60 protein-coding genes and 1 pseudogene (1 of these 61 only partly in view) are annotated in these 53760 nt (G+C 70.7%); 30 read left to right on the top strand and 31 right to left on the bottom strand.

Going from position 1 to position 53760, the window contains the following annotated elements; genetic code table 11:
* On the top strand, positions 1-1423 hold the 3' portion of the coding sequence (locus tag AB0I23_RS18690) for a purine-cytosine permease family protein (RefSeq protein WP_359110499.1). The gene continues 17 nt to the left of window position 1, outside the view; only the last 1423 of its 1440 coding nucleotides appear in the window; the start codon falls outside the window, past its left edge; the stop codon is at positions 1421-1423.
* 43 nt (positions 1424-1466) lie between these two features.
* Here AB0I23_RS18690 and AB0I23_RS18685 read toward each other — a convergent pair whose 3' ends face one another.
* Positions 1467-2774: an MDR family MFS transporter gene (locus AB0I23_RS18685; RefSeq protein ID WP_359110497.1), complete on the bottom strand. Its 1308-nt coding sequence runs from the start codon at positions 2772-2774 to the stop codon at positions 1467-1469.
* Between the two features lie 206 nt (positions 2775-2980).
* On the opposite strand from AB0I23_RS18685, the gene AB0I23_RS18680 reads away from it, so the two are divergent.
* Entirely contained in the window at positions 2981-3742 is a 762-nt protein-coding gene (locus AB0I23_RS18680; RefSeq protein ID WP_266983164.1) for a phosphoglyceromutase, read from the top strand.
* Positions 3743-3989: 247 nt separating this feature from the next.
* On the opposite strand, the gene AB0I23_RS18675 is transcribed toward AB0I23_RS18680, so the two are convergent.
* Complete coding sequence (locus AB0I23_RS18675; RefSeq protein ID WP_359110495.1) at positions 3990-4382, bottom strand: hypothetical protein; 393 nt, start codon at positions 4380-4382, stop codon at positions 3990-3992.
* Positions 4383-4542: 160 nt separating this feature from the next.
* Between AB0I23_RS18675 and AB0I23_RS18670 the strand changes: the two genes are divergently transcribed.
* The 3 genes from AB0I23_RS18670 to AB0I23_RS18660 are packed head-to-tail and all read left to right on the top strand — an operon-like array spanning position 4543 to position 5882.
* Positions 4543-5334 carry a hypothetical protein gene (locus AB0I23_RS18670; RefSeq protein ID WP_359110494.1) on the top strand — a complete coding sequence of 264 codons (792 nt, stop codon included), beginning with the start codon at positions 4543-4545 and terminating at the stop codon, positions 5332-5334.
* Positions 5335-5394: 60 nt separating this feature from the next.
* Positions 5395-5643: a hypothetical protein gene (locus tag AB0I23_RS18665; RefSeq protein ID WP_037695929.1), complete on the top strand. Its 249-nt coding sequence runs from the start codon at positions 5395-5397 to the stop codon at positions 5641-5643.
* Entirely contained in the window at positions 5640-5882 is a 243-nt protein-coding gene (locus AB0I23_RS18660; protein ID WP_359110493.1) for a hypothetical protein, read from the top strand. The genes AB0I23_RS18665 and AB0I23_RS18660 overlap by 4 nt, the downstream gene beginning before the upstream one ends.
* Positions 5883-5892: 10 nt before the next feature.
* Here AB0I23_RS18660 and AB0I23_RS18655 read toward each other — a convergent pair whose 3' ends face one another.
* The 3 genes from AB0I23_RS18655 to mshA all read right to left on the bottom strand — a co-directional run bounded on the left by AB0I23_RS18655 (position 5893) and on the right by mshA (position 8938).
* Entirely contained in the window at positions 5893-6681 is a 789-nt protein-coding gene (locus AB0I23_RS18655) for a hypothetical protein (RefSeq protein WP_359110492.1), read from the bottom strand.
* Between the two features lie 315 nt (positions 6682-6996).
* Complete coding sequence (locus AB0I23_RS18650; protein ID WP_359110491.1) at positions 6997-7506, bottom strand: YbjN domain-containing protein; 510 nt, start codon at positions 7504-7506, stop codon at positions 6997-6999.
* A 79-nt stretch (positions 7507-7585) separates the two neighbouring features.
* A complete protein-coding gene (mshA, locus tag AB0I23_RS18645) occupies positions 7586-8938 on the bottom strand; it encodes a D-inositol-3-phosphate glycosyltransferase (RefSeq protein WP_359110490.1) in 1353 nt (450 codons plus the stop codon).
* A 192-nt stretch (positions 8939-9130) separates the two neighbouring features.
* Between mshA and AB0I23_RS18640 the strand changes: the two genes are divergently transcribed.
* The 3 genes from AB0I23_RS18640 to AB0I23_RS18630 all read left to right on the top strand — a co-directional run bounded on the left by AB0I23_RS18640 (position 9131) and on the right by AB0I23_RS18630 (position 12859).
* Positions 9131-9910 (top strand): class I SAM-dependent methyltransferase, encoded by a 780-nt coding sequence (locus AB0I23_RS18640; RefSeq protein WP_359110489.1) that lies wholly within the window; start codon positions 9131-9133, stop codon positions 9908-9910.
* A 217-nt stretch (positions 9911-10127) separates the two neighbouring features.
* Positions 10128-11189 carry a C40 family peptidase gene (locus AB0I23_RS18635; RefSeq protein WP_359110488.1) on the top strand — a complete coding sequence of 354 codons (1062 nt, stop codon included), beginning with the start codon at positions 10128-10130 and terminating at the stop codon, positions 11187-11189.
* A gap of 329 nt (positions 11190-11518) precedes the next feature.
* Positions 11519-12859 carry a PP2C family protein-serine/threonine phosphatase gene (locus tag AB0I23_RS18630; protein WP_359110487.1) on the top strand — a complete coding sequence of 447 codons (1341 nt, stop codon included), beginning with the start codon at positions 11519-11521 and terminating at the stop codon, positions 12857-12859.
* Here the strand turns inward: AB0I23_RS18630 and AB0I23_RS18625 are convergent.
* From AB0I23_RS18625 to AB0I23_RS18615, 3 genes are all read right to left on the bottom strand, one after another.
* Positions 12841-13176 (bottom strand): DUF2516 family protein, encoded by a 336-nt coding sequence (locus AB0I23_RS18625; protein WP_037696004.1) that lies wholly within the window; start codon positions 13174-13176, stop codon positions 12841-12843. The two genes, AB0I23_RS18630 and AB0I23_RS18625, sit on opposite strands and share 19 nt — an antisense overlap.
* A gap of 113 nt (positions 13177-13289) precedes the next feature.
* Positions 13290-13928: a hypothetical protein gene (locus AB0I23_RS18620; protein ID WP_359110486.1), complete on the bottom strand. Its 639-nt coding sequence runs from the start codon at positions 13926-13928 to the stop codon at positions 13290-13292.
* A gap of 27 nt (positions 13929-13955) precedes the next feature.
* Entirely contained in the window at positions 13956-14396 is a 441-nt protein-coding gene (locus tag AB0I23_RS18615; protein ID WP_359110485.1) for a helix-turn-helix domain-containing protein, read from the bottom strand.
* Positions 14397-14564: 168 nt separating this feature from the next.
* Between AB0I23_RS18615 and AB0I23_RS18610 the strand changes: the two genes are divergently transcribed.
* On the top strand, positions 14565-15065 hold the full coding sequence (locus AB0I23_RS18610; protein WP_359110484.1) for a type II toxin-antitoxin system Phd/YefM family antitoxin: 501 nt from the start codon (positions 14565-14567) through the stop codon (positions 15063-15065).
* A gap of 393 nt (positions 15066-15458) precedes the next feature.
* Here AB0I23_RS18610 and AB0I23_RS18605 read toward each other — a convergent pair whose 3' ends face one another.
* Positions 15459-16196 carry a VOC family protein gene (locus AB0I23_RS18605; protein WP_359110483.1) on the bottom strand — a complete coding sequence of 246 codons (738 nt, stop codon included), beginning with the start codon at positions 16194-16196 and terminating at the stop codon, positions 15459-15461.
* 174 nt (positions 16197-16370) lie between these two features.
* The gene (locus AB0I23_RS18600) at positions 16371-16619 is read right to left on the bottom strand and encodes a hypothetical protein (protein WP_359110482.1); all 249 of its coding nucleotides are present in this window, start codon (positions 16617-16619) and stop codon (positions 16371-16373) included.
* A 15-nt stretch (positions 16620-16634) separates the two neighbouring features.
* Here AB0I23_RS18600 and AB0I23_RS18595 point away from each other — a divergent pair, with 15 nt between their 5' ends.
* The 3 genes from AB0I23_RS18595 (at position 16635) to AB0I23_RS18585 (ending at position 18726) form a co-directional block, all read left to right on the top strand.
* Complete coding sequence (locus AB0I23_RS18595) at positions 16635-16952, top strand: hypothetical protein (RefSeq protein ID WP_359110480.1); 318 nt, start codon at positions 16635-16637, stop codon at positions 16950-16952.
* Between the two features lie 592 nt (positions 16953-17544).
* Positions 17545-18048, top strand: coding sequence for an NUDIX hydrolase (locus AB0I23_RS18590; protein ID WP_436846959.1), 504 nt, complete (start codon positions 17545-17547; stop codon positions 18046-18048).
* A gap of 81 nt (positions 18049-18129) precedes the next feature.
* Positions 18130-18726, top strand: a complete 597-nt coding sequence (locus AB0I23_RS18585) for a nucleotidyltransferase family protein (protein WP_359110478.1) — start codon at positions 18130-18132, stop codon at positions 18724-18726.
* Between the two features lie 367 nt (positions 18727-19093).
* Here the strand turns inward: AB0I23_RS18585 and AB0I23_RS18580 are convergent, their stop codons facing one another.
* Positions 19094-19342, bottom strand: coding sequence for a hypothetical protein (locus AB0I23_RS18580; RefSeq protein ID WP_359110476.1), 249 nt, complete (start codon positions 19340-19342; stop codon positions 19094-19096).
* 184 nt (positions 19343-19526) lie between these two features.
* Between AB0I23_RS18580 and AB0I23_RS18575 the strand changes: the two genes are divergently transcribed.
* Both AB0I23_RS18575 and galE read left to right on the top strand, forming a co-directional pair.
* Entirely contained in the window at positions 19527-20135 is a 609-nt protein-coding gene (locus AB0I23_RS18575) for a hypothetical protein (protein WP_359110475.1), read from the top strand.
* Positions 20136-20276: 141 nt separating this feature from the next.
* Positions 20277-21278: a UDP-glucose 4-epimerase GalE gene (galE, locus tag AB0I23_RS18570; protein WP_359110473.1), complete on the top strand. Its 1002-nt coding sequence runs from the start codon at positions 20277-20279 to the stop codon at positions 21276-21278.
* Between the two features lie 325 nt (positions 21279-21603).
* Here galE and AB0I23_RS18565 read toward each other — a convergent pair whose 3' ends face one another.
* On the bottom strand, positions 21604-22254 hold the full coding sequence (locus AB0I23_RS18565; RefSeq protein ID WP_359110471.1) for a TetR/AcrR family transcriptional regulator: 651 nt from the start codon (positions 22252-22254) through the stop codon (positions 21604-21606).
* A 105-nt stretch (positions 22255-22359) separates the two neighbouring features.
* On the opposite strand from AB0I23_RS18565, the gene AB0I23_RS18560 reads away from it, so the two are divergent.
* Positions 22360-23346 carry a zinc-binding dehydrogenase gene (locus tag AB0I23_RS18560; protein ID WP_359110469.1) on the top strand — a complete coding sequence of 329 codons (987 nt, stop codon included), beginning with the start codon at positions 22360-22362 and terminating at the stop codon, positions 23344-23346.
* On the opposite strand, the gene AB0I23_RS18555 is transcribed toward AB0I23_RS18560, so the two are convergent.
* The 4 genes from AB0I23_RS18555 to AB0I23_RS18540 all read right to left on the bottom strand — a co-directional run bounded on the left by AB0I23_RS18555 (position 23327) and on the right by AB0I23_RS18540 (position 27251).
* On the bottom strand, positions 23327-24178 hold the full coding sequence (locus AB0I23_RS18555; RefSeq protein WP_359110468.1) for a TetR/AcrR family transcriptional regulator: 852 nt from the start codon (positions 24176-24178) through the stop codon (positions 23327-23329). The two genes, AB0I23_RS18560 and AB0I23_RS18555, sit on opposite strands and share 20 nt — an antisense overlap.
* 114 nt (positions 24179-24292) lie before the next feature.
* Positions 24293-25543 carry a GNAT family N-acetyltransferase gene (locus tag AB0I23_RS18550; RefSeq protein WP_359110466.1) on the bottom strand — a complete coding sequence of 417 codons (1251 nt, stop codon included), beginning with the start codon at positions 25541-25543 and terminating at the stop codon, positions 24293-24295.
* Between the two features lie 70 nt (positions 25544-25613).
* Positions 25614-26588, bottom strand: coding sequence for an asparaginase (locus tag AB0I23_RS18545; RefSeq protein ID WP_359110464.1), 975 nt, complete (start codon positions 26586-26588; stop codon positions 25614-25616).
* A 48-nt stretch (positions 26589-26636) separates the two neighbouring features.
* Complete coding sequence (locus AB0I23_RS18540; RefSeq protein ID WP_359110462.1) at positions 26637-27251, bottom strand: RsiG family protein; 615 nt, start codon at positions 27249-27251, stop codon at positions 26637-26639.
* Between the two features lie 116 nt (positions 27252-27367).
* On the opposite strand from AB0I23_RS18540, the gene dtd reads away from it, so the two are divergent.
* Positions 27368-27817 carry a D-aminoacyl-tRNA deacylase gene (gene dtd / locus AB0I23_RS18535; protein ID WP_359110460.1) on the top strand — a complete coding sequence of 150 codons (450 nt, stop codon included), beginning with the start codon at positions 27368-27370 and terminating at the stop codon, positions 27815-27817.
* 46 nt (positions 27818-27863) lie between these two features.
* Here the strand turns inward: dtd and ygfZ are convergent, their stop codons facing one another.
* The 5 genes and pseudogenes from ygfZ to AB0I23_RS18510 all read right to left on the bottom strand — a co-directional run bounded on the left by ygfZ (position 27864) and on the right by AB0I23_RS18510 (position 31345).
* Entirely contained in the window at positions 27864-28829 is a 966-nt protein-coding gene (gene ygfZ, locus AB0I23_RS18530; RefSeq protein ID WP_359110458.1) for a CAF17-like 4Fe-4S cluster assembly/insertion protein YgfZ, read from the bottom strand.
* Positions 28830-29012: 183 nt separating this feature from the next.
* Positions 29013-29495 carry a Fur family transcriptional regulator gene (locus AB0I23_RS18525; RefSeq protein WP_359110457.1) on the bottom strand — a complete coding sequence of 161 codons (483 nt, stop codon included), beginning with the start codon at positions 29493-29495 and terminating at the stop codon, positions 29013-29015.
* A gap of 65 nt (positions 29496-29560) precedes the next feature.
* Positions 29561-30133, bottom strand: a complete 573-nt coding sequence (locus tag AB0I23_RS18520) for an FABP family protein (protein WP_359110455.1) — start codon at positions 30131-30133, stop codon at positions 29561-29563.
* A 262-nt stretch (positions 30134-30395) separates the two neighbouring features.
* Positions 30396-31098 (bottom strand): annotated as a pseudogene (locus tag AB0I23_RS18515) (hypothetical protein).
* Between the two features lie 40 nt (positions 31099-31138).
* Entirely contained in the window at positions 31139-31345 is a 207-nt protein-coding gene (locus AB0I23_RS18510) for a hypothetical protein (protein WP_359110453.1), read from the bottom strand.
* Positions 31346-31470: 125 nt separating this feature from the next.
* Here AB0I23_RS18510 and AB0I23_RS18505 point away from each other — a divergent pair, with 125 nt between their 5' ends.
* Positions 31471-31833, top strand: a complete 363-nt coding sequence (locus AB0I23_RS18505) for a DsrE family protein (RefSeq protein ID WP_359110451.1) — start codon at positions 31471-31473, stop codon at positions 31831-31833.
* Between the two features lie 34 nt (positions 31834-31867).
* Here AB0I23_RS18505 and AB0I23_RS18500 read toward each other — a convergent pair whose 3' ends face one another.
* From AB0I23_RS18500 to AB0I23_RS18465, 8 genes are all read right to left on the bottom strand, one after another.
* Positions 31868-32128, bottom strand: coding sequence for a DUF3099 domain-containing protein (locus AB0I23_RS18500; protein ID WP_359110449.1), 261 nt, complete (start codon positions 32126-32128; stop codon positions 31868-31870).
* A gap of 146 nt (positions 32129-32274) precedes the next feature.
* On the bottom strand, positions 32275-32562 hold the full coding sequence (locus AB0I23_RS18495) for a DUF1416 domain-containing protein (protein ID WP_018490348.1): 288 nt from the start codon (positions 32560-32562) through the stop codon (positions 32275-32277).
* A gap of 51 nt (positions 32563-32613) precedes the next feature.
* Complete coding sequence (locus AB0I23_RS18490; protein ID WP_359110446.1) at positions 32614-33459, bottom strand: sulfurtransferase; 846 nt, start codon at positions 33457-33459, stop codon at positions 32614-32616.
* 144 nt (positions 33460-33603) lie between these two features.
* A complete protein-coding gene (locus tag AB0I23_RS18485) occupies positions 33604-33711 on the bottom strand; it encodes a putative leader peptide (protein ID WP_351392369.1) in 108 nt (35 codons plus the stop codon).
* A gap of 191 nt (positions 33712-33902) precedes the next feature.
* Positions 33903-34616, bottom strand: coding sequence for an LmeA family phospholipid-binding protein (locus tag AB0I23_RS18480; RefSeq protein WP_359110444.1), 714 nt, complete (start codon positions 34614-34616; stop codon positions 33903-33905).
* A 135-nt stretch (positions 34617-34751) separates the two neighbouring features.
* Positions 34752-36239, bottom strand: a complete 1488-nt coding sequence (locus tag AB0I23_RS18475; protein WP_359110442.1) for a hypothetical protein — start codon at positions 36237-36239, stop codon at positions 34752-34754.
* Positions 36240-36249: 10 nt separating this feature from the next.
* The gene (locus tag AB0I23_RS18470; RefSeq protein ID WP_037695845.1) at positions 36250-36504 is read right to left on the bottom strand and encodes a MoaD/ThiS family protein; all 255 of its coding nucleotides are present in this window, start codon (positions 36502-36504) and stop codon (positions 36250-36252) included.
* Positions 36505-36545: 41 nt separating this feature from the next.
* The gene (locus AB0I23_RS18465; protein WP_436846958.1) at positions 36546-37439 is read right to left on the bottom strand and encodes an alpha/beta hydrolase; all 894 of its coding nucleotides are present in this window, start codon (positions 37437-37439) and stop codon (positions 36546-36548) included.
* Positions 37440-37753: 314 nt separating this feature from the next.
* Between AB0I23_RS18465 and AB0I23_RS18460 the strand changes: the two genes are divergently transcribed.
* The 6 genes from AB0I23_RS18460 (at position 37754) to AB0I23_RS18435 (ending at position 43299) form a co-directional block, all read left to right on the top strand.
* Positions 37754-38557: a response regulator transcription factor gene (locus AB0I23_RS18460; RefSeq protein WP_359110440.1), complete on the top strand. Its 804-nt coding sequence runs from the start codon at positions 37754-37756 to the stop codon at positions 38555-38557.
* Positions 38558-38581: 24 nt separating this feature from the next.
* Positions 38582-39625: a LacI family DNA-binding transcriptional regulator gene (locus AB0I23_RS18455; RefSeq protein ID WP_037695839.1), complete on the top strand. Its 1044-nt coding sequence runs from the start codon at positions 38582-38584 to the stop codon at positions 39623-39625.
* 149 nt (positions 39626-39774) lie between these two features.
* Positions 39775-40920: a S1C family serine protease gene (locus AB0I23_RS18450; protein WP_359110438.1), complete on the top strand. Its 1146-nt coding sequence runs from the start codon at positions 39775-39777 to the stop codon at positions 40918-40920.
* An 11-nt stretch (positions 40921-40931) separates the two neighbouring features.
* Complete coding sequence (locus AB0I23_RS18445; protein WP_359110437.1) at positions 40932-41105, top strand: hypothetical protein; 174 nt, start codon at positions 40932-40934, stop codon at positions 41103-41105.
* A 44-nt stretch (positions 41106-41149) separates the two neighbouring features.
* Positions 41150-41881: a response regulator transcription factor gene (locus tag AB0I23_RS18440; protein WP_359110435.1), complete on the top strand. Its 732-nt coding sequence runs from the start codon at positions 41150-41152 to the stop codon at positions 41879-41881.
* Positions 41878-43299 carry a sensor histidine kinase gene (locus tag AB0I23_RS18435; RefSeq protein ID WP_436846957.1) on the top strand — a complete coding sequence of 474 codons (1422 nt, stop codon included), beginning with the start codon at positions 41878-41880 and terminating at the stop codon, positions 43297-43299. Before AB0I23_RS18440 ends, AB0I23_RS18435 begins: the two co-directional genes overlap by 4 nt.
* 195 nt (positions 43300-43494) lie before the next feature.
* Here AB0I23_RS18435 and AB0I23_RS18430 read toward each other — a convergent pair whose 3' ends face one another.
* Both AB0I23_RS18430 and AB0I23_RS18425 read right to left on the bottom strand, forming a co-directional pair.
* Complete coding sequence (locus AB0I23_RS18430) at positions 43495-43920, bottom strand: DUF302 domain-containing protein (RefSeq protein WP_359110434.1); 426 nt, start codon at positions 43918-43920, stop codon at positions 43495-43497.
* Positions 43921-44036: 116 nt separating this feature from the next.
* Positions 44037-45878: a bifunctional metallophosphatase/5'-nucleotidase gene (locus tag AB0I23_RS18425; protein ID WP_359110432.1), complete on the bottom strand. Its 1842-nt coding sequence runs from the start codon at positions 45876-45878 to the stop codon at positions 44037-44039.
* A 311-nt stretch (positions 45879-46189) separates the two neighbouring features.
* Between AB0I23_RS18425 and mshD the strand changes: the two genes are divergently transcribed.
* The 7 genes from mshD to AB0I23_RS18390 all read left to right on the top strand — a co-directional run bounded on the left by mshD (position 46190) and on the right by AB0I23_RS18390 (position 53446).
* On the top strand, positions 46190-47125 hold the full coding sequence (mshD, locus tag AB0I23_RS18420; RefSeq protein ID WP_359110430.1) for a mycothiol synthase: 936 nt from the start codon (positions 46190-46192) through the stop codon (positions 47123-47125).
* Between the two features lie 91 nt (positions 47126-47216).
* Positions 47217-47624, top strand: coding sequence for a GntR family transcriptional regulator (locus AB0I23_RS18415; RefSeq protein ID WP_037695823.1), 408 nt, complete (start codon positions 47217-47219; stop codon positions 47622-47624).
* Positions 47621-48517, top strand: coding sequence for an ABC transporter ATP-binding protein (locus tag AB0I23_RS18410; RefSeq protein ID WP_359110429.1), 897 nt, complete (start codon positions 47621-47623; stop codon positions 48515-48517). The genes AB0I23_RS18415 and AB0I23_RS18410 overlap by 4 nt, the downstream gene beginning before the upstream one ends.
* A complete protein-coding gene (locus AB0I23_RS18405; RefSeq protein WP_359110428.1) occupies positions 48514-49506 on the top strand; it encodes an ABC transporter permease in 993 nt (330 codons plus the stop codon). The genes AB0I23_RS18410 and AB0I23_RS18405 overlap by 4 nt, the downstream gene beginning before the upstream one ends.
* A 268-nt stretch (positions 49507-49774) precedes the next feature.
* A complete protein-coding gene (locus AB0I23_RS18400; protein WP_359110426.1) occupies positions 49775-52030 on the top strand; it encodes an RNA degradosome polyphosphate kinase in 2256 nt (751 codons plus the stop codon).
* Positions 52017-53048, top strand: a complete 1032-nt coding sequence (locus AB0I23_RS18395) for a CHAD domain-containing protein (RefSeq protein WP_359110424.1) — start codon at positions 52017-52019, stop codon at positions 53046-53048. Before AB0I23_RS18400 ends, AB0I23_RS18395 begins: the two co-directional genes overlap by 14 nt.
* Positions 53045-53446 (top strand): NUDIX hydrolase, encoded by a 402-nt coding sequence (locus AB0I23_RS18390; protein ID WP_359110422.1) that lies wholly within the window; start codon positions 53045-53047, stop codon positions 53444-53446. Before AB0I23_RS18395 ends, AB0I23_RS18390 begins: the two co-directional genes overlap by 4 nt.
* Positions 53447-53760 lie beyond the last annotated feature (314 nt).

The raw sequence follows: 53760 nt of genomic DNA, 5'->3' as shown, positions 1-53760 counted from the left end.
ACCGACCACGCCCGCAGCGCCCGCCGCCGTCGAACAGCACACCATCGACCACGTCCCCGATCATGAACGGCACGGCCGGGTACGGGACCTGTTCACCATGTGGTTCGGCACGAACATCGCGCCGCTGCCGCTGGTCACCGGCGCGATGGGCGTCCAGGTCTTCCACCAGTCGTTCTGGTCCAGCGTCCTCGCGATCATCGTCGGGCAGCTCGTCGGCGGCGTGTTCATGGCGCTGCACTCGGCGCAGGGCCCGCAGCTGGGCGTCCCGCAGATGATCCAGAGCCGCGCCCAGTTCGGTGCGATCGGCGCCCTGCTCATCGTGGTCGTCGCGGCCGCGATGTACATCGGTTTCTTCGCGTCGAACATCGTGCTCGCGGGCAAGTCCCTGCACGGCCTCTCGCCCGCCGTCCCGGTCGACGCGGGCATCCTGCTGGGTGCGCTCGGCTCGGCGGTGATCTGCTGGATCGGCTACCGGCTGATCCACACCCTGAACAAGGTGGCGACCTGGGTCCTGGGCATCGGCATCGTCGCCGGCCTGGCGGTCGTGGTCGCGCGCGGCCTGCCGGACGACTTCTTCACCCGGGGCGGCTTCACGTTCGCGGGCTGGCTGGCCACGGTCTCGCTCAGCGCCCTGTGGCAGCTGGCGTTCGCCCCGTACGTCTCCGACTACTCCCGCTACCTGCCGCGCACCGTCCGCACCGCGTCCACCTTCTGGGCCACGTACTGGGGTTCCTGCCTGGGCTCGACCCTGGCGTTCCTCGCGGGCACGGTGATCGGACTCGCGGCACCCGGCACGGATGACACGGTGGCCGGCTTCGACTCGGCGGCGGGCTCGTTCGGCCCGGTGATCCTGGTGCTGTTCCTGTTCAGCGTGGTCAACCACAACGCACTGAACCTGTATGGGGCGGTGCTCTCGCTCATCACCATCGGCCAGACCTTCCGTACGGACTGGCAGCCCCGCCAGGCGGCACGCGGTGCGGTGTCCGCCGTGGTCCTGGCGGCGTCACTGCTGATCGCGGTCGGCCTGGCCGGCGACTTCGTCTCGCAGTTCGTGAACCTGGTGCTGGTGCTGCTGGTGGTCCTCGTCCCGTGGACGGCGATCAACCTGATCGACTTCTACCTGGTCCACCGCGGCAGTTACGCACTCGGCGACCTCTTCCTCCCGGACGGCGGCCGCTACGGCCGCTTCAACCCGGTGGCCCTGGTCTCGTACGCGATCGGCATCGCCGTCCAGCTCCCGTTCGTCGCCACGTCCCTCTACACGGGGCCGCTGGTCGCACCGCTCGGCGGCGCGGACCTGTCCTGGCTCGTCGGCCTGGCCGTGACGACACCGGTGTACTACCTCTGGGCCCGGAACCGGGGCGAAACGGCACCGGCATCCGCACAGCGGAACGCACCGCGCGAACCGGCGACGACCGCGTAACGAGCGGGGGGCGGGCAGACCCGCACCCGCCCCCCACCGCCCGTCAGACCGCGCGCTCCACCACACCCCGCGGCGCACCCGAGGCCGCGTCCGGCTCGGCCTCCGCAGCCGTCACCGCCACCACCTCCGTCACCTTCTCCTCCGCCGGAAGCCCGCGCATGAGCACCCAGTACCCGAGCGCCGCGACCGTCCCCAGTACCCCGCACATCCCCCACAGCCATGTCGCCCCGTAGTGATCGATCACCAGACCGGACATCAGCGGAGCGACGAGCGCGGCCGCCGACCACGACAGCGTGTACATGCCCTGGTAGCGGCCGCGGCCGTGGGCCGGGGAGAGGCGGACGACCAGGCTGCTCTGCACCGGTGCGTTGATGATCTCGCCGACCGTCCAGACGCAGATCGTCAGCGCGTACACGGCGACCGACCCGGCGAACGCGGTCAGCCCGAATCCGTACCCGGCCAGCAACGACGACACGATCAGCAGCCGGCGCGGGTCGCGGTGCTGGATGAAGCGGGTGGCGGGGATCTGGAGCGCCACGATCAGCACACCGTTGACGGCGACCGCGGTACCGAAGTCGGAGCTGGAGAGCCCGTCCGTACCCATCGCCACCGGCAGCCCCACATACCCCTGCTGAAAGATCAGCGCGACCACGAACGACAGCCCGACGACGCTCATGAAGCGGCCGTCGCGCAGCACGGTGGAGAGCCGGACCTCGGACGTGGCCGCGCCGCCCTTCGGGGTCCCGGGCGTCCGCTCCGGCCGGGACTCCGGCACCTTCAGGAAGACGACGACCGCGCAGAACAGCGTCATCGCGGCCTCGGCCATGAACCCGGCCCGATAGCTGTATTCGGCGATGAACCCCGCGCCCGCGGACGACACCGCGAAGCCCAGGTTGATCGCCCAGTAGTTCAACGAGAACGCCCGCACCCGGTCCTCGGGCCGGACGATGTCGGCCATCATCGCCTGCACGGCCGGCCGGGACGCGTTGCTCGTCATGCCGACGAGGAACGCGACCGCGGCGATCGCGACCGGATGGACCATGAACCCGAGCAACGCGACCGACGCGGCGGTCGAGGTCTGCGCGATCAGCATCGTGGGCCGTCGCCCGAGCCGGTCCGTCATCACCCCCGCGCCGAGCGAGGAGACGACCCCGCCGAGCCCGTGCAGCGCGACGACCAGCCCCGCGTACGACGCGGAGTAGCCCCGGTCCAGGGTCAGGTACAGGGCCATGAAGGTGGCGACGAACGCCCCGAGGCGGTTGACCAGGGTGCTGGTCCACAGCCACCAGAACTCCCTGGGGAGACCGGACACGGTCTCGCGTGCGGCCCGTCTGAGACCGGCGACAGACATAACGGTTCCCCCCGGGGACGTACGGAACGGATTCGAGCGGTAAGTGGCCCGATGGCTATCAGAACATTACGAAGTGCTGCCTCCGGACCGCCACTCGTTTGACGGCTGCCGTCAATCGAGGCCGCCCCACCCGCCACTCCCCCGCCGCCTGTCCGCCCTGTGACCGGCCGCGCGAAGCCCAGACGGGTTCGATTACGCTCGGACGCATGGCCGACGCACCGTACAAGCTGATCCTCCTCCGCCACGGCGAGAGCGAATGGAACGCGAAGAACCTGTTCACCGGTTGGGTGGACGTCAACCTCACCGAGAAGGGCGAGAAGGAGGCAGTCCGCGGCGGTGAGCTGCTCAAGGACGCCGGTCTGCTCCCCGATGTCCTGCACACCTCCCTCCAGAAGCGCGCCATCCGCACCGCGCAGCTCGCGCTGGAGTCCGCGGACCGCCACTGGATCCCGGTCCACCGCTCCTGGCGCCTGAACGAGCGCCACTACGGCGCCCTGCAGGGCAAGGACAAGGCGCAGACCCTGGCCGAGTTCGGCGAGGAGCAGTTCATGCTCTGGCGCCGCTCGTACGACACCCCGCCGCCCGTCCTCGAGGACGGCGCCGAGTTCTCGCAGAGCGACGACCCGCGCTACGCGTCGATCCCGAGCGAGCTGCGTCCGCGCACCGAATGCCTCAAGGACGTCGTCGAGCGCATGCTGCCGTACTGGTACGACGGCATCGTCCCGGACCTGCTGGCCGGCCGCACGGTCCTGGTCGCCGCCCACGGCAACAGCCTCCGCGGCCTGGTCAAGCACCTCGACGGCATCTCGGACGCCGACATCACGGGCCTGAACATCCCGACCGGCATCCCGCTCGCCTACGAGCTGGACGCCGACTTCCGCCCGCTGAAGCCGGGCGGCACGTACCTCGACCCGGACGCGGCGAAGGCCGCCATCGAGGCAGTGAAGAACCAGGGCAAGAAGAAGTAGGTTTTGTGATCACGCCCCTCACCTGCACTTTTGATGCGGATGAGGGGCACTTTCATGTCCTGGGCCCACTCTGGACCCCCAGTGCTCCGGATCCTGCGGCCGGAGCGCCCTGCCGAGAACCTTCCGGGCCCGGTCCCGCAGGGGCCCGGCAACGGTTGCCCACGTCTGCCGTACGCCCCCTTGGCAGACCCTCAGGACGGCATTTCAAGCGGGGCGGGCAGATCTCGCCGCCCCAGGATTACCGTCCTCACTCCGGCACCGTGTCCTCGCAGCTCTCCGAAACTGTCACCACGCCGAAGACCACCGGGAAATCGGTGATTTGCTGGTTCGGGCCCGGCTGTGAGTTGCAGATCTTCCACGCAGCTGGGTCGTCCACCGGACGGCCCTGTCCGCTCGCGTCCTCGAAGACCATGTCGATTGTGGAGCTCATCTGCTCGTGCGCACGCCCGGCATTGCCGCCGATGACGTCGGGCATGGTGGCGGCGACCGGCTCGGGGTTCGCCGAGCGGCGCGTCTCGGCGGACCCCGAGCCGGTCGTGGTTCCCGCCGGGACGTCCGGCACGGACGACGCGCCGCAGGCGGTGATCGAGGCCAGGAGCGTGGCGGCGAGGGCAGGTCTCAGAAGCTTGGTGACGGTCATGTTCATCCAGCGTAAAGGCAGTTCGGAACAGTATTCACGGTGAGACAAGAGGAAGCACCGCTTTCTTGATTGCGGTTCGGATGCCAGGCCCGCTAGCCCCCGCCGACCGCGCGGAAAAGTCCGGCGCCGATTCCGATCCGCTCCGCTAGGGTCCAGCCTCATGTCCGCACCGACCGCTGATCACCATTCGATCACCGACGCCATAGTCGCCAACGCAGCCCGATCCACTCTGCCGTACCAACAGGCCCATCGCGGGACGGACTTCGGAACGGCGTTCTGGTTCAACGACCTCGTCGACAAGCAGGGTGACACGGAGACCGTCCGGCAGTATCTGGTGACGGCCCGTGCGATGACCCGGTACGACATCGCCGAGGTGCGGCTGCGGCCGGAACTGTCGACGTCGGCCATGAGCGCCAACGCCCTCGCGATGCTCGCGTTCGAGGACGGGTGGATCCCGCTCGGTGACTCCGGTGTCGCGGTGATGCCCGCCGCCTCGCTGCACGCGCTCGCCCGGCGCAAGCGGTGGGAGTGGACGACCGACGAGATCACCGACGGGTTGGCTGCGACGGCGGAGGACGTCGCCGGTATCGGAGGCGAGCCGGTTCCCGCGTATGTCCTGGGGCACGATGTCGGGCCGGACCGGACCGACCGGCCGCAGGCCGTCGTGGTGGGGACCGTCGTGCGGGACGCCGCCGACGGGCCGGTGCGGTGGGACGGCACCGTTCCCGTGGGGTGCGTCGGGGCACCCGTCTTCGCCGGAATCCACCTCGACGGACCGCAGTTCAGACTCGTCTGTCTCGGCGTCGTCCTGCCGGGAGACGGCTCGCAGCATCCGGTCGCCACGTTCGACCGGATCCGGTCCGCCGTACGAGAACTGCCCGAACCGTCGTCCCCCGCGGATTCCGACGACCCGGCGTCCTCCCCCAAAAGGTGGTGGCGGCGCGCGAGGTGACGGCCCGTATCCACCGACGTACGCTGTGGCGCAGCACGTTGGGAGATCGGGAGAACGGTCATGGGCGAGCCACTGAAGACCTTTGTCGGCGGCACCGAGGTCGACGTGCCCAACAGCATTCCGGACATCCGCGCCACGCTGCCCGAGGAGAGACGCGAGGAGTTCGACCGCGCCATCAACGGGGCCGGCGTGCACGAGATCCAGGCCGTGATGCGGCACTGGATGCTGGAGGCCGTGCCCGATCCCGAGGCCGAGCGGATCCTGGACCGGCTGGCGCAGGACGAGGCCGAGAGGCGGAGCGTCGCTTGAGCTTCCGTATCTCCTACGCTCCGCCCGCCGACGACACGCTGGCCAAGATGCGGGAAGGCGGGACCTTCCGGGACGAGATGGCGCGCACCCTGGGGAGCGACCCGTACGGGCACGGGTCGTCCGCCGTCAAGGGTGAGCACGACCGCCGTGAGGCGACGGTCGCCGGGGCCATCGTGCTCTATTACGTCTCCGGGTCCGTCCTCACCGTCACCGTGGTGAGGCTCGTCCCGCTCCCCTGACTCCCGCCGCTCAGACCAGCTTTGCGAGCTGCGCGTCGACGATCACGGTCGGCAGTTCGAAGTCCTGGCCCGTGCCGGAGGCGGCCAGATTGAGGGAGCTGAACGACGCGACCGTGGCGCCCTGGCGTGCGACGACCAGCTTGAGCAGGGCCTTGTCGCCGTCCTGTTCCATCGTCAGTGTCCAGGCTGCGGCCTCCTCGCCTCCCGCGATCTTCTCCTCCTCGATCGTGACGACCTTCTGCGTCGTCCCGGCAGCGGTGAGGGCGAAGCCGCCGGAGCACGCGGTCGCCGCGGTGCGCAGGCTCTCGACGGTGTCCTGGGCGCCCTTGCCGTCGTACGAGGCCAGGGACGTCAGCGTCGTCGTGATGTCGAAAGCGGCGGCGAACGCCTCGCCCGCGTCCTCGCTGTCCAGCTTGTCCTTCTGGTCCTTCTTGGGCTCGCTGACCACCTTGCGCCGGTTGACCGCCGCGGGCGCCCCGAGCTCGGCGCCCATCAGCGCGTCGGCAAGGGGCTCGCATGCCTTCTTGTCCGCGGTGACGTCGGAGGCGGCGAGGGCATCGTCCTTGCCCGCCTTGGCGATCTTGTGCCCCTTGACGTCGCCCTGGACCAGCGCGGCCTTCTCCAGCTCTTCGGCGGTAAGCGCCTTGGCAGCCGGCTGGGCCGCTGCGCTCTCCTTGCCCGTGCCGTCGGCTGCCTTGCTGCCGGAGTCGGATTCTCCGCCGCACGCGGTGGCGAGCAGGGTCAGCGACATCGCGCAGGCGGCGGCAACGACGGTACGGCGTATGGCAGTAGATCTCATGGCCCAACCCTATGAGCGGGCTATGGTTTGATGATCAACCAATAAGGGCACGGCACTTGATCGTGATTGCGTTGTGATCATCCCGTGAAGGGGGCACTCCCGTGCCGAGCCGATCAGCTGTTCCGACCGTGCTCGATGCCGTCGGCGTCGGCGGGGACGACATCGCCGTCCGCCTCCCGCTCACCGGCGGCACGGGGATGAGCGCCGTGCCACCGCCACGCTCTCCGGCAGCGGCGATGTCACGGTTGACTGCGGGGGCGACGTCGACGGAGCCGTCGGGTACGGCGCCGTGGTGCAGGACGTCGGCGGGGGAGGTCAACTGGCGGGCCGCTGAGTCAGATGCGTGAACGCATCCAGGTTCCGCGTGGACTCGCCGCGCGACACCCGCCACGCGTACTCCTTGCGGATCGCGCTCGCGAAGCCCAGCTCCAGCAGCGTGTTGAAGGAGCCGTCGGCCGCTTCGAGGACCGTGCCGAGCAGCCGGTCCAGTTCCTCGGGCGTGACCACCGAGAGCGGCAGCCGGCCGACGAGGTAGATGTCGCCGAGCCGGTCGATCGCATAACTCACGCCGAAGAGGCGGAGGTTGCGCTCCAGCAGCCAGCGGTGGACCGCCGCGTCGTTCTCGTCCGGGTGGCGGATGACGAAGGCGTTGAGGGAGAGCGAGTGCTTGCCGACGACGAGCGAGCAGGTGGTGGACAGCTTGCGGGTTCCGGGAAGCTTCACCACGTAGGTGCCGGGGTCCGGGCTCTCCCATTCGAGCCCGGCGTCCTTCAGCGTCGCCTCGATGACCTGCGCTGTTGCCGCTTCGGCGGATACGTCAGCCATGGGGTGAGCGTACGTGAGCCGCGGTGGGCGCGTACGTCGGCCCGGCGGGGGCGCGCTTCAGCCGTGACGGGCGCGCACGTCAGACGTGATGCACGCGGACACGACGGCGGTGCTCGTGCATCGCCGCCGTGTACACATCAGCGGTCGCGGACGCCGCCGTGTCCCAGCCGAAGCCCTGCGCATGCGCGGCCGCCGTCGCGCCCATCCGGGCGACGAGCTCCGGCGACTCGGCGAACCGGGCCAGTGCCTGCGCGTACGCCTCCGGGTCGTGCCCGGGGATCAGGAAACCGGTCGCCCCGTCCCGTACCGCCACCGGCAGTCCGCCCACGGCCGCCGCGACGACCGGGGTGCCCGCCGCCTGCGCCTCGATGGCGACCAGGCCGAAGGACTCGCTGTACGAGGGCATGACCAGCACGGACGCCGCCCGGAACCAGTCGGCGAGCTGGTTCTGGCCGACCGGGGGGTGGAACCGTACGACATCGGCGATCCCCAGCCGCGCCGCCAGCTTCTGCAGCCCTTCCGGTTTGGCGAGCCCGCTGCCGCTGGGGCCGCCGACCACCGGTACGACGATCCGGGAACGCAGCGAGGGGTCCCGGTCCAGCAGCACGGCCACCGCGCGCAGCAGCACATCGGGGGCCTTCAGCGGCTGGATGCGACCGGCGAAGAGCGGGATGAGGGCGTCCTGGGGCAGTCCGAGGCGGGCCCGTGCGGCAGCTCGCCCGTCGGCGGGGCGGAAGCGGTCGAGGTTGACCCCGGGGTGGACGACGGCGACCGCCGCCGGATCGGCCTCGTAGAAGCGGACGAGCTCGTCCGCCTCCTCCGCGGTGTTCGCGATCAGCCGGTTCGCCGCGCTGACTATCTGCGTCTCACCGATGACCCGGGCGGCCGGCTCGGGGGTGTCGCCCTCGGCGAGCGCGGCGTTCTTCACCTTCGCCATGGTGTGCATGGCGTGGACGAGGGGAACGCCCCAGCGCTGCGCGGCGAGCCAGCCGACATGGCCGGAGAGCCAGTAGTGGGAGTGGACCAGGTCGTAGTAGCCGGGCCGCTGGCCGGCCCAGGCCTGCATCACACCGTGCGTGAAGGCGCAGAGCTGCGCCGGCAGCTCCTCCTTGGCCAGACCTTCGTACGGTCCGGCGTCGACATGCCGGACCAGGACGCCGGGCGACAGCTCGACCGCCGGGGGCAGTGCGCCGGTGGTGGCCCGGGTGAAGATCTCCACCTCGATGCCGATCGCGGCGAGCCGCTCGGCCAGTTCCACGATGTAGACGTTCATGCCGCCCGCGTCGCCCGTGCCCGGCTGGTGCAGCGGGGACGTGTGGACGGAGAGCATCGCGACGCGGCGGGGTTTGCGGTAGCTGCCGGGAAAGGTGCCGGGGAACCTGAGGCGCGGCGCCATTCGGCTGCTGCCGAGCCGAGAGACGTACTGGCTCACGCGTCCGGTCCTCCTCGCTCAGGGCATGGCGCCGAAGGGACACGGGGACCCTTCGAAAGGCTGGAACAGCGGAATGGGTCCTTTCATTTCCGATTTACCAAATCATTACGCTCGACTGCGGTGCGTCACCACGCCCGCCCGGACGCGACGGTCCTGCCGGTCCCCGCCCCGGGGATCGTTAGGCTCGCTGTCATGCGCCCCATCGGCACCGCGACCCGCGGGACCACCAACCCGAACCGGCTCCGCCGCATGGACCGCTGGATCGCCGCCACGCACGGCCCGGCCCTGCGCCGCTCCGACGCCCCCGTCGCCGTCGACCTCGGGTACGGGGCCGCGCCCTGGACCGCCGTGGAGCTGCTGCACCGTCTGCGCACCGCCGAACCGCGCACGGCGGTCGTCGGCGTCGAGATCGACCCGGAGCGGGTCGCGGCGGCCAAACCGTACGAGGAAGAGGGGCTCACCTTCGTCCATGGCGGCTTCGAGATCCCACTGGCCGTACGCCCCACCCTCATCCGGGCGGCGAACGTGCTGCGCCAGTACGACGAGGGCGAGGTCGCCGCGGTCTGGCAGCGGCTCTGCGCCCGGCTCGCTCCCGGCGGACTGCTGGTGGAGGGCACCTGCGACGAGATCGGGCGCCGCCACGTGTGGGTGGCGCTCGGCCCGGAGGGCCCTCGCACGGTCACGTTCGCGACCCGCCTCGGCTCCCTGGACCGCCCCTCCGATCTCGCGGAACGGCTCCCCAAGGCGCTGATCCACCGCAATGTGCCGGGCGAACCGGTCCACGCGTTCCTGCGCGACTTCGACCGGGCATGGGCCGCGGCGGCGCCGTACGCCTCGCTCGGCGCGCGTCAGCGCTGGATCACCGCCGTGCGTTCACTGTCGGGCGACTGGCCGCTGACGGACGGGGTGCGGCGGTGGCGGCAGGGTGAAGTCACGGTGAAGTGGGCGGCGCTGCGGCCCGAGAGGCTCTGAACAGGAGCGCGTCGAGGGACGCCCGGGAACGCGGACGGGGCGTCGTTCGTCCCAGACGAGGGGGAGCGATCCCGCGCGACCGGTATGCCCCGAGTGGCCCGAGTGCCCGTCAGGACAGGAGCTCTGTGCCTCTGTTGCTTTTCGGTACGGCATGGCACGATCTCGACGTCGCGAAAAGTTACTGACGGTAAATCAGATCCGTTCGGAGGGGGAGCTCGTGAACCGACGCCACTGTGCCGCTGCCGCGATCACTCTGGTCTGCGCGCTGACCGTACTGACCGCGCCGGCCCAGGCATTCGCGGCGCCCGCACCACCCGCCCCCACCACCTCCCCCGGGGCACCGAGGAAGAGTCTCGAAGAGGTGCGCAAGGAGATCGACGCCCTCTACCGCACGGCCGGGGCGGCCACCGATGCGTACAACCTCGCCGACGAGCAGACCAGGAAGCAGTCCGGCGAGATCGTCGAACTGGCGAAGGCGATCGTCGAGGGACAGGCGAAGATCGCCGACCTCAAGAGCAAGGCGGGCGCCCAGGCCCGCGAGCAGTACCGGACCGGCGGGCTGCCGCCGGGCGCGCAGCTGATGCTCAGCGACGACCCGCAGATGTTCATGGACGGCGTGAACCGGGTCTGGCAGGGCCAGCAGGCCGCCAAGGGGGTCCTCGGCGAACTGACCAGGACCCAGGCGGACCTGGAGATGTACACCGAGGACGCGAGCACCAACTGGCAGAAGCTCGAAGCCAATCGGATCAAGCAGGCCAAGACCAAGAAGCAGATCAACGCGCAGATCGCCGCCGCGAAGAAGCTGGAATCACAGCTGGAGAAAAAGGAGCGGGCCCGTCTCCTCGAACTGGAGCAGGAGGCGGAGTACAAGGCGCAGACCGCCTGGCTCGGCTCCGGCGCACTCAAGGAGATCAACCGCGAGGCGAGCACGCGCGGCAAGAAGGCGGTGGCCTTCGCGACCTCGCAGATCGGCAAGCCGTACGTATGGGGGGCCGAAGGCCCCGGATCGTACGACTGCTCCGGGCTGACGTCCCAGGCGTGGGCGGCGGCGGGACGGCCGATCCCGCGCACCTCGCAGGAACAGTGGCGGCAGCTCCCGCACATCGCGATCAAGGACATGCGCCCCGGCGACCTGATCATCTACCACGGTGACGCCAGCCATGTGGGGATGTACATCGGCGACGGCGCGATCGTGCACGCACCGCGCCCGGGCCGGAACGTCACGCTGGCGGGCGCGGGTTCGATGGAGATCCTCGGGGTGGTCCGCCCGGACAAGTGAGCGCGCCCGCAACAGCCTCCCTCACCCGGTGAACCGGACACCGCGACCCGCCCGCCCGCACCCGGTGACCCGGGCCACACGACCGCCCGTGAGCCACGCCACCCCCGGACCCACCACGGGGTGATGTTTGTCATGGCCCCCCACCCGGCCCCGGGCGGGCACATCGCGCCGGATCCGTGACGGGACGCGGCTTATGGCTCCGCATATGCCAGCGGTCGGTTGCCGTTCGCCATTCCGTTCGCCTGTCCGGTACCGCTATCGTCCCCGTCTGGCGGGTCGTCGATCGTCGTTCCGCCGCGCCCTCGGGGGGAGGGAAGGAAACCGAACCGATGCCCGTACCCGTACCGCAGCAGCGAGCCGTTCCCGCCGTGGAAACCACCCACGTCGCCGACCTCACCCTCCTGGTGATCGAGGACGACCCTGCGGGCACCTTCACCGTCCCCGAGCTCCCTGCCGCGGCCGGCACCCGGGTGCGCATCCGCACCGCCCGCAATCTGACCGAGGCGGGCCGGCTCCTCACGGACGACGTCGACTGCATCCTGCTGGACCTGGCCCTGCCACCCGGCAGCGAGACCCGCGCCACCGGCCAGGGCGAGGAAACCGACGGGCTCGCCACGCTCAAACACGTCCTGCGCATCGCGCCGCGCCACGCCGTCCTCGCGCTCACCGCGGAGGACGACGCCGAGCTGGCCGCCGGGGCGGTGCGCGTCGGCGCCCAGGACTATCTCTTCCGTGGCGAGCTCGACGGGCGGCTGCTCACCCGCGCCATCCGCTACGCCGTCGAACGCAAGCGCGCCGACGTGGCGCAGCACCAGCTCACCGAGTCGAAGCTGCGCGCCCAGGAGAACGCCCGCCTGGAACGCGGACTGCTGCCCACCCCGCTGCTCCAGGGATCCGACCTCCGCTTCGCCGCCCGCTACCGCCCGGGACGCAGCCGCGCGCTGCTCGGCGGGGACTTCTACGACACGGTGCGTACGCCCGACGGCACGGTTCACGCGATGATCGGCGACGTCTGCGGGCACGGCCCGGACGAGGCGGCGCTCGGCGTCGAACTGCGCATAGCGTGGCGGGCATTGACGCTCGCCGGGCTCTGTGGGGACGAACTGCTCTCCACGCTCCAGCAGGTCCTGGAGCACGAGCGGGAGAGCGAGGAGATCTTCGCGACGCTCTGCACCGTCGACATCACTCCCGACGGGCGCCGCGCCGGTCTCTGCCTGGCGGGCCACCCCGCGCCGCTGATCGCTCGCCACGGACGGACGGCACAGCTGCTCCCGTACGAGAACGGCGGCCCGGCCCTGGGGCTGCTGCCGCGCGCCCGCTGGCCGCGCAGACAGGTCGAACTGGGCGGCTCCTGGAGTCTGATGCTGTACACGGACGGTCTGATCGAAGGCCGCGTCGGGGCGAACGAGACGCAGCGGCTCGGCCAGGACGGCATGGTCGCGATGATCAACCGCCAACTGGCGGAGGGGCTCACCGGAGAGGCGCTGCTGGAAGCCGCAGTGGCCGAGGTCCGGGAGCTGAACGGCGGCGAACTGACCGACGACGTGGCGGTCCTGCTGCTCGACCGCGACGGGAGCGGCAACCGGGGCCGGAGCCGGAGCACGTCGCTCCCCCGCCCCCACCCCGGATCGGTGCCGTCACCCGTGAGCGCTCAGCGCCCGCCGTTGTAGGGCCCGTACGGCCCGTCACTGCTGGAACCGCCGCGTCGGCCACCGCCGCCGGAGACCGCCTTGAGCGCGGGCCGTACGTCGACCATGAACACGATCGACGCGACCGCGCCCGCGAGCTGCAGGAACAGCATCGGCACGAAGAGGTTCACGGCAACGGTGATGCCGAGAATGATCAGCCAGAAGGACTTCTTCTGCTTGTCCGCGGCCCGGTACGCGTCCTCACGGGCCGTCGCGGCCAGGAACAGTGCGACCACGGCCAGGACGAGCATGATCATGTACAGCAGCCAGATGAGCGTGCTGAATCCTGTGAGCAACATGGTGTGCACCGCCTAATAAGTGGATGAGCGCCTCGCGGCCAAGGTACCGGGACAACGAGCCGCCCACCCCGAAAGGTGCCCGCCCCGCGCCCCGGTACACACCGTTCCCGGTGCTACTTGGCGGTCGGCGGCGTGGTCTTCTTCGCCACGGGCTTGCTCGTGGGCACGTCCGCGGGCTTACGCGCGGGCGCCTTCTTGACGGGCGTGACCGGCGTCCGGGTCTCCGCCTTGGCAGCGGTCTTCGGCTCGCTCTTCGCTGCGGGCTCCGCCTTCGGCTTCGGCTTGGGCCCGGACTCCCGCCGCGGCTCGACGACGACGGCGATCTCGACGATCTCCTCGGCGGTCTCGCCGCGCCACGTCCGCACGGTCTGCTCGCCGCGCTCGGCGACCTTCTCGTAGGTCTCCCGGGCCCGTACCGCGTACTCCGCGGCCACGCCCAGGCTGCGCATGGCCAGGTCCTGAGCGGACTCGCCGAGCTTCTTCAGATCGGTGTCCAGCGACCCGAGCACCTCGGTGACCTTGGCCTGCACGGTGGCCTGCGCCTCCTTGGCCTGCGTGGTCACCTTCTCCTGCACGGCCTTGGGGTCGCTGTTGCGCACGGCCTCGAACCGCTCGGGCGCCTCGGCCCGCAGCTGCTCGATCAGGGCCGGAACCTTCCGGGCCTGCTCGACGGCGAGGTCGGCCGTACCGGCGGCGAAGTAGAGGGGCGTCGGGTCGGTGAGGGTCTTACGCAGGTCATCGGTGATGGCCATGACTGTGGTCCTCCCGGATCATCAGACTCAGTGTGAGGGTGGTGAAGGCTTTGAAGCTCTATCGGCATCCGTGCCGTCCGCGCTGAAGCCGGATTCGTCACCGGGGTCCCCCGGGGTGGTCTCGAACCCGTTCTCCTTGCGGAAGGAGTCGTAGATCTGCAGCAGCACGTTCTTCTGCCGCTCGCTTATCGACGGATCGGCCAGAATGACCGCCCGCGTCTCCAGCTCCTCCCGCTCCCGTTCGTCCAGAATCCCGGCGCGTACGTAGAGGGTCTCGGCGGAGATCCGCAGGGCCTTGGCGACCTGCTGCAGCACCTCGGCGCTCGGCTTGCGCAGCCCGCGTTCGATCTGGCTGAGATACGGATTGGACACTCCGGCGGCATCGGCGAGCTGGCGCAGCGACAGCTGCGCATTGCGACGCTGCTCGCGCAGGTACTCACCGAGATTGCCGACGTTGAGTGATGCCATGACTCGATAGTGCGCCCCCACCGCTAACTATTGCAAGCGCATGCTTGCAAAAGTGTTCCGCGCCACGTGCGGCCGAGCTGTGACTCGTCACGCTAACTGTCGTGTCGGCAAGATATCTGTCGTGATGACTGCCGGCCCCTGGCGCTCTGCCCGGTAGCGTCCGGCTCCATGGGTGATGTGAAGATCGTTGTTGAGTGCCGGTACGCCCCCGACCCGATCGACTACCAGCGCCTCGTCTCGCTGGTCGAGTCCACCGGCGAACGCGTCGTGCTCACTGAGGCCGACGTGCCGGTGAGTGTCCTGCTCCCGGCGGGAGTGGTGGCCGAGCTGGAGCACTGGGCCCGTGCCGAGTACTCCACACCCGCACCGATATCTCAGGAAGAGGAAGAGCAGGACGCGAACGAGTCGACGTGGGACGTTGGCCGGCTCCAGGTCGAGCCGTTGGCCGACCCGCAGGGGTACGGACCCTATATCCGGTACGTGCGCGCCGATGGCAGGCGCGTGAGCTTCGCCCGGAGCGGGATGGTGGTGGCCGTGCAGCTGACTGCCGACGAGGCGGCGTGGCTCGAGGACAAAGCCATGCACGCGCGCCAGGGATACATGGACCCCAAGCAGGCAGCGGCATTCGAGGAGTTCCTGGCCCGACAGCCACCGGTCGGCGAGCAGTGACGTCGAGACGGACCCGGTCTCGGGCCCGGAAGCGCGCCCATGGAAGCTCCGCCGCAGCCTGATCAAACGGCCAACTACGACGCTCAGACCGGCCAACTGCAGGGTTGGGTACCTGACCTGCGGCCGGGCGCCACAAGGGCGCCCGCCCGATGGACAGCCAGTTCCAGGGGTGGGGCAGACTGTCCAGGGTGGCCGAAGGTCAGCGCGTGGCGCCGCCGTAGGCGCCGGGGGCCGTACGGGCACCGTCGACGACTACGGCCCGCTCGTGGCCTTCCTGGCGTCCGTTGACGCGGGCTGGTGACCGGGGACACCATCCCCGTCTCCGGGCGGCATGCGCCGACGCCACGCGGCCTGCGCCGCTGACCCGAAACCGCCCGGAGCCGTTGCTCGACGTCAGCGAGGGGTGAGGAGGCAGAACTCGTTGTTTTCCGGGTCGGCCAGAACCGTCCAGGAGATCGCGGACTGGTCGATACCAGGGTCGGTGGCGCCCAGGGCGCGCAGTCGGGCTTCCTCTGCTGCCAGCTCGTCACCGGGGTAGGGGCGGACGTCGAGGTGGACGCGGTTCCACACGCTCTTGGTGTCGGGGGTGCGGAGGAACTCCAGGTAGGGGCCGACGCCTTTGGCGGAGCGCATGGTCGCGTGGTCGTCGGTGACCTCGTGCAACGTCCAGTCCATCGCCTCGCCCCAGAACCGGGCCATCCCTCGTGGGTCGGTGCAGTCGACCACCACCGCGGCGATCGGCCCGGTGCCCTGGTAGATCGGACGGGGCTCCAGGACGCAGAACTCGTTGCCCTCCGGGTCGGCCATGACCGTCCAGGGGACGTCGCCCTGACCCACGTCGGCGAGCGTCGCGCCGAGATCCTTCAGGCGCGCGACCAACTCCGCCTGATGGGCGGTCGAGGTGGTGGCCAGATCAAGGTGCACCCGGTTCTTCACCGTTTTGGGTTCCGGGCGGGCGACGATGTCGATGCAGACGGCCACGGGGTCGGGGTAGGCGAAGCCCACGGGTTCGAGGTTGGTCACGCCGGGTCCCTCGCTGTCGACACCCCAACCGAGTGCCTCCGCCCAGAACCGGCCGAGCACGGAGTCGTCCTGGGCCTTCATATTGATCTGCACAAGTCGTGTTGCCATGCCGCAGATCCTAGAAGCTGCCGCTGGCCCGCACACTCCACGGGCGGGCGGCCCCGGACGACAACGTGCACGACGCTCGCTGAAGCTACCCACTCCGCTGAACTCCGGACCAAGTGGGGCGACGAGTAGCCTTGGCCGTTTTCCGAGATCCTCATCAACGCCGAGGTGGCTGCACTAGTCATCGCAGACAGCAGCCCTCAGCGGCACGGAGATCCATGCCGGGCGCCGCAGGTAGGTGCTGAGGGCGAGGTTGGTCTGCCGCAGGCGCTTCACGAGCGGCTCCATGCGGATGCGGGCCGTCACCGGGTCGGGACCCTCGAGAAGGCGGGCCGCGGCATCGAGTACGGCGCCCGTCGTGAACGAGTCGGCGGGCGGGGCACTGTAGGGGCGGGAGCTCTGGCGTTTGCCTGCCGTGCTCATCATCGGCAGGGCCTGGGCGTGCCGGTGGTCGTATTCGCGGTCGAGCGCGGCGGCGAGCTGCGGTGTCCCGGTGTGTTCGCGGGCGACGGGTCAGGTGAGGAAGACCATCGCCACCACGTCCCGCAGATCGGCGAAGTAGTGAGCAATGGGCACCAACGTCCCGGCGCTTGCTGTCTGTTCAGGTCCGTCCGGTTCCAGCAGCGCCGTGAAGTGCTGCTGGAGGCGGAGGAGTACGGCGAGGGTCTCGGTGTCCTGGACGATGGCTGGCGGTACAGCGCTTGTGAGATCGGCTCCGCAGGCCGCAGGACGGTCGTCGGTAGCTGGCCCGGCGGGTGACCGGCATTGCCGTGGGTGCAGGGTTCCGTCGTGGAGTCGGGGTATCGCACTGTGGGTGCGCACGGTGTGGATCGGCTGGTCGCATGCCTGGCACTGGTGGTCCAGGAGGCGTTGGTGTTCGGCGCAGGCGAAGACCACGGGGAGGCGCCAGTTGCGTTTCCAGGGTCCGCCGAGGAGATTGTGGATCGTGGTGCCTGCAGACCCGTCTCCCGGGCGATCTCCGAGACGCTCATCGCACCAGACGCATGCAGAGCGCGAAAACGCCGGAACTCCGTCCAGCGTTCCTCATTCAAAATCACTAGCAGTGGCCTCCGTGCACCCCAACCGGTCGCACGACAGCCTGCCGATCAACAGCCCAAACCAGCCCCCGACACGCTACGAGCCGGACACGTTAGCTCGTACATGGGTGGACAGATGAGGTTGTACGCCGACAAGACGAGTCACAGCAGTTGAGCCTGAGCACGATAGGTGTCGTATTTGCACGACAACTGTCGTCATCCGCGTCCGGCCTCCTGGTGCAGGTGCTCTCGGGACGGCCTCCACGGGTCGCCGGGAAGCGGCGTTGTCGGTGGGCTCTGCCAGGGTGTGCGTCGTGGATGAACTGGTGGAGCGTGTCGACGATCAAGATCGTGTGCTGGGGGTGGTGGTCAGCCGCCGGCAGGCCATCCGGGAGGGTTGGCTGCACCGGGTCGCCGTGACGGTGTGTCGTGATGAGCGCGGGCGGTTCCTCGTCCACCGACGGTCGGAGCAGGTATCGCGCTTCCCCGGGCTCTATGAGGTCGGGGTCGGTGGCGCCGCGAATGTCGGCGAGTCCTATGAACAGGCCGCCGCGCGGGAGCTGGCCGAAGAGCTGGGTATTCGTGCGCTGCCGCGCCTGCTGTTCACGTTCATCAACCGCAGCGGTTTGAGCCCTCACTGGCTCGGCGTGCACGAAGCCGTGGTGCCGGATGCCGTGGTCCCCGATCCCGATGAGGTCGCCTGGCATGGCTGGCTGACGGAGCCGGAGCTGCGGTCGGCCCTGCTGGAGTGGCGCTTCACCCCCGACAGCCACGAAGCCTTCAGCCGATATCTCGCGTTCCGGACCGCGCAGTCCTGACCTTGCCCGCCTCGCGGGCTGGGACGCCCGCTTGCAGCCAACACTCCTTGTGAAAGCGGCTGTCCGTGATAGGGAGTACGGATGCTTGGTCGACTCGCGCTCGTTGAGCAGCTCGATGGCTTGCGGTCCGTGCTCTCCCAGAACGAGGTCCTGACCGACGTGATGACCAGGGCGGAGACGTTGGAACTGCCCGGCTGGTATGTGACGGCGGGCTGCCTTTTCCAGACGGTGTGGAACGTGGTCACCGGCAGGCCTCCGACCAGCGGCATCAAGGACTACGACATCTTCTACTTCGACGGCACCGACCTCTCCTGGGAGGCGGAGGATGCTGTGATCAAGGCAGGGCAGGAGGTGTTCGCCGGGCTGCCGGCTGAGGTGGAGATCCGCAACGAAGCCCGCGTGCACCTCTGGTACGAGCAGAAATTCGGCGTGCCCTGCCCGCCTCACGAGTCCACCGAGGCGGCGATCGACTCGTTCGCCGCGACGACGTGCTGTCTGGGGGTGCGGCTGGAACCCGGCGGCGGGTGGCGCGTCTATGCGCCCCACGGGCTTTCCGACGTGTTCAACCTCGTGGTCCGGCCGAACCCGGTGCTTGCCCCTCGGGATGTCTATGAAGCCAAGGCAGCGCGTTGGAGAGACGAGTGGCCGGAGCTCACGGTGCTGCCGTGGCCGGGCTGACGCTCGGATGCGGTTGGGCGTGCGGCGAGTTCCTCTCCAGCGGGCCAGTTGTCCTTGACGGCAGTCCGGAGTGGCTGCGAGATCCATGCGGGGCGTCGCAGGTAGGTGCTGAGAGCACGGTCGGCGTCGCGCAGTCGCTGGACGAGCGGGGCCAGACGCTTCCGCGCTTCGCTTGGGTCGGGGGCTTGGAGGAGTTGCGAGGCGATGTCCAGGACAGCGCCGGCGGCCAGGGAGTCCGCGGGCGGTGCGGTGTAGGGCTTGGAGGTCTTCTTCTGCCGGGGGTGTTGAGCAGCGGCTCGGCCTGCGCGATGCGGGAGGTGTACTCCGTGTCGAGGGCGGAGCGGGTGGGCTGACTCCCGGTGGACGCTCAGGACGCGGTCGCGGCGAGGGCGGCCAGGAGCGTGTCGATCCTCGGACGCAGTTCGGGCGAGCGGGCGCCGCCGACGACCACGGACAGCACGTCGCTCCCGACCGCGTTCGCCGGCCGGACGCCCAGCGTGCGCGTGGAGCCTGCCAGTCGACAGGACCAGCGCTTCGGGTCCTCGTCGTCGGTCGTCTCAAGGGTCCGCGCCACCGCGCCCTGGTCGGTGTCGTCATAGGGCGTCGTGTCGGTCACGGCCACAGCGTTCCATTGGGCGGGTGAAGGGCGCACGAGTTTCTCCGCAGCACTTCAGCGGCTCGGACCCCGACGTTTCCCTCTCCGGCTCGTCGCGCGCGACCGATGCGGGGGCCGACGGCCCGGAACGAACCTCATTCTGGGTAATGTGTACGGGAATATCCCCTTTCAGAGAGGGATTTCCATGGATGACGACATCACCCGCTCCGCAGGCACGAGCGGAGGCTCGACACTCGCCACCCGCAGCAGGAGCAGCGTCGGCCAGGTGGTGCCGAAGACCGCCGTGATCGCGGGCGGTGGAGCGCTGGCGGTCTGGGAGCCCGCCTTCACGCTCGGCGCCTACAACGTCATCTTCTACTACCAGATGCTCACCCTCTGGGCGGTGTCGACCGCGGTGATACTGACCGGCCTGTTGGTGCCCACGCGTCGGCAGCAGCACGGCTGGGTGTACTGGTCCTGCCTGGCTCTGCCCAGCGTGTGGCTCGCCATCGCCGCCATCGTGCCGCGCAGCGGCAGCTGGCCGGGCGAGACGCTCTTCCTGGTGGGCGGCATCATCGGCATCGTCGGCACCCCGCTGCTGGCCTGGGTGCTGCTGCAACTCCTGCTGTTCGGGGAGACGGAACTCACCGAACGCCAGCGCCGGACGGTCATCGGTGTCGTCGTGATCGTCGGCGGACTGGCCTACGCCCTCGGCAAGTTCAACCACGTCTTTCTCACCTGCGGGGATTTCGACATCAGCGGCAACAGCGTCCCGTCCGGGTGCCGCCCGGGGCATGCCTCCCCGCTCGGCTGACACGGACCCGGACGGGTGCCCCTGCCCGAGCGGACCCAGGGGGTGGCCGGCGGATCACGGCGCGGGCGACGCTCGTCTAGGCTCCGGACTGCACCACCTGGCTCTGTCAGGCGGACAGGCAGGTCGACGGAGGGGTACGGCATGAAGGTTCTGATCGCCGGGGGCGCGGGCTACATCGGCAGCACGATCGCCTCGGCCTGCTCGGACGCCGGGGTCAGTCCGGTGATCCTCGACAACCTCGCGACGGGCAGGCGGGAGTTCACGTCCGGGCGCCCCTTCTACGAGGGCGACATCGCCGACGGCCCGCTGATCGACCGCATCTTCGCCGAGCATCCGGACATCGACGCCGTCGTCCACTGCGCCGCACTGATCGTGGTCCCCGACTCGGTCGCGGATCCGCTGGGTTACTACCGGGCGAACGTCACCAAGAGCCTGGAGTTCGTCTCCCATCTGCTGCGCAACGGCTGCGAGCGCCTGATCTTCAGCTCCTCCGCCTCCATCTACGCCGCGGACGCGGACCTGACGGTCGACGAGGAGTCGCCCCTCGACCCGCAGAGCCCGTACGCCCGGACCAAGGCGGTCTGCGAGGGGATGTTCGCCGACATCGCCGCCACCCGGCCGATCCACGTGCTGTCCCTGCGCTACTTCAATCCGATCGGCGCGGATCCCAAGATGCGCACGGGACTTCAGCTCCGGCGGCCCAGCCACGCCCTGGGCAAGATGATCGAGGCGCAGGAGGAGGGTGTCCCGTTCCAGGTCACCGGCACCCACTATCCGACGCGCGACGGGTCGGGCATCCGGGACTACGTCCATGTGTGGGATCTGGCCGCCGCGCATGTGGCGGCGCTGGACAGGTTCGACGCGCTGCTGCCCGGGACGGACGGCGCCCGCTCCACCGTCATCAACGTGGGCACCGGCACGGGCACCACGGTGCGCGAACTCCTCACCGCCTTCAACAGCGTGACCGATGCCCCGGTGCCGTCGGTCGACGTGGACGCGCGGCCGGGCGATGTGGCGGGGGCGTACACCCGAAGCGAACGCGCGCACCGGCTGCTGGACTGGCAGCCGCAGTACTCGGTGACGGAAGGCATCCGTCACTCGCTGCAGTGGGTCGCCGTCCGCGACGGCGTGCTGAGGCCGTAGCCCGTACGCGCGAGCAGAGGGCGGACGCCCGCTCGCAGCGGCGGTGTGCGCCGCTGGTCCCCGCCCGTGGATATCGACCCCGGCTCCACCTGCTCCTGCTCCTGCTCCTGCTCCTGCTCCTGCTGCGGCGAACACCACGCGGACCTTCCGATGGGGGTGCGAGCTGCTGCCGGTTTGCTGCACTGAAGTGAGTTGTGGTGAGCGGGAGTGAGTCCTGCCGGCGGGTTCGTGGGGTGGGAACGGGGGTTCTGGGGCCGCATGGGTACTGCACGCCGGGGACGGCCCCCCTGTCCGAGCCGGACGGGCCGGACGCGGGCCGGACGCCCTACCGTTCCCCCTCGATCCCCGACCTCAGCTGCACGAAGGCGAGTTCGGCCGCCCCCACCGCGTCCCCGTACACCTCGTCCGCGCTCTCCCCGGCATCGATCCGCCGCCAGCTCTCCATCGCCAGGATCCGCTGCACGGCGATGATCTGCCCCGCCGCCAGCCGGTCCCGCACCCCGTCGCCCAGTGCACGCGCGAGCGCCGCCTCCGAGCGGCTCCGGTACCCGCACAGGCGGGCCACCAGCGACGGCGTCCCGTACAGCATCCGGTGGAACGCCAGCACCTCCGGCGCATCGCAGAGCCCCGTCACCGGATCGCGCCGCTCCAGGCCGTCCAGGAAGTGGCGGCGCAGGGCGCCCAGCGGCGATTCACCCTCCGGGCGGGCCGCGACCACCCTCGCCGCCTCGTCCTCGTGGTCGGCGAACCGGTGCAGCGCCAGGTCCTCCTTGGCCGGGAAGTAGCGGAACAGCGTCGGCTTGGAGATGTCGGCGGCGGCCGCCACCTCCGCCACCGAGACCTTGTCGAATCCCCGCTCCAGGAACATCGCGATCGCGGCATCGGAAACCGCCTGGTACGTCAACTGCTTCTTCCGCTCCCGCAGGCTGATCAGCGGCTGAGCCGCGGTCCCGGGTCCGGCCTTCTCTCCGTTCATGACCACGAAGCGTACGCCCTTGACCTCAACCGGACTTGATGTCCGAGGGTGGGAACACGGGCACCGGACAGGCCGACCGCCCGGATACGGAGAGGTGTGATCCGCATGCGTGCGGCACTGGTCAGGGAGCTGGGCGGCCCGGAGGTGCTGGTTCCGGCCGAGCTGCCCGATCCGACGGCGGGGCCCGCCGAGGTGGTGATCGACGTGAGCGACGTTGACACGCTCTTCGTGGAGACCCAGATCCGCTCGGGTGCGTTCCGGGACTACTTCCCGGTCGTCCCGCCGTACGTGCCGGGCGGCGGAATCGCCGGCACGGTCCGTACGGTCGGCGAGGGCGTCGACGCGGGCTGGACCGGCCGCCGGGTCATCGCCTCCCTCGGCTTCGCGGGCGGCTACGCCGAGCAGGCCGTGGCCCCCGCGGACCACCTGGTACCGGTGCCCGACGGACTCGGGCTGCGCGAGGCCGCCGCCCTGGTCCACGACGCGGTGACCGCCGCCGCGCTGCTGGAGGCCACCGCCCCCGAACCCGGCGAACGCGTACTGATCCTCGGTGCATCCGGCGGCATGGGCACCCTGCTCGTCCAGCTGGCCCACGCGGCCGGTGCACACATCGTCGCGGTGGCGCGCGGCGGACAAAAGACGGCGCTGGTACGGGAGCTGGGCGCCGATGACGTGGTCGACGGCGCGGACGCGGAGTGGGCGGAGCACGCCCGTGCCGCCCTGGAGAAGGCCGGCGGCCCTGCGGATGTGGTCCTGGACGGGGTCGGGGGCACGATGGGCGCGGCAGCTTTCGCGCTGGTCGCCGACGGCGGCCGCTTCTCCGCCCACGGGGCGCCGACCGGCACTTTCGCCCGGATCGATACCGAGGAGGCTGCGCGGCGCTCCGTCTCGCTGCGCTCCATCGCGGATGTGCAGCTGACGGACGCGGAGCACGTGCGCCTGGCCGGACACGCACTGGCCGAGGCGGCGGCCGGGCGGCTGCGCCCGGTGATCGGGCAGGTCTACCCGCTGGAGCAGGCTGCGCAGGCGCATGCGGCGATCGAGGGGCGTGGCCTGCTCGGCAAGGTGCTGCTCAGTACGCGGAAGGCGTGACGGGTCGGGGACCCGGAACCTCCGTGCCCGCGTCCGTGCCCGCGTCCGGTCCGGGCTCCTCCCGCCCGGTCGGGTCCCTCAGCAGGGCCTCGATCCCGTCCAGCACCCGCTCCAGTCCGAACGCGAACTCCTGGTCCGGATCGTCCGGCGTGCCCAGCACCCCGGACGCCAGCAGCCGCGAGAGTGCCGGGTGCCTCGCGGGGTCGACCAGCCGGTCCAGTGTCCGCGCGTACCCGTTCATCACTTCCTGCGGCGAGACGCCCCGCGCCTCGACGGCGGCGGCGAGGTCCCCCCTCAGCAGCGCCTCGTTCCGTACGAAACCGGCGACGAGGAGGATCACGGAGACCTCCTCCCTCTCGCTCAGACCGGTGCCGTCGAGCGCCTGGAGGCCCTGCTCCCACCAGGCGAGGCTGTTCGGGCTGGCGGGCGGACCCGCGACCGGGATGCGGAGCATCCACAGATTGCGGTGGAACACCTCGCGCTGCGCCCGCGCCCACTGCCGGAGCGCCTCCCGCCAGCCCGCGCCGCTCTCCAGCGCGGGCAGCGGGGGCGGCGGCCCCAGGGCCGCCTCCTGCATCAGGACGTAGAGCTCGTCCTTGGCCGATACGTAGCGGTAGAGCGACATCGTCGATGCGCCGAGATCCTTCGCGACCCGCCCCATCGAGACCGCGCCGAGCCCCTCGGCCTCGGCCACCGCCACCGCAGCGTCCACGATACGGGCCAGACTCAGGCCGGGCTTCGGTCCCTTGACCGGACGCTCCCGCAGTCCCCAGGCGGCCTCGATGCTGGCCGGCAGGCCCGTACCGCCCGACGAACCGTATGCTCCAGTCACCTGAACCACCTTCCGCGCCGCCCTCGGACCGCGGCCCCGGGGCCTGCGACGTCCCCCACCCGGGGCGGAGATCCGCCCTTGGATCCATCCTAGGAGGGGGCACGTGGCACGCGGTCAGAACACGTCCGGGCACCAGGCGCGCCGCCCCGCCCGGAACACCCCGTTCGCCACCGCGGCCGCACCCGGCGTGAGTTCGTCGATCCGGCCCAGTGCCGCGAGCCGGAGTGCCGATTCGTCGCCGAGGTAAAGCGTCCCCAACTCCCTTACGTCCAAGGACAGATCGGCGCTCCCCGTGGTCGGCGTGCAGGACGCGCCGTCCGGGGAGGCGTCCAGGCGGAAGCGGCCGCCGCTCAGGCCGGCCGGGTCGTGGACGTCCAGGGTCAGGGTGGCCGGGACCGCGTAGGTGCGCGCCTCCAGGGCTCGTACGACATCCAGGACGCGCACCCACATCCAGTCCGCCTGCGTGACGACGCGAGCCGCGCGCGGGTCCGGGAGGAGAAGGGGGAGCAGGTCGTCGGGGGCGCGGTAGCCGGAGCGGACTGTGGTGACCCAGTCGATCGAGCAGACGAAGTGCCACAGCGCCCGTTCCGCCGCCGGGGTCTCCGCGATCAGACCGAGCACGGACGCCCGGTTCAGCGGCTGCTTCGCATCGCCCCACTTGTCGTCGGCGCGGTAGACGAGCAGGCCGTCGACCTCGCCGTCCGCGTTGCGGTACACCGCGTAGAACGGTTCCGTCCACTCGCCCGGCACGGGCACGTCCTCGCCGGTCCTCAACTGCCACCAGCGGTCTCCGCGGCTGACCACGCCGTGCTGCCGGGCGCGCAGCCGGTCGTGCAGGACGGGGCCGAGCTTTCGCAGGTCCGCCCCGTCCACCAGGTCGATCCGGCCGCCGTCCGTCGTGGACGGGCCCGGCCGGCGCGGGTCCAGGCCGGTCCGCGGGACGTCGATCTCCCACTCGGTGGTCCAGGTCGCCGGACCGAACCCGTACCGCCCGTAGATCGGGTACTCGGCGGCGATCAGCGTCGCGACCACGTCGCCGCGCTCCTTCGCCGCCGCCAGGTCCGTGGCCATCATCCGGCTGAGCAGCCCGCGGCGGCGGTGCGTGGGCGACACCGTGACGTTGGTGACCGCGTCGGACGGCACGGTGGCGCCGCCGACGACCGTCAGCTCCTGCGCGAACGACCGGAACGACGCCACACACCGGCCGTCGTCGAACACCCCTTGGGTACGGGCCAGATCCATGTGCGGGAGGCGGCTCGCGACCTCCCCGTCCGTCACCGTCGGAGGGCGGAGAAAACCGGTGTTCACGGCGCGCAGCCAGCCGGGGAACTCGGCCACGGTGACAGTACGGATCTCAGGGCTCATGCGCCCACGCTAGACATACGGGAGGGAGAATGTCGCCAGGTTTTCCGGGCGTCCCCGGGACACCCGGGGGTCAGAACGCCGCCCGGATCCCGCCCACTTCCGCGCTGCCGCCCAGCAGCGGCGACCGGCCGATCCGGTCCACCACCGGTGCGTCGACGCCGAGCAGCTCCAGCGCCCTGGCCAGCACCGGGCCGAGCGCCCGCCCGCCGCCGTCGTCGATCTTGAACGCCAGCGCCCGGCCGTCCGCCAGCGCCACCGCCTGGACCGCCTCCGCGCCCATCTTGGAGAGCGTGCCAGGCACTTCGCGCATCAGCCACGTGTCGGGGCGCCGGGTGCCCGCGACGTACTCGGGGTGGGTGCGCATCGCATCCGCCACCCGGCGCTCCGCGGTGCCCGCCTCGGCCAGCACGAACGAGCGGAACGCCCGCGCCAGACCGACCAGGCTGACCGCCATCAGCGGGGCCCCGCAGCCGTCCGTGCCGATCGCTGTGACCGGCTCGCCCGCCGCCTCCTCGACCACCTGGCGGACCAGCTGCTGGAGCGGATGGGCGGGGTCCAGATAGGTCGCCGGGTCCCAGCCGTTGCGTGCGCACACCGCGAGCATCGCCGCGTGCTTGCCGGAGCAGTTCATGGTGATCCGCTCGCGGACACCGCCCGCGGCGAGATAGGTCTCCGCCTCCGCCGGGTCCAGCGGCAGATCGGGCGGGGTCTGCAGATCGTCGGGCGTCAGCCCGTGCTCGGCGAGCATCTTGCGTACGAGATCGAGGTGGAACCCCTCGCCCGAGTGACTCGCGGCGGCCAGCGCCAGCCGCTCCCCGGAGAGGTCGAGCCCGGCCCGCAGCACGGCGGCGGCCTGCATCGGCTTGTTCGAGGAGCGCGGGAAGACCGGCGCGGTCGGGTCCCCCAGCGCCTGCTCCACGCTGCCGTCGGCGGCCAGCACGACGAGCGAGCCCCGGTGGTGGCCCTCGACGAAGCCGGACCGTACGACCTCGGCCAGAACGGGCAGCTCGGGGGCCACCGGGGATATGAAGGGTGTGGAGCTCATCGTGGCGGCCTTCCGGGGCGGTGCGGGACCCGCCCCGGAAGGATCGCTTCAGGCGAGCAGGTCGTCTACTTGTGCTTCCCCATCACGGTACCTGCGGGCGATCTCAGCGCTGCAATCGTCCGCGGTGCCCTGCAGCCGGTGGCGACGGCGGGAGACCTGCTGTTCGTAGCGGACGAGCCGTCCCATCGCGGTGTGCAGCTCCTCGTCCGTCCGGGCGTCGAGGTCGGAGAGTTCGATCTCGGCGAGCGTCTCGGCGGCCAGCCGACGGAACTCGTCGCTCCGCGGCGTGGTCAGCGTCACGTGCCGGGCGGAGGAGCGGTACCGCGACGGGGTGTCGGCGAGGATCTCCGAGAGCCGGTCCACAACCGGTGTCTCGGGGTCCCGGCGGCGGGCCAGTTCGGCCCGCAGGATATCGATCCGTCCCTGGACCAGACGGCGTACGTAACTGAGGTCCGCCTCATCGCGCTGCGCGTCACGGCGCAGCGCACGCAGTTCCGGCAGTCGCAGGGCTCCCAGTTCCGGCCGCGCGGGCCCGGGCATGCCGTCGTCGAGGGCGGGACCGGTCCGCTGCACGGGTGGGCGCATGGTGCTGGTACCGGTATGGGCGGTGGTACACGTCACCGGTCCGGCACCGGGGGATTGCCCGGCTCCATATGTACTCATACTCTGTCCATCCCCTCGACCGGTGCGTCGGCATACCGCCTCCGTGCATGGTGCCACTCCACACCATGACCACGCAGTTGCTCTGTACCCGTTCAGCCCAAGATAGGTTGGTCTGTATGCGTGCAGTGGTACAGAGGGTGGACGGCGCGAGCGTCACGGTGGCTGACGGCGCGGGCGACGGAAACGGGCCCGAGGTGGTCGGTGAAATCGTCGGCGAGGGGCTGTGTGTGCTGGTCGGAGTCACCCACGGGGACACCGCGGAGAAGGCGGCGCAGCTCGCCCGGAAGCTCTGGTCGGTGCGCGTCCTGGAGGGTGAGAAGTCCTGCTCCGACGTGAATGCACCGCTTCTGGTGATTTCGCAGTTCACTCTCTACGGGGACGCCCGGAAGGGGCGCAGGCCCACCTGGAACGCCGCGGCGCCCGGCGAGACCGCCGAACCGCTGGTCGACGAGGTGGTGGCGCAGCTGCGGGCGCTGGGCGCGCAGGTGGAGACGGGCCGGTTCGGAGCGGACATGCGCGTCTCGCTCACGAACCATGGCCCGTTCACCGTACTGATCGAGGTCTGAGCCGGGTTCGGCCGTGCGCGTCCGTAGACGGCCGCGCGTAGCGGATCTACGGCTCGACGACCGTCTCCTGGGCCGCCGCGGTGTCCCCCGCGAGCAGTTCCGCGTCCACCGCCACGTTCCGCTTGACCAGCGCCAGCGCGATCGGGCCCAGCTCGTGGTGGCGGGCGGACGTCGTGATGAAGCCGAGCTGACGTCCCTCCGCACCGTCCGCGGCGAGCCGCACCGGGGTGCCGTGTCCGGGCAGGATCACGTCGCTTCCGTCCAGGTGCAGGAAGACCAGCCGGCGCGGCGGCTTCCCCAGGTTCTGCACCCGGGCCACGGTCTCCTGCCCGCGGTAGCAGCCCTTCTGGAGGTGGACGGCGGTGCCGATCCAGCCCAGCTCGTGCGGGATGGTGCGGTGGTCGGTCTCGAAGCCGAGCCGGGGGCGGTGAGCCTCGACGCGCAGCGCCTCGTAGGCCAGGATGCCGGCCGCCGGACCGTTCTCGGCGGCGTACGCCTCCAGGTCGGCGCGGGGCAGGAACAGGTCACGACCGTGCGGTGCCTCCCGTACGGCGATGCCCTCGGGGACCTCCGCGATGGAGCCGGCCGGCAGGTGCACGACGGCGAAGTCCTCGGTGCGGTCGGCGACGTCCACCCGGTAGAAGAACTTCATCGAATCCAGATAGGCGATCAGGCCGCCCTGGGTGTCCGGTTCGACGTGCATCCACACCGTCTCGCCGTCGTCGACGAGGTAGAGGGCGTGCTCGATGTGCCCGTGCGCGGTGAGGATCAGCGCCTCGGTGGCCTCGCCCGGGGCGAGTTCGCTGACGTGCTGGGTGAGCAGCAGGTGCAGCCAGGCCAGCCGGTCGCTTCCGGTGACGGTGACGACGCCGCGGTGCGAGAGGTCGACGAGGCCGGTGCCGTCGGCGAGGGCTCGCTGCTCGCGGAACAGGTCGCCGTAGTGCGCGGCGACACCTTCGTCGCGACCCTCGGCGGGGACGGCGCCGGGCAGGGACAGCAAGGGGCTCTTCATGCGACCAGCGTACGACTCGACTTAGAGGCCGCGCAGACAGGCGGGGTGGAGGAAGGAGCGGGGCGAGGGGCAAGCCTGGCAAGGCGGAGGAGGGAGGCGACGCGGAGCGTCGTCGACCGACGACAACGCCGCCAGGCGCCGCCCATCGGCACGCGACGCCGCCCCACCTGTCTGCGCGGCCTCTTACTGCGCGGACGCGGGCGGCCGGGGCCGATCGGCCGCCCGGCCGTCCACCTCACCGTCCGCCGCCTTCGCCGTGCAACCGGCGCAGCGGCCGAAGATCGCGAAGTGCTTCATGTCGGTCTCGAAGCCGAAGCTGTCCCGCAGCTTCGCGGTGAATTCGGCGACGACGTCGACATCGGCCTCGATGAGGTCCGCGCAGTCCCGGCAGACGAGATGGATGTGGTGGTGGCGGTCGGCCAGGTGGTACGTCGGCGCCCCGTGCCCCAGATGGGCGTGGCTGACCAGTTGGAGCTCCTCCAGGAGTTCCAGGGTCCGGTAGACGGTCGAGATGTTCACACCGGACGCCGTCCTGCGCACCTCGGCGAGGATGTCGTCGGGCGTCGCGTGCTCCAGCGTGTCGACGGCCTCCAGGACAAGCTGCCGCTGCGGCGTCAGCCGATAGCCACGCTGCCGAAGATCGGTCTTCCAGTCGGTGCTCACCACAGGGCCAGTGTAGGACCGGATGAGCACCTGACCGCAGGTCGTGCGCGTACCTGAGAGGCGTGGGGCTACTTGAAGAACGCGATGCCGTCGTCCGGCAGGTCGCCGAGGCTCTTCGCCATCGCCTCGACCTCTTCCGGGGTGACGACCTTCTTCAGGTGCGCCGACATGTACGGGCGCAGCTCCACGTCGGGGGTGGCCTTCTCCCCGACCCACATCAGGTCACTGTTCACATAGCCGTAGAGGCGCTTGCCACCGTTGTACGGGCCGGAGACCGCGGTCCGGGCCACCGCGTCGGTGACCAGGTCGATCTGCGGCTTCTGGTGGGCGAGCTCGCCGTACCAGATCTCGATGACGCCCTGGTCGCGGACCATGACGACCTCGACCTTGCGATGCTTGTCGATGCGCCAGTAGCCGGACTCGGTCTCCAGCGGCTTGACCTTGTTGCCCTCGGCGTCGAGCACCCAGGAGTGCGAGACGTACTCCAGGAAGTCCCGGCCGTCGTGGCTGAAGGAGACTTCCTGGCCGAAGTTGCACTTCTCGGCGCCGGGGAAGTCGGACACGCCCGCGCCCGCCCAGTTGCCGAGCAGGAAGGCAAGCGGGACGAGCTCCGGGTGGAGGTCGGACGGGATCTCGATCATGAGCGGCTCAGACGATCTGTGAGGGGGTGGTGAGTGGTGCGGACTCGGGTCAGCGCTGGCCCTGGTACAGCTTCTTCACGCTCAGGGCCGCGAAGGCAAGAACGCCGACGCAGACCAGAACCAGCAGGGTGGAGAAGAATGCCTCAAGCACGGGAGCTCCTCGGACGAGCGATAACGAGCGGTATGGCGGCAGTACGGGGCCGGGCCCCAGCCTAATGGGTTGGGGCCCGGCGCGATGGTTCGGGGTTTACCGCGCGGCCGGTCAGCCCAGCAGCTGGTTCTGCAGGCTCAGCGTCTGGTGGAACGGGACGCGTTCCGTGCCGGCCTTCCCCTTGCGGGACTGGACGACGAGGGCGAGCGTGTCGCCGGTCCAGCCGCGCGCCGCGATGTGCCGCAGGGCGGAGTCCTTCAGCACCTGGTCGAGCTCGGCGCGCTTGCCCTTCCGGTGGACGGAGAGGTACTGCGCCGTGCTCACCCAGCCGCCGGTGAGTTTCTTGTCCACCGTTGCTCCGGCCGGGGCCGGCAGCAGCAGCTTCCGCAGGTCGGCGTAGTGGACCTCGGCGATGTTGTCGTCGTGGAACGGGCGCGGCGAGCCGGCCGGCAGCACGGGCAGACTCAGCTCGGGATAGTCCCAGCCCCCGTCGCCCTCGGTGGCCAGGCCCGGTACGTCGGTGCGCTCCATCGAAGTGATGCCGAACGCCGTACCGGTGCCGAGGCCGCCGAGCCAGTACGGCAGCGGTCCAGCGGGCGACGGCCCGCAGGACGCGGCGGGGCCGCTTCGGGGCCGGGAGGGGTTCCGCGGCCGGCGCGGTCTGCTCCGTGAGCGGCACCGGCTGCTCCGTGAGCGGTACGGGCTCCCCAGCCGGTACGGGGTCCGCCTCCGCCACCGGGGGCTCCTGCTCCGGGACCGGGGGCTCGTCGGTCGGGGCCGTCGCGGCGGTCGGTGCCGCCGTCTGCTCGGTCATACGTACTCCCCCGGGGACTCGATGTGGTCGAGCTGGCCCTTCACCAGATCGGCGACGTCGGACGCGCCGCACGGCTTGGTGCCGGCCGCGTAGGCGGTGATGGACAGCTCCCCTCGCGGCGCTGCTTGCCCGCGATCCCGTGGCCGCTCCCCTTCAGCTGGGCCGTGGCCCTCTTGCCGCTGATCTCGCTGTCGTTGCTGTACTCACCGATGTCCTGGCCGAGTCGGTAGCCCTCGGGGACCAACATGGGTGTCTTTCCGTTCCAAAACGGGTCCCCCCACGAGACCTGAGGCGCAGATTCCATTACCTGCGCACCCCACTGATCCACGGCGGTGGAGTGGGGTCGTGCGGCCGACGATTACAGTTCGGCATATGCAGAAGAAGCTCGTGATCAAGGTGACCGCAGGTGCCGATTCCGCCGAGCGCTGCTCGCAGGCGTTCACGGTGGCGGCGGTCGCCGTCGCCAGTGGTGTGGAGGTCTCGCTCTGGCTGACCGGCGAATCCGCCTGGTTCGCCCTGCCGGGCCGCGCCGCCGAGTTCGAACTTCCGCACTCAGCGCCGCTGCCGGACCTGATCGAGTCGGTTCAGGCGGGCGGCCGGATCACTCTCTGCACCCAGTGCGCGGCTCGTCGCGACATCACCGAGAACGACGTGCTGGAAGGCGTACGGATCGCGGGCGCCCAGGTCTTCGTCAGCGAGGTCATGGCGGACGGCGTCCAGGCCCTCGTCTACTGACGGTTCTTCCTGCCGGCCACCACCGACTGTTCTGCTACTGGCGGCGCTTCTTGCCGTCGAGCTCGTCCCACCACTCGTCCGACTTCGGGTCGCCGGACGGGTCGTCCCACCAGCGGTCCTCCGGCCCCCGCCGGTTGGCGACCATCGCCGCAACGGGCGGTATGACCATGGCGACCACGCACATTCCGATGGCGACGGGCATCGACCAGAGCCGCACAACGGCCCAGGCGGAGACGAAAAGGACGATGCATCCGCCCATCATCAGGAAGTAGCGGCGACGGCGCCGGGCGTACATGACTCAAGCGTAGGCCCGATCCCGGCCCGCGCGCCCGGCGCGTACGGGCCCGCGCACACCCCGTGGACGGCGCGAAGGGCCGTACCCCGGTTCAGAAGGCGTCCAACCCCCTGGGGTACGGCCCTCCGGCCGATCTGTGCCGCGGATCAGACGGCGATGGCCACCTCGGAGAGGCCACCGGTCTGCGCGACGACCGTGCGGTCGGCGCTGCCGCCCGGGACGAGGGCGCGCAGCGTCCACGTGCCCTCGGCCGCGTAGAAGCGGAACTGTCCGGTCGCCGAGGTCGGGACCTCCGCGGTGAACTCGCCGGTCGAGTCCAGCAGGCGGACATAACCGGTGACGGGCTCGCCGTCGCGGGTCACGCTGCCCTGGATGGTGGTCTCACCGGGCTTGATGGTCGAAGCGTCGGGGCCGCCGGCCTTTGCTCCACACATGGTGTTCTGTCCTTCTCGGTCGGGAGTCGTGCTGGTCCGGGTCGTGCGGAGTTACTTACTGGCGCCGAGCTCGATCGGCACACCCACGAGGGAGCCGTACTCGGTCCATGAACCGTCGTAGTTCTTGACGTTCTCCTGGCCGAGCAGCTCGTGCAGCACGAACCAGGTGAGCGCGGAGCGCTCACCGATGCGGCACAGGGCGATGGTGTCCTTCGCCAGGTCGACCTGCTCGTCCTCGTAGAGGGCCCTGAGCTCGTCGTCCGACTTGAAAGTGCCGTCGTCGTTGGCGTTCTTCGACCACGGGATGTTGCGGGAGGTCGGCACGTGGCCGGGACGCTGCGACTGCTCCTGCGGCAGGTGCGCCGGGGCGAGCAGCTTGCCGCTGAACTCGTCGGGCGACCGGACGTCGACGATGTTCAGCTTGCCGATCGCTGCCACGACCTCGTCGCGGTAGGCGCGGATCGACTCGTCCTGCGGCTTGGCCTTGTACTCGGTGGCCGGGCGGGACGGGATCTGGTCGCCGTCGACCAGGTCGCGGGAGTCGAGCTCCCACTTCTTGCGGCCGCCGTCGAGCAAACGGACGTCCTGGTGACCGTAGAGCTTGAAGTACCAGAACGCGTAGGACGCGAACCAGTTGTTGTTGCCGCCGTAGAGCACGACCGTGGTGTCGTTGCCGATGCCCTTCTCGGACAGGAGCTTCTCGAAGCCGGCCTGGTCGATGAAGTCGCGGCGGACCGGGTCCTGGAGGTCCTTGGTCCAGTCGATCCGGATCGCGTTCTTGATGTGGTTCTTCTCGTACGCCGAGGTGTCCTCGTCGACTTCGACAAGAGCAACCTTCGGGTCGTCGATGTGGGCCTCGACCCAGTCGGCGTCTACGAGGACGTCACTGCGGCTCATTCTGTTCTCCTCCGGGGCAGTCTGCGGCGAGATGGTGCGGGGTGCGGATGTACGGGGGCGCGTTTCTGCGCGTACACACATGCACGGGAACGGGCCCTGACAGTGGTCGAAGGGCCGGGGGAATGCGGGATGCGACGATCCCGCTCAGACAGTGCGACAGAGCATGGCGGCGACGCGGCACAGGTCTACTGCCCGCCGCTTCGTGAGATCCGCCTGGCCCCGCTGACGGAGACCGCTGATAGAGCACTGCATGGGACCGATCGTAGGGACGTGCGGGCGGACATGTCACCGCCGTGTCGCATCATGAGACACGATCGTCCGCAATGTGGGACGGTTGACCGATTACGGTGCCTCCGGACCGGCGCCGGGCGAAGCGCGTCGTTCAGTCATCTGCGGGTCGGACGAGTCCGTCTCACTATGTGGCGCAGCGGCTGTGGAATGTCCTACCCGGCCTGCGCGCGGTTCGTCTGTCCCGCGAGCCGGATGTCCGAGCCCGTCACCGAGATCTCCAGGCCGTCCTTCGTCGGCTCGATCCGCCGCAGCTTCAGCCCGCTCGGCAGGGCGCCGATCTCCCGCTCGAAGTCGGTCTTCCTGCGCACCAGGCCTTCGAGTCCGGGGATGCCCTCGCCGGGCACCTTGTCCGCGTGCACCCGCACGATGTGGCCGTCGACCAGGGTGACGGTGGAGGACACGCTGCGCGTGAGGGTGCGGCCGAGGATGTCGACAGCACCCGTCACCTTCACCTTGCCGTTGCCGCCGTACTCGACGACGACGCCGTCGTCGGCCGCATGCGTCAGATCCTCGTACGAGATGGTCGCCGTGCCCGTGGCCCGCGCGGCGGTGGCGCTGGAGAAACCGTCGGCCAGTCTGACGTCGTGGAGTTCGGCGTTCATCTCGCTGACCCGGATCCTGTGCCCCCCGGCGGCGGTCTCGATGCCGGTGAGCTTGATGTCGACCTGGTCGAGTGCCGATCCGGCGACCTGCGTCAGAAAGGGGAAACCCCTGATGGAGACGTCCGTCGAGTCGACCGTGCCCCCGTCGACCTCGACCCTGCCCGCGGCCTCGGACTCGGCGAAGTACACCGCGGCCCGGTCGACGACGATGAAGATGCCACCCAGGACCACCACGATGACCAGCAGTATTCGCAGTGCACGCATGCCGTTTCTTCCCCCACCCTGCGTCCGGCCGGACCCCCTGGCGCCCGGGAGCCGCCTGCGGCTCCACGGCACGCCCGGGGTGATCGACGAGTGGGGGACCCTCCGCGGTTCCCGGTCCGCACCGGGTCCCGCGGGTCAGGAGAGGGCGCGGCCGATCAGATAGACGGCGGGGGCCGCGGCGGTGAGCGGCAGCGCCACCCCGGCCGTCATGTGCACAAAACGTGACGGGTAGTCGTAGCTCGCCACCCGCAGCCCGATCAGCGCGCAGCCACCGGCCGCGAACCCGAGGAACGCGCCCTTCGCGCCGAAGTCGGTGAGCCCACCGGCCGCGACACCGGCTCCCGCGGCGGCGAGCAGCGCCACCACGACCGAGGCGGGTCCCGGCAGCGGCAGCGCCCGGGCGAGCACGGCGACCGCGACCGCCGCACAGCCGACCGTCACGGCGTCCGGCGCCGCCGCGAGATGCCCGGCGGCGAGGATCGCCAGGGCGGCCGAGGCGACGGTGGCCATCAGCCCGTACATCCGCTCGTCGGCGCCCGCGTGGCTGCGCAGTTGCAGGACGACGGTGAGCAGCACCCAGACGCCGAGGGTGCCGAGGATCGCCGCCGGGGCGTTCTCCCGGCCCGCGACGAGCAGCACGACATCGGCGACGAACCCGCCGGCGAAGGCGAGCGCGATGCCCTGCCGGGCGGGCCACATGCCGTTGAGGCGGAACCAGCCCGCGGCGGTCACCGCCTGGAGGAGTACCAGCGGTACGAAGAGCGCGTACTGCCCGATCGCGGCACCGAGGGCGAGCAGCAGCCCGAGCCCCGCTGTGATCGCCGCCGGCTGCATCCCCGGCGCGATGATCGGCGAACGGCCCTCGGCGCGGGCGCGCTGGGCGTCGGTGATGCGGCTGTTGCCCAGGATGGTCGGCGCGCTGTAGCCGGAGGTGTCGTGCGCGGCCGCCACACCCGGTGCCGCGTCGGCCGGGGCGGCTGCCGGGACCTCGGGGGGCAGCGGGTACGAGCCGGAGGCGCCCTGCGGGGTCGGATATCCGGCGCCGACGACGGGGGTGGAGGCGGCCGTAACGGGCTGCTGCGGTGCCTGCGGCGGGTACGACTGCTCGTACTGGGGCTGCTCGTGCTGCTGGGCGTAGGGCTGCTCGTACTGGGGCTGCTCGTGCTGCTGGGCGTACGACTGCTCGTACTGGGGCTGCTCGTACTGGGGCTGCTCGTGCTGCTGGGCGTAGGGCTGCTCGTACTGGGGCTGCTCGTGCTGCTGGGCGTACGACTGCTCGTGCTGGAGCTGCTCGTGCCGCTGGGCGTAGGGCTGCCCGTGCTGGAGCTGCTCGTGCCGCTGGGCGTAGGGCTGCCCGTACTGAGGCTGCTCATACTGCTGCGGCTGCCTGTACTCGGGCTGCTGCGGCTGCTGCGTGGGCTGGACGGCCGGCTGGTACTGGGTGTCCCAGGTCTGGCCCTCCCAGGTCTGTGCGACCCCGGGGTCCTGGAACGCCTGGTTCGGGTCGTACGGGACCTGCTGCCCGTACGGTTGCGGTTCCCGGCCGTTTCCGTAACCGTGACCGGTCCCGGTCCCGGTCCCGGGCTCCTGTCCGTACGGATGCTGCTGATCGCTGTTGCTCATGTGCTGCGGTTCACCCTCCTGCGAACGGCGGGAGCACCTCGACCGTGCCGCCCTCGGCAAGGCGTACGGTCTCATGGCTGCGGGTCCCCACGGGGTCACCGTCGATCAGGAACGAGCACCGTTGCAGCACTCGGGTGAGCTCACCGGGGTGCCGCTCGCGCACCGCGTCGAGCGCCTCGGCGAGCGTCGCGGCTGTGTACGGCTCCTCCGCGGTTCCGGCGGCGGCCTTGGCGGCGGCCCAGTAGCGGATGGTTCCCGCTGGCATGGCGACGCTCCCTTCGTCTCGCGTCAGCTGTCCATGATGAATCACTCCGCCACCGCCCAGTGCGCGATCCGGGTGAGCAAGCTCTCGTCCGCCGCGTTCTCGGCGTGCCCCATGCCGCGCCGGAGCCACAGTTCCGCATGGCCCTGTGCCGCGTCGGCCAGCATGCGGGGGTGGTCGAGCGGGAAGTACGGGTCCTGGTCGCCGTGCACGATGAGCAGCGGCGCCGGGGCGATCAGCGGGACCGCCTCGACCGGGGAGAGCGGCACGGGGGCCCACTCCCTGCGGTCGATCCGGGTGCGGAAGCCGTACCGGCCGACCAGCCGGCCGGCGGGCCGGGTCACGACCCAGTGCAGGCGCCGCATCGGGGCCGTACCCCGGTAGTACCAACGGGCCGGAGCACTCACGGCCACCACCGCATCCGCGTGCGCTTCGATGCGCCCCCCGTGCGAGGGAACCGAACGAGTGAGCTGTGCGGTGCCCGGAGAGGCCCCTGGGGCCTTGTACAGCGCCCCGTGCCGGAGCACCACGGACCCGCCCATCGAGAACCCGACCGTCACCACCCGCCGGTGTCCGAGCGAGCGCGCCCACGCCACCGCGGCGGCCAGATCCAGCACCTCGCGGTCACCGACCGTCGACCGGCCACCGGATCCTCCGTGCCCCCGGAAGGAGAACGTGATCACGGCCGCACGCTGGGCGAACACCCCTGCCGCGCGCCGCACGGCGGGCCGGTCCACCGAACCCGTGAATCCGTGCGCGACCACGATCGCCGTGCCGGTGTCCCCACCATCGGCACCGGGCGCGGCACCGGTCGTACACGGTTCGTACACCGCCTCGATCGGCAGCCCGTCATCCGTCCGCAATGTGGTGCGCCGGGCCCCCCGCGTGATCAAGCGAACAGGAGAACTCGGAAACGAACTCTCGGACACAGAACTCATGTGGGCTATTCTGCTGGGAAGAGGATCCGGGCAATGCAGCCCCCGGATCCTTTTGTGCTTTCCGCACGTTGTTACGACGACGTTTCGACAAGCTCAGCGGTCCCAGGGCGCGGGGACCGCACCGTAAAACCCGTATGACAGCCGTCGTACGGCAGCAGAAGAAGAACAACGTACGAAGAAGTGCCGCAGATCTCCCCCGGGCCCCACCCGGGAGTGCCCCTCTCGCAGGGAACGAGGAGGACCGACGTAATGGGCGACCAAGGCAAGCACATCGTGCACGATCATCGACCGACGACCCGGGCAGGTGGGTGGCGATGAGTTCACTGCTGCTTCTGACCAACGCTCTTCAACCGTCGACGGAGGTGCTTCCCGCCCTCGGCCTCCTGCTGCACAGCGTGCGGGTGGCCCCCGCCGAGGGACCGGCTCTCGTCGACACCCCGGGTGCCGACGTCATCCTGGTCGACGGCCGCCGCGACCTGCCGCAGGTGCGGTCGCTGTGCCAGCTGCTGCGGTCCACCGGACCGGGCTGTCCGCTGATACTCGTCGTGACGGAGGGCGGTCTCGCGGCCGTCACCGCCGACTGGGGCATCGACGACGTACTGCTGGACACCGCGGGACCGGCCGAGGTCGAGGCCCGGCTGCGGCTGGCCGCCGGCCGGCAGCAGATCACCTCCGACGACTCCCCGATGGAGATCCGCAGCGGTGACCTCTCGGTCGACGAGGCGACCTACAGCGCGAAACTGAAGGGCCGGGTCCTCGACCTGACCTTCAAGGAATTCGAACTGCTCAAGTACCTCGCACAGCACCCGGGCCGCGTCTTCACCCGCGCCCAGCTGCTGCAGGAGGTCTGGGGTTACGACTATTTCGGCGGCACGCGGACGGTCGACGTCCATGTCCGGCGGCTGCGCGCCAAGCTCGGCCCCGAGCACGAGTCGCTGATCGGCACGGTCCGCAACGTCGGCTACCGCTTCGTCGCACCGGAGAAGGTGGAGCGCGCCGCGGAGGCGGCCGAGTCCCAGACGGCGGCGAAGGCGGCCGCCGAGCCACCCACCCGTTCGGGACAGCCCTCCGTGGCCGAGGTCGTGGAAGAAGGCCCGATACGGCCTGCCAACAGGTAGGTCCATCCGCGTAGACTGCCGCGCGTGGCCAAGGTGACGCGAGATGATGTGGCGAGACTGGCGGGGACGTCGACCGCGGTCGTCAGCTACGTCATCAACAACGGACCCCGGCCGGTTGCCCCGGCCACGCGCGAGCGGGTACTCGCCGCGATCAAGGAGCTGGGCTACCGGCCCGACCGGGTCGCCCAGGCCATGGCCTCGCGGCGGACCGACCTCATAGGGATGATCGTTCCGGACGCGCGCCAGCCGTTCTTCGCGGAAATGGCACACGCGGTCGAACAGGCTGCCGCCGAGCGCGGAAAAATGGTCCTCGTCGGCAACTCCGACTACCGCGACGAGCGCGAGGTCCACTACCTCCGCGCCTTCCTGGGCATGCGCGTCTCCGGACTGATCCTGGTCAGCCAGGGACCCAGCGAGCGGGCCGCGGCCGAGGTGGAGGCATGGGACGCCCGGGTCGTGCTGCTGCACGAGCGGCCCGAGGCGATCGACGACGTCGCGGTCGTCACCGACGACATCGGCGGCGCTCAGCTCGCCACCCGGCACCTCCTCGAACACGGCAACGCGTACGTGGCGTGCCTCGGCGGCATGGAGTCCACCCCGGCGGTCGGCGACCCGGTCGCGGACCACGTCGAGGGCTGGCGGCGGGCGATGCACGAGTCCGGACGCTCCACGGAGGGGCGGCTCTTCCAGGCCCCGTACAACCGCTACGACGCCTATCGGGTGGCGCTCGGACTGCTCGCCGGTCCGGACCGGCCCCCGGCGATCTTCTGCTCGACGGACGACCAGGCCATCGGGGTGCTCCGGGCCGCGCGCGAACTGCGGATCGATGTGCCCGGGGAGCTCGCGGTGGCGGGCTTCGACGACGTGAAGGAAGCGGGACTGACCGATCCGCCGCTGACGACGGTCTTCTCGGATCGCCCGGCCATGGCCCGGGCGGCGGTGGATCTGGTGCTCGACGACTCACTACGGGTCTCGGGCTCGCGACGGGAGCGGCTGAAGCAGTTCCCGTCGGCGCTGGTGGTCCGGCGCTCGTGCGGGTGCGGGGAGCCGACGCCCCAGGGCCGGTAGCGGGGGGCACTTCCCCAGCCGGGGGCGCTCGCGGTCCCCGCACCCGCACGACGTTCCCCCGTGGCTCTTATATGGGACATACACGGTTCTGTCGGGCTTCTCAGGGCACACTCAGGGTTCTCTCATCTTCGGTGGACACAGTCGTAGACATGACTGAGAGCCAGCGCCCGAGCGGCGAGTACCCGATGTACCCCTCGTACGGCAACGGCGACGCGGCCTACCCGCCGCCGCCCTCGTACCAGCCCGCGCAGCCGGTCGCCGCGGGCCCCGGGACGACCGTGTGGCCCGGCAGCGGCGGCGCCGACGGTCGCAGTGGCGGTGGTGACGACGGCTACGGCGACTTCCACGGGCTGCCGCAGCCCGCACCCCTGCCGCCCGCGCGCGGCAGGCGCCGGGTCGGGCGGCCGGTCGCCCTCCTGACCGCCGTGGCCGTCGCGGCGGCGGTCGTCGGCGGTGCCACCGCCACCGCCATCGGACAGTTCACCGACGCCGGTTCCGGCGCCGGCGGCGGCAGCGGCGGCAGCGGTGCGGTCAACGGCACGACCGTCTCGCAGAGCAGCGCGGGCACCGTCGCCGGAGTCGCGCAGGCGGTGTCGCCGACGATCGTCGAGATCGGCGCGAGCTCGAACGCGGGCGAGTCCACCGGGTCCGGCGTGATCATCACGTCCGACGGCGAGATCGTCACCAACAACCACGTCATCGCGGGCGCCTCGACGATCAAGGTGACGCTGAGCACCGGCAGGACATACACCGCGAAGGTCGTCGGCACCGATGCCGACAAGGACCTCGCGCTCATCAAACTGGACGGTGCGAGCGGACTGAAGACGGCCACGCTCGGCGACTCCTCCTCACTCAAGGTCGGCGACCAGGTCGTCGCGATCGGCTCGCCCGAGGGCCTCACCGGCACCGTCACCAGCGGCATCGTCTCCGCGCTGAACCGCGATGTCACCGTCGCCAAGGACAGCGACAGCGGTCAGGGACAGGGGCAGCAGGGCGGGGGCGGCAGCGACTGGCCGTTCGAGTTCGGCGGGCAGCAGTTCAACGGCGACACCGGCAACTCCACCACCACCTACAAGGCCATCCAGACCGACGCCTCGCTCAACCCCGGCAACTCCGGCGGTGCGCTCATCAATATGAAGGGCGAGATCATCGGCATCAACTCCGCGATGTACTCGGCGAGTTCGTCCGCCGGATCGAACAGCTCCAGCGCCGGCAGCGTCGGTCTCGGCTTCGCCATCCCGGTGAACACGCTCAAGGCCGACCTGGACACCCTGCGGTCCGGCACCAGCTCCTGAGGAGATCAGCCATGAACCACCCGTCCGACACCCCCACCGGCCCGGCCGCCCTCGCGCTGCCCCTGATGCTCGCGGTGGAGTTCGCCGCCGCGGCGCGGCGCTCGCCGGCGCTCCGCACGACCACCCGCACCACCGGCCGGCAACGCCGCGCCGCCCGCCGCCGCGCCACGGCCGTGCGAGGCTGAGAACACAGCACCACGGCAGAGCAGAGAGAAGAGGACGAAGCGCGATGAGCCCCGCCGAAGACGATCCGCAGCGCATCCTGATCGTCGACGACGAGCCGGCCGTGCGCGAGGCCCTGCAGCGCAGCCTCGCGTTCGAGGGATACGAAACGGAGGTCGCCGTCGACGGACTCGACGCGCTGGCCCGGGCGGAGTCGTACGCCCCCGATCTGATCGTCCTCGACATCCAGATGCCGCGGATGGACGGTCTGACCGCCGCCCGCCGCCTCCGTGCCACCGGCACCACCACCCCCATTCTGATGCTCACCGCCCGCGACACCGTCGGCGACCGCGTCACCGGACTCGACGCCGGCGCCGACGACTACCTGGTCAAGCCCTTCGAACTGGACGAGCTCTTCGCCCGCATCCGGGCCCTGCTGCGCCGCAGCTCGTACGCGGCCGCGGCGGGCGGCGACGTCCCCGACGACCATGTGCTGTCCTTCGCCGACCTGCGGATGGACCTCGCGACCCGCGAGGTCACCCGGGGGTCGCGCCGCGTCGAGCTGACCCGGACCGAATTCACCCTGCTGGAGATGTTCCTGGCCCACCCGCGCCAGGTGCTGACCCGCGAGCAGATCCTGAAGGCGGTCTGGGGCTTCGACTTCGAACCGAGCTCCAACTCCCTGGACGTGTACGTGATGTACCTGCGCCGCAAGACGGAAGCGGGCGGCGAACCGCGGCTCGTGCACACGGTGCGGGGCGTGGGATACGCGCTGCGGGCCGGCGGGGGCGAGGGGTGACGGGCCCCTTGCGGCGTTTCCGCGCACTGCCGCTCCGCTCCCGGCTGGCGATGCTGGTCGCGACCGCGGTGGCGATCGCGGTGGCAGCGGTGGCGCTGGCCTGCTGGCTGACCACGCGGGACCGGCTGATCGAACAGCTCGACAGCGGTCTGCGGCAGGTCGCTGTCGACCGGCAGACTGTCGAGGATCTCAACGCAGCCTGCCTGCGGGGGCTGCCGCTGAACAACAACCCCGGGCCGGAGATCCCCTACACCATCCAGGTGGTGACACCGACAAGCACGAAGCCGTGCACCTGGCCGGGCAAGTCCGCGATTCCGGTGCAGTCCGCCGACCGGTCCGTCGCAGCCGGGGAGCGGCAGGACGCGGTGCACACCACCAGGGCGAAGGACGGCGTCAGGATGCGCGTCTACACCTCGCAGGTCCACATCGGCCCGCTGGTCCGGCCCGGCCTCGCCGTCTCCGTGGCGGTGCCCATGGATCAGGTCACCGACCCCCTCAACCAGCTCGCCTTCGTCCTCCTCATCGTCTCCGGCATCGGCGTCATCGGCGCGGCCGCCGCCGGTCTCTGGGTCGCCCGCACCGGCCTGCGCCCCGTCGACGAGCTCACCGATGCCGTCGAGCATGTCGCCCGTACCGAGGACCTCTCGCTCCGCATCCCCGTCGAGGGCGAGGACGAGATCGCCCGGCTGTCCCGCTCCTTCAACTCGATGACCGCCTCCCTCGCCACCTCCCGCGACCGCCAGGCGCAGCTGATCGCGGATGCCGGGCACGAGCTGCGGACCCCGCTGACATCCCTGCGTACGAACGTGGAACTGCTCGCCCGCAGCGACGAGACCGGCCGGCCCATCCCGCCCGACGACCGCAGGGCGCTGATGAAGTCGGTCACTGCGCAGATGACCGAGCTGGCGTCGCTCATCGGCGACCTCCAGGAGCTGGCCCGCCCGGACGCGGCCCAGCCCGGCCCGCTCCAGGTCGTCGGCCTTCACGACATCGCCTCCGCCGCGCTGGAGCGGGCACGGCTCCGCGGTCCGGAACTGACCATCACCGCAGACCTCGAACCCTGGTACGTACGGGCCGAGCCGGCGGCGCTGGAGCGGGCGGTCGTCAATGTCCTCGACAACGCGGTGAAGTTCAGCCCGCAGCACGGCACGATCGCCGTGGCCCTGCGCGGCGGCGAGCTGACCGTGGTCGACCAGGGCCCCGGCATCCCGGCCGAGGAGCTCCCGTACGTCTTCGAACGCTTCTGGCGCTCCCCGTCCGCCCGCCAGCTGCCGGGCTCCGGCCTGGGCCTGTCGATCGTGGCACGCACGGTCCAGCAGGCGGGCGGCGAGATCGTCCTGCGCCCGGCACCGGGCGGTGGCACGGAGGCCTCGATCCGTCTGCCGGGCGCACCGCAGCCGCCGCCGGAGAGCCCCTGAGCCGCCCCCGGCGGCCGCTCAGGCCCCGGGGTTGTGCCGGATGACGGCGAGGGCGCCGGTCAGAAAGCCTCTGCGGGTGCCGGCGTGGGTCTGCGTGCGGGTGCCTCCGTCGGCTGTGGGGGGTCAGCCTTCGGATTATGACGGGCACACATCACACGGGCACACATCACAACGGGAACGGTGCGACGACAGGACCTAAAGGGCGTCGAGGGCCGGTGACGTGGCCTGGCGTACGGCGGCCACCGTGCTCGCCTCCAGTGCCGCGACGCCGGCTTGACTCTCCGGCCCCAGCCCATGGCGTGCGGCGACCCAGGAGGCGTCGTTGCAGGTCACCCAGGTGACCCCGGCGGCGTCCTGCCAGGCCAGCGCCTTCGCCGGAAGGTCGATGCCGGCGGTCTGCTTGTCCTGCATCAGGTGCGTGACGCCCTCGGGCCTGCCGAAGATGAGCAGCTCGGTCGGACGGAGTTCCAGCCCGGCACGGGCGGCGTGGTCCGCATGGTCGACCCCCGCGAACACATGGAAGCCCGCTGCGGTGATCGCGTCCTGAAGCCGGTCGATCGTCTCGCGGACAGGCCTGTTGCCGGCCACGGTGACCAGGCCCTTGTCTGCATCTTCAGTCATTCTTGCGACCATGGGCGAGACTTTTTCGGATCCTCTGATGACACCGGGGCGGTGGGCCATCCGGCCCACCGCCCCGCTCACTCACCCGCGTACGGGCACTGCGTGTCCTGCCGCACCTACTGAACGACCGTGATCCGGTCGGTGACCGGCGGGGCCAGCGGCGCCGCCGCCGACGAGTGCGCCGACAGGTACGCGTTGAACAGGTCCAGGTCGGAGGGGCCGACCAGCTTGTTGGTGCCCTGGCCGAGCGCCGCGAAGCCGTCGCCGCCGCCCGCGAGGAACTCGTTCATCGCGACGCGGTACGTCTTGGCCGGGTCGATCGCCGCACCGTTCAGCTTGATCGTGTCGACGACGACGCGAGCCGCGCCGGTCTTCGTCATGTCCAGGGTGTACGTGAGCCCCTTGGACACCTGAAGAATCTTCGGGCTGGCCTCATTGGAGCCGCTGACCTGCTGCTGGAGCGCGGTGATCAGCTGGGCGCCGGTCAGGTCGACGACGTTCATCATGTTGGTGAAGGGCTGCACGGTGAAGGACTCGCCGTACGTCACCACCCCGTCGCCCTCACTGCCGGTCGCCTTGTACACCAGGTCCGCGCGGATGCCGCCCGGGTTCATGAAGGCGACGACCGCCCCGCCCTTGTCCGCCGGGGCCAGGCCCTCCAGCTGGGCGTCCGCGATCAGGTTGCCGAGCGGCTTCTCCGGGGCCGTGGAGCCGCGGCCGTTGATGTCGGCGGAGATGTAGCCCTGCGGCCGGTTCGCGATGGGCGCGGCGAGGGTGTTCCAGCGGGCGATCAGGGCCGTCATGTCGGTGGCCCTGGCCTGGTCCCGGGTGACGATGTGGTTCGCCGAGGTCGGGTTCGAGGAGCTCGACGACTTCACCGACGTACGCACGATGTCCTGGGTGCGGCGGTCGTACGTGAGGGTCGTGTCCGTGTACAGCTTGCCGAACGACGACGCCGAGGTGACCAGGCGCGGGTTGCCCGCCGGGTCCGGCACGGTGCACACGTACGCCTGGTGCGTGTGGCCCGTGACCAGCGCGTCGACCTTCGGGCTGATGCCCTTGGCGATGTCCGCGATCGGCCCGGAGATGCCGTCACCGGCGCCGGGGCTGTCGCAGTCGTAGTTGTACGAGGAGGAGGCCGGGGCCCCGCCCTCGTGGATGAGCGCGACGATGGACTTCACGCCCTGCTGGTCGAGCTCCTTGGCGTACTTGTTGACCGTCTCGATCTCGTCGTGGAACTTCAGCCCCTTGACGCCGTTGGCGGTGACGATGTTCGGCGTGCCCTCCAGGGTCACCCCGATGAAGCCGATCTTGACGCCGTCCTTCTTCCACACCGTGTACGGCTTGAGGATCGGCTTGCCGGTCTTCTCGTCCGTCACGTTGGCGGCGAGGTACGGGAAGTCGGCGCCCTGGAACGTCGTGCCCTGCTGGTAGCACCCCTCGACCGGGTGGCAGCCGCCGTTCTGCAGACGGGCCAGCTCGGTGGCGCCCTCGTCGAACTCGTGGTTGCCGACCGTCGTCACATCGAGGTCGATCTTGTTGAGCGCCTCGATGGTCGGCTCGTCGTGGAAGAGACCGGACAGCAGCGGGCTCGCGCCCACCATGTCGCCACCGGCCGCGGTGATGGAGTACGGGTGGCCCTGGCGCGCGGCGCGCAGCGAGGACGCGAGGTACTCGACACCGCCGGCGGGTATCGCCTTCGTCGTGCCGTCGGCCTGCTTCTCGGCGACCGTGCCGGCCGAACCGGCCGGCGGCTCCAGGTTGCCGTGCAGGTCGTTGAAGGAGAGCAACTGTACATCGACGGTGCCGGTATGGGCGGGCACGTGGTGCCCCTGGCCGTCACCGAGGCTCTGGGCATCGGCCGGCATCGCGGCGACGAGCGCGCCGACGGTGGCCAGCCCGGCCGCGGCGGCGAGCAACCGCCGGGAAGCACGGATCTTATGCGGTGTCGCTGACATCGGTCCCCTTGTGAATTCAGCGGGAGGGTTCGGCCCGCAGCCTAGAGTCAACGCGCGTAGCGCGACTAGGTGTTTCGAGTTACGAACTGGTTGCCTTGTGGTCAGTAAGGGCATCTATCACCGCACTTCACCCCTATGGCACACATATGCAGACAGGGGCATCACGGCATGCCGGGCCCCGCAGCCCGGTGCGCCACGACCGGCGAACCGGGGCCGGCCGACGTTCGCACCCACCCTGCGCGGCCGTCCGACCCGCACAGCACACCGTCGATCGAGGCCACAACGCCCCGCCCCGCCGTACGCTCGTACGCATGACGACTGATGTTCCCCTCCCCGCTCCGGGACGCGAGATCCAGACGCTCGACGTGCTCTCTCCCGACCAGGCCGGAGCCGTCCTCGACCTGCTCGGCGAGGCGGCCCGCGCCGACGGCAGGCCCGCGGTCTCCGAGCAGGGGCGACTGCGGTTGCGGGGCGGGCACCGGGAGGGTGTACGGCACTTTCTGCTCACCAGCACAGGAACCCTCGTCGGGTACGCACAGCTCGAGGACACCGATCCCGTCGAGGCGCCCGCCGCCGAGCTGGTCGTACATCCCGCGCACCGCGGACAGGGGCACGGGCGGGCACTGGGCGCCGCGCTGCTCGCCGTGACCGGGAAGCGGCTGCGCGTATGGGCGCACGGCGGAAAGTCCGCAGCCCGTCACCTCGCGCAGGTCCTGGGCCTCTCCCTCTTCCGCGAGCTGCGCCAGCTGCGCCGCCCGCTGAGCCCGCTGGACATTCCGGAGCCCGTACTGCCGCCCGGCGTCACCGTCCGCACCTTCGTGCCCGGTCAGGACGACGCCGCCTGGCTCGCCGTGAACAGTGCCGCGTTCGCCCACCACCCCGAGCAGGGATCGCTCACCCAGCTCGACCTGGACGACCGCAAGGGCGAGCCCTGGTTCGACCCGAAGGGGTTCTTCCTTGCCGAGCGCGAGACCGAGGGCGGGGCCGAACTGATCGGCTTCCACTGGACGAAGGTGCACGCCGAGGAGCGCCTCGGTGAGGTGTACGTCGTCGGCGTCCGGCCCGACGCACAGGGCGGCGGTCTCGGCAAGGCGCTCACCGCGATCGGGCTGCGCCACCTCGCCGCCGAGGGGCTGCCGACCGCGATGCTCTACGTCGACGCGGACAACACGGCGGCCCTGGCCGTGTACGAGCGGATGGGCTTCGCCACCCATGAGGTGGACCTGATGTACCGCGCGGAGTCCTGAGCCCGCACCACGTCCCCCCGGGGCGGCGTCGCTTGACGCCGCCCCTCCTTTCCGACAGGCTTTCACTACTCAATTAGTGAAAGGGGTGAACATGGCAGAGTCCGCAGCGGTCGAGTTCCGCATCGACCGGCGCAGCGGCGTCGCCACGTACCTCCAGATCGTCCAGCAGACCAAACAGGCCCTCCGCCTCGGACTGCTGGAGCCCGGCGACCGGCTGCCCACCGCACGCGAGGTCGTCGAGGCCACCGCCATCAACCCGAACACCGTGCTCAAGGCCTACCGCGAACTGGAGCGCGAGGGCCTCGTCGAGGCCCGGCGCGGGATGGGCACATTCGTGCGCCGGACCCTCGGAACCACGGCCACCACGGACACACCCCTGCGGGGAGAACTCACCGACTGGGCCCGCCGGGCCCGCACGGCCGGGCTGGAGCGCGACGACATGGCCGCGCTCTTCACCGCCGTACTGGACAGCACGTACAAGGGGGACGACCGCACATGACAGGCGCTGCGATCGAGGCGACCGGCCTCGACATGACGTACGGGCGCAGAAACGGTGACCGGGCTCTGCGCGACTGCTCGTTCCGGCTGCCCGCGGGACGGATATGTGCGCTCGTCGGGCCGAACGGAGCGGGCAAGTCCACCCTGCTCGCCCTCGCGGCGGGTTTCCTGCGGCCGGCCGGGGGAACCCTGCGGGTCCTCGGCTCCGCGCCCGCCGAGGCCCGGCCCCGGGTGGCCTTCGTGGCCCAGGACAAGCCGCTGTACCCGCAGTTGACGGTCGCTGAGACGCTGTGGGCGGGCGCCGAGCTGAACCCCGCCACCTGGGACCGGGCCACCGCCGAACGCGTCATCGGGGACCTCCCGAGGGACGCCGGGGTCCGCACGCTCTCCGGTGGCCGGCGCACCCGCCTCGCGCTCGCCCTCGCCCTCGGCAAGCGCGCCGAACTGCTGCTGCTCGACGAGCCGATGGCCGACCTAGACCCACTCGTCCGGCACCAGCTGATGGGTGTCCTGATGGCGGAGGCCGCCGAGCACGCCACCACCATCGTGATGTCCTCGCACATCCTCACCGAACTGGAGGGCGCCTGCGACTATCTCCTGCTCGTCGACGGCGGCCGGGTCCGTCTCGGCGGCGAGACCGAGGACATCCTCGGCGCACACGCCCTGCTCACGGGTCCGGTACGGGACCTGGCACCGCACACCGTCGTCGAGTCCCGCACGACGGGGCGGCGGCTGACCGCACTGGTACGGAAGGAGGGCCCGGTGGACGACGCGGCCTGGGAGATCGCGGAACCTTCACTGGAGGAGCTGCTGCTGGCGCATCTGCGGTCGCCGGAGGCGCCCGCACTGCTGACGCCGAGCGCCGGAGCCGGCAGGGAGGTGGCTGCCGTATGAGCGCCATCGGTCTGCGTACGCCCGTCGCACCCGCCGCCGGGCTGCGGGGCCCCGTCCGTGTCCTCCTCCGCCAGCACCGCCGTTCCCTGTGGGCGGCAGGCGCACTCCTGGTGCTGGGCATCGCCATCGTGGTCGGGCTCCGGATCTGGGTAGCGGTCGCGAGCTCGGACGAACGCTGCGCCGACGGCGACACCACCCGCTGCGGCGACGGCTCCTACCTGTCCACCTACGCCCGCTCCTCCACCGAGACCTATCTGGCGAGCGGCGGTACCGCTGTCCTGCTGCTGGCCGGGCTCATCGGCGTCTTCGTCGCGGGACCGCTGATCGCCCGCGAGCTGGAGAGCGGTACGTTCCGGCTCGCCTGGGCCCAGTCCGTCTCCCCGGCCCAGTGGCTGGCGGCCCGGCTCGCCCTTCCTGCGGCTCTGGTGACCGCCGGGATGACCGCTCTGGTCCTCGTCTACCGATGGGGCGTGTCGGGTATGCGGAGCAAGACGTACGGCACGGGGCTGAGCTGGCACGAGAACGGTATCCACCCCGCCCTCGGCCCGACCGCCGTCGCCTACGCCCTGCTGGCCGTGGCCGTCGGCGCCCTGTGCGCCGTGGTCGTACGCCGTAGCGTCCTGTCCATGAGCCTCACGGCCCTCCTCCTGGGCACGGTCATGCTGGGGCTCGGCAAACGCCGCTACGAGCTCTGGCCGACCGTTCGCTTCCTCAATCGCGACCGCCCGGGCGGTGACTCCTGGCACATCGAGTCGGGCATGCTCACCGCCTCGGGCAAGGAGATCTACTGGATCGACTGCCTCCGGGCCGACCTGGGCGGGGACCTCGCAGGCTGCCTGCGCAACCGAGGCGGCATCACCGACTTCAGCGACTACCACCCCGCCTCGCACTTCTGGCCGCTGCAGCTGGTCGAGACCGGCATCCTGCTCGTCCTCGCCGCCGCTGCCGTCGCCCTCGCCTTCCGGGTACTGCGCCGACACCACGGCTGACCCGCCCCGATCGTCGGGGTCCGGGCCGCAGAGGGGGCGGCCCGGACCCCGCACACGCAGCGCGACACCGCAACCCGCACCGCACACCGATTCCTGCACGTCATGTCGCCGTTACCGCCCATTCAGACGCGCTTGCGACCCTCTCAGGATGCAGCCAGCTGTGCCGACCCTCCGCAACGGGAGAAATCTCGGCAGAGACCCCGTGTTTTCCGCGATCTCCGCCCCCTCCGACGCGCCCCAGGGGCCTTCTGCGCGGAACAATAGGGCCATGAGCCAGTTGCCCAACTCCGAGGTCCCGGTCCAGCCCGCCGTGCAGCCGTCGGTCGGCTCTCTCGCCGCGCACCGGCCCCATGCCGTCACATCCCCGAATTACGCGGGAGCCGGTCTTTCCATGGCCGCCGACCTCGATCCCGATCTCGACGCCGACGTGGACGTGTACGAACCCGACGTCGACGGCAGCGAGCTGCCGAAGGGCCGCTTCCTCGACCGGGAGCGCAGTTGGCTCGCATTCAACGAACGGGTGCTGGAGCTCGCCGAGGACCCGGCGACACCCCTCCTCGAACGAGCGAATTTCCTCGCGATCTTCGCCTCTAACCTGGACGAGTTCTTCATGGTCCGGGTGGCCGGTCTCAAGCGCCGTATCGCCACCGGCGTCGCCACCCGCTCCGCGTCCGGTCTGCAGCCCCGCGAGGTCCTCGACCTGATCTGGACGCGGTCCCGCGAACTCATGGCCCGGCACGCCGCCTGCTACCAGCAGGACATCGCTCCCGCACTGTCCGACGAGGGCATCCAGCTGATCCGCTGGCCGGAGCTGACCGAGAAGGAACAGGCCCGCCTGTTCACCTTCTTCCGGCAGCGGGTCTTCCCCGTACTGACGCCGCTGGCCGTCGACCCGGCGCACCCGTTCCCGTACATCTCGGGCCTCTCGCTCAACCTCGCGGTCGTCGTACGCAACCCGGTCAGTGGCCACCGCCACTTCGCCCGCGTCAAGGTGCCGCCGCTGCTGACCCGGTTCCTGGAGGCGTCGCCGCAGCGTTACGTGCCCATCGAGGACATCATCGCGGCGCATCTGGAAGAGCTCTTCCCTGGCATGGAGGTCCTCGCCCACCACATGTTCCGGGTCACCCGGAACGAGGACCTCGAAGTCGAGGAGGACGACGCCGAGAACCTGCTCAAGGCCCTGGAGAAGGAGCTCATGCGGCGCCGCTTCGGCCCGCCGGTGCGCCTGGAGGTCGAGGAGTCCATCGACCCGTACGTGCTCGACCTGCTGGTCCGCGAGCTGAAGGTGTCCGACGCCGAGGTCTACCCGCTGCCCGGACCGCTCGACCTCACCGGGCTGTTCGGCATAGCGTCACTGGACCGCCCGGAGCTGAAGTACCCCAGGTTCATCGCGGGCACCCACCGCGATCTCGCCGAGGTCGAGTCCTCCTCGGCGCCCGACGTCTTCGCCGCGCTGCGCGAACGCGATGTGCTGCTGCACCACCCGTACGACTCGTTCTCCACCTCCGTCCAGGCGTTCCTGGAGCAGGCGGCGGGCGACCCGGACGTACTCGCGATCAAGCAGACGCTGTACCGGACCTCGGGCGACTCACCGATAGTCGACGCCCTGATCGACGCCGCCGAGTCGGGCAAGCAGGTCCTCGTACTCGTCGAGATCAAGGCCCGCTTCGACGAGCAGGCCAACATCAAGTGGGCGCGCAAGCTGGAGGAGGCGGGCTGCCATGTGGTCTACGGCCTCGTCGGCCTGAAGACGCACTGCAAGCTCTCCCTCGTCGTCCGTCAGGAGGGCGACACGCTGCGCCGCTACTCGCACGTCGGCACCGGCAACTATCACCCCAAGACCGCGCGGCTGTACGAGGACCTCGGCCTGCTGACCGCCGACCCGCAGGTCGGGGCGGACCTCTCCGACCTCTTCAACCGGCTCTCCGGCTACTCCCGCCGCGAGACGTACCGCCGCCTCCTCGTCGCCCCCAGGTCCCTGCGCGACGGGCTGATCTCCCGGATAAACAAGGAGATCGCGCACCAGCGGGCCGGACGCCCCGCCTACGTACGGTTCAAGGTCAACTCGATGGTCGACGAAGCGATCATCGACGCCTGCTACCGGGCCGCCGTGGCGGGCGTGCCGGTGGACATCTGGGTCCGCGGCATCTGTGCGATACGCCCCGGCGTCACCGGCCTCTCCGAGAACGTCCGCGTCCGCTCGATACTGGGCCGCTTCCTCGAACACTCCCGGATCTTCTCGTTCGGCAACGGCGGCGAACCCGAAGTGTGGTTCGGCAGCGCCGACATGATGCACCGCAACCTCGACCGCCGGATCGAAGCACTGGTCCGGGTCACCGACCCCGCCCACCGCGCCGCGCTCAGCCGACTCCTGGAGACCGGTATGGCCGACACCACCTCCTCCTGGCACCTCGGTCCCGACGGGAACTGGACCCGGCACGCCACGGACGCGGACGGCCAGCCGCTGCGGCACGTACAGGAAATGCTCATTGACGCCCGGAGGCGCCGGCGTGCGACGCCCTGACCACCAGACGACGACCCGGACGGACATGTCCGCGGGCGCGGTCCTCGCCCCTTACCTGCAGGAACAGGCCGCGAACTTCCTTCGCAGCCTGCGTCTGCACCGCGAGAACAGCGCCCCCACGGACGCCGGGACACTCGCCGCCGAGCAGGCCGCCGGTGCACTGCGCCGCTCGGCCCGCCGCATCAGCGGCGCCCTGCACACCTTCCGGTCGGCACTCGAACCCGGCTGGGCCGAGCAACTCCGTACGGAACTGGCCTGGCTCTCCGGCACGCTGGCCCGCGAACACGCGTACGCGACCCGGCTGACCCGGCTCCTCGAAGCGCTGCACGCCCTGTCCGGCACCTCGCTGCCACCGCCCCGCACACAGCGGACCACCTCCGGCACCGATATCGATGTCACCCAGCACGACGCCGCGCAGGCCGAGGAACGGGCCGTACCCGGCGTCGGCGCGGCCCGGGCCGGAGCGCTGCTGGAACGGCAGCTCACCCTCGCCAGGACCCGCGCCCACTCGACGGCGCTCCAGGCACTCGGCTCGTCCCGGTTCCACGCGGTCGCCGACGCGGTCGCTCTGCTCGCCTCCGAGGTCCCGCTCTCCGCGGCGGCCACGGCCCCTGCCGCCGAGATGCTGCACGGGCCCGCGGACCGGGCCGAGCAGCGGCTGCTCGGTGCGGTGGCCGCGCTCCCGTCCGACGAGACGGTCGAGCCGTACAACGAGGCGCACGACGCGCCCTGGCACCAGGCCCGCCTTCTGCTGCGACTGCACCGGTACGCCCACGAGGTGGTGAACGGCGCCCCCGACCCGGTCCTGGTCGCCCCCGGACACGCGCTCGACCTGCACCGGGACGCGGCGGAGGCGGCCGCCGCAGCGGCATCGGCGGCCCGTACACCGAGGATCGCGCCGGCCACCGCCTACGCCCTGGGGGTGCTTCACGCCGACCAGCGACACGAGGTGGAGGCGGCCCGCGCGGTGTTCCGGGAGACCTGGCCGTACACGACGGCGGCTGTGACCGCGCCATGAACGGCGGGACCGTGCAGGCCGCGGGGTGTGTGCTCTGGCGCCGGTCGGAGCGCTCCGGGGAGCTGGAGATCTGCCTGGTCCACCGGCCCCGTTACGACGACTGGTCACACCCGAAGGGCAAACTCAAGCACGGCGAGCCGGCGATCGACGCCGCCCTGCGCGAGGTTCTGGAGGAGACCGGCCATCACTGCATACCGGGGCCCCCGCTGCCCACGGTCCGGTATCTCGCGAACGGCCGCCCCAAGGAAGTCATGTACTGGGCGGCCGAGGCGACGGACGGCGTGTTCGTCCCGGGCAACGAAGTGGACCGCATCCTCTGGCTCCACCCGGAAGCGGCCCGCACCCGCCTCACCCAGCCCCGCGACCGCGACCTGCTGGACGCGCTGCTCAGCGGGTGACGGGTGCGGGGCTGCCCCGGCGGGCGGTGCGGTTCTCGCACCCGGGTCCGGGGGGCGGGGTTCCGTCCTCAATCGCCGGACAGGCTTGAGGTGTCCGCCTGGCCCCTGGTGGCACCGTCGCCTGCCCGGCGGGTGGTGGTCCGGGGCCCCTCCGGGGTGTCTCCTCGAACGACGAACGTTCGGCGGGTACGCAGGGGAGCCCGGGTCTTTGTTCGTCGTCCTGCGGGGACTCCCCTGCGCGGCCCCGGACCGGCCGTCGCGCGTCAGCGGCCCGGTGTGCCCTCCTGTCACGACCGCCGGGTCGCGGGCGCGAG

The organism is Streptomyces atratus (assembly GCF_040655115.1).
GTDB classification, from domain to species: domain Bacteria; phylum Actinomycetota; class Actinomycetes; order Streptomycetales; family Streptomycetaceae; genus Streptomyces; species Streptomyces atratus_D.
This window is presented reverse-complemented; position numbering and strand designations above follow the sequence as displayed.

Excerpts from the sequence above, each read along its gene's own strand:
- AB0I23_RS18605 (WP_359110483.1), bottom strand. The coding sequence starts at position 16,196 with ATGGCAACACGACTTGTGCAGATCAATATGAAGGCCCAGGACGACTCC.
- AB0I23_RS18625 (WP_037696004.1), bottom strand. The coding sequence starts at position 13,176 with ATGTTGCTCACAGGATTCAGCACGCTCATCTGGCTGCTGTACATGATC.
- AB0I23_RS18565 (WP_359110471.1), bottom strand. The coding sequence starts at position 22,254 with ATGAACGGAGAGAAGGCCGGACCCGGGACCGCGGCTCAGCCGCTGATC.
- AB0I23_RS18470 (WP_037695845.1), bottom strand. The coding sequence starts at position 36,504 with ATGCCAGCGGGAACCATCCGCTACTGGGCCGCCGCCAAGGCCGCCGCC.
- AB0I23_RS18500 (WP_359110449.1), bottom strand. The coding sequence starts at position 32,128 with ATGTACGCCCGGCGCCGTCGCCGCTACTTCCTGATGATGGGCGGATGC.
- AB0I23_RS18585 (WP_359110478.1), top strand. The coding sequence starts at position 18,130 with ATGCTTGGTCGACTCGCGCTCGTTGAGCAGCTCGATGGCTTGCGGTCC.
- AB0I23_RS18405 (WP_359110428.1), top strand. The coding sequence starts at position 48,514 with ATGAGCGCCATCGGTCTGCGTACGCCCGTCGCACCCGCCGCCGGGCTG.
- AB0I23_RS18450 (WP_359110438.1), top strand. The coding sequence starts at position 39,775 with ATGACTGAGAGCCAGCGCCCGAGCGGCGAGTACCCGATGTACCCCTCG.
- AB0I23_RS18630 (WP_359110487.1), top strand. The coding sequence starts at position 11,519 with ATGCCCGTACCCGTACCGCAGCAGCGAGCCGTTCCCGCCGTGGAAACC.
- AB0I23_RS18495 (WP_018490348.1), bottom strand. The coding sequence starts at position 32,562 with ATGTGTGGAGCAAAGGCCGGCGGCCCCGACGCTTCGACCATCAAGCCC.
- AB0I23_RS18545 (WP_359110464.1), bottom strand. The coding sequence starts at position 26,588 with ATGAGCTCCACACCCTTCATATCCCCGGTGGCCCCCGAGCTGCCCGTT.
- AB0I23_RS18670 (WP_359110494.1), top strand. The coding sequence starts at position 4,543 with ATGTCCGCACCGACCGCTGATCACCATTCGATCACCGACGCCATAGTC.
- AB0I23_RS18485 (WP_351392369.1), bottom strand. The coding sequence starts at position 33,711 with ATGCAGTGCTCTATCAGCGGTCTCCGTCAGCGGGGCCAGGCGGATCTC.
- AB0I23_RS18600 (WP_359110482.1), bottom strand. The coding sequence starts at position 16,619 with ATGATGAGCACGGCAGGCAAACGCCAGAGCTCCCGCCCCTACAGTGCC.
- AB0I23_RS18440 (WP_359110435.1), top strand. The coding sequence starts at position 41,150 with ATGAGCCCCGCCGAAGACGATCCGCAGCGCATCCTGATCGTCGACGAC.
- AB0I23_RS18480 (WP_359110444.1), bottom strand. The coding sequence starts at position 34,616 with ATGCGTGCACTGCGAATACTGCTGGTCATCGTGGTGGTCCTGGGTGGC.
- AB0I23_RS18410 (WP_359110429.1), top strand. The coding sequence starts at position 47,621 with ATGACAGGCGCTGCGATCGAGGCGACCGGCCTCGACATGACGTACGGG.
- AB0I23_RS18615 (WP_359110485.1), bottom strand. The coding sequence starts at position 14,396 with ATGGCATCACTCAACGTCGGCAATCTCGGTGAGTACCTGCGCGAGCAG.
- AB0I23_RS18560 (WP_359110469.1), top strand. The coding sequence starts at position 22,360 with ATGCGTGCGGCACTGGTCAGGGAGCTGGGCGGCCCGGAGGTGCTGGTT.
- galE (WP_359110473.1), top strand. The coding sequence starts at position 20,277 with ATGAAGGTTCTGATCGCCGGGGGCGCGGGCTACATCGGCAGCACGATC.
- ygfZ (WP_359110458.1), bottom strand. The coding sequence starts at position 28,829 with ATGAAGAGCCCCTTGCTGTCCCTGCCCGGCGCCGTCCCCGCCGAGGGT.
- AB0I23_RS18445 (WP_359110437.1), top strand. The coding sequence starts at position 40,932 with ATGAACCACCCGTCCGACACCCCCACCGGCCCGGCCGCCCTCGCGCTG.
- AB0I23_RS18575 (WP_359110475.1), top strand. The coding sequence starts at position 19,527 with ATGGATGACGACATCACCCGCTCCGCAGGCACGAGCGGAGGCTCGACA.
- AB0I23_RS18620 (WP_359110486.1), bottom strand. The coding sequence starts at position 13,928 with ATGGCCATCACCGATGACCTGCGTAAGACCCTCACCGACCCGACGCCC.
- AB0I23_RS18680 (WP_266983164.1), top strand. The coding sequence starts at position 2,981 with ATGGCCGACGCACCGTACAAGCTGATCCTCCTCCGCCACGGCGAGAGC.
- AB0I23_RS18655 (WP_359110492.1), bottom strand. The coding sequence starts at position 6,681 with ATGAGATCTACTGCCATACGCCGTACCGTCGTTGCCGCCGCCTGCGCG.
- AB0I23_RS18685 (WP_359110497.1), bottom strand. The coding sequence starts at position 2,774 with ATGTCTGTCGCCGGTCTCAGACGGGCCGCACGCGAGACCGTGTCCGGT.
- AB0I23_RS18475 (WP_359110442.1), bottom strand. The coding sequence starts at position 36,239 with ATGAGCAACAGCGATCAGCAGCATCCGTACGGACAGGAGCCCGGGACC.
- AB0I23_RS18465 (WP_436846958.1), bottom strand. The coding sequence starts at position 37,439 with ATGAGTTCTGTGTCCGAGAGTTCGTTTCCGAGTTCTCCTGTTCGCTTG.
- AB0I23_RS18540 (WP_359110462.1), bottom strand. The coding sequence starts at position 27,251 with ATGAGTACATATGGAGCCGGGCAATCCCCCGGTGCCGGACCGGTGACG.
- AB0I23_RS18460 (WP_359110440.1), top strand. The coding sequence starts at position 37,754 with ATGAGTTCACTGCTGCTTCTGACCAACGCTCTTCAACCGTCGACGGAG.
- dtd (WP_359110460.1), top strand. The coding sequence starts at position 27,368 with ATGCGTGCAGTGGTACAGAGGGTGGACGGCGCGAGCGTCACGGTGGCT.
- AB0I23_RS18430 (WP_359110434.1), bottom strand. The coding sequence starts at position 43,920 with ATGACTGAAGATGCAGACAAGGGCCTGGTCACCGTGGCCGGCAACAGG.
- AB0I23_RS18550 (WP_359110466.1), bottom strand. The coding sequence starts at position 25,543 with ATGAGCCCTGAGATCCGTACTGTCACCGTGGCCGAGTTCCCCGGCTGG.
- AB0I23_RS18520 (WP_359110455.1), bottom strand. The coding sequence starts at position 30,133 with ATGATCGAGATCCCGTCCGACCTCCACCCGGAGCTCGTCCCGCTTGCC.
- AB0I23_RS18490 (WP_359110446.1), bottom strand. The coding sequence starts at position 33,459 with ATGAGCCGCAGTGACGTCCTCGTAGACGCCGACTGGGTCGAGGCCCAC.
- AB0I23_RS18650 (WP_359110491.1), bottom strand. The coding sequence starts at position 7,506 with ATGGCTGACGTATCCGCCGAAGCGGCAACAGCGCAGGTCATCGAGGCG.
- AB0I23_RS18675 (WP_359110495.1), bottom strand. The coding sequence starts at position 4,382 with ATGACCGTCACCAAGCTTCTGAGACCTGCCCTCGCCGCCACGCTCCTG.
- AB0I23_RS18610 (WP_359110484.1), top strand. The coding sequence starts at position 14,565 with ATGGGTGATGTGAAGATCGTTGTTGAGTGCCGGTACGCCCCCGACCCG.
- AB0I23_RS18415 (WP_037695823.1), top strand. The coding sequence starts at position 47,217 with ATGGCAGAGTCCGCAGCGGTCGAGTTCCGCATCGACCGGCGCAGCGGC.
- AB0I23_RS18640 (WP_359110489.1), top strand. The coding sequence starts at position 9,131 with ATGCGCCCCATCGGCACCGCGACCCGCGGGACCACCAACCCGAACCGG.
- AB0I23_RS18390 (WP_359110422.1), top strand. The coding sequence starts at position 53,045 with ATGAACGGCGGGACCGTGCAGGCCGCGGGGTGTGTGCTCTGGCGCCGG.
- AB0I23_RS18425 (WP_359110432.1), bottom strand. The coding sequence starts at position 45,878 with ATGTCAGCGACACCGCATAAGATCCGTGCTTCCCGGCGGTTGCTCGCC.
- AB0I23_RS18400 (WP_359110426.1), top strand. The coding sequence starts at position 49,775 with ATGAGCCAGTTGCCCAACTCCGAGGTCCCGGTCCAGCCCGCCGTGCAG.
- AB0I23_RS18505 (WP_359110451.1), top strand. The coding sequence starts at position 31,471 with ATGCAGAAGAAGCTCGTGATCAAGGTGACCGCAGGTGCCGATTCCGCC.
- mshD (WP_359110430.1), top strand. The coding sequence starts at position 46,190 with ATGACGACTGATGTTCCCCTCCCCGCTCCGGGACGCGAGATCCAGACG.
- AB0I23_RS18665 (WP_037695929.1), top strand. The coding sequence starts at position 5,395 with ATGGGCGAGCCACTGAAGACCTTTGTCGGCGGCACCGAGGTCGACGTG.
- AB0I23_RS18510 (WP_359110453.1), bottom strand. The coding sequence starts at position 31,345 with ATGTTGGTCCCCGAGGGCTACCGACTCGGCCAGGACATCGGTGAGTAC.